Genomic DNA, 55,687 nt, shown 5'->3' on the forward strand with positions numbered 1-55,687 from the left:
AGGTGGGCTGCTGGCGGCCCTTGACATTGCCCATGGCCAGGCGGATGGATTCAAGCAGGTATTTGCCGCTGTCGTTTGCGTTGTTCATCGAGTCGTTCTCCTTGGTAAAAAATCAGCTGCCGCGGTAGGTGTTGAAGAACCACGGCGAGCACAGCATGGGCACGTGGTAGTGCTGGGCCGCATCGAAGATGGAAAAGCGCACCAGCACTTCTTCCGACAGCGCCGTGGGCTCCTTGAAATGCTCGCCTGTGTAAAAGCGCAGCTCGAAGTCCCCGGTGCGGGCCGCGGCGGCGGCCAGCATGGGGGCGTCGGTGCGGCCGTCGGCATTGGTGCGGGTGCTGTTCAGGCGCTGCGCGGGGGTCTGCGCCACGTCGTAGAGTTCCACCCGCATACCGGCTATGGGGCGGCCGGTGGTGAGGTTGAGTACATGGGTGCTGATGCCTGCCATGGTGGTCTTTCGATGGGTTGCGATAGAGCGCAGATATGCCGGCTCAGCTGCCGCGCGAATAGGTGTAGCTCCAGGGGCCAAACTGAATGGGCAGGTGGATGCGCTCTGCCGTGTTCACGATCTGGAAGCGCACCGGCACCTTGGACAGAAAGCTCGGGCGCGGCAGCTTGGCGCCCTTGGCCGCAAAGTACTCGTCCACGTGCAGCAGCATTTCGTAGCGGCCGCTGCGGTAGCTGTCGTCGATCAGCAGCGGCTCGTCGGCGCGGCCGTTGGCGTTCACAACAAAGCTGCGTATCGGCACATGGGTTTCGCCGTCGAAGCGTGAAAAGTCGATGCGCAAGCCCGTGGCCGCAGAGCCATGGAGGGTGTCCACGGCATGCATGGTCAGGCGCGGGCTGACGCCATGCAGCACGATGGGGCCGGTGGCCTGTGCCGGCGCTGGCGGGGGCGTGTCGGCGGCCAGTGCGCCGTGTGTGCCAGTCAGCGCCGAGGCACCGAGCACGAGGCCAGAGAGCGCGAACTGCCGACGCGATGGGGTTGATGTGGGTGTGGAATGCATGCGGGATGACTCCTTCAGGCGTTCTTGCGGCGCTGGATGCGGGCGACGAAGGCGATGGCGAGAACCGCTGCCAGTGCTTCCACGATGGCCACCAGATACAGGCCCGGAGCGACCTTGCCGGTAGAGGCTTTGATCACGCCCATCAGATAAGGGGCGCCGAAGCCGGCCAGATTGGCCACCGAGTTGATCAGCGCCACGCCCACGGCAGCGGCGCCGCCGCTGAGCAGCATATTGGGCATCTGCCAGAACACGGGAATCGCGCTCATGGTGCCCACCAGTGCCAGGACCATGGCCGTCAGTGCCACCATCACGGGGATGCTGTCCATGCCCATGGTGACGGCCAGGGCCAGCATGCCCACGGCGCCCAGCAGGGTCGAGCCCGCGAAGTGCCAGCGCACCTCGCCACGGTGGTCGGAATGGCGACCGTTGATGATCATGCCGGCCGCGCCGAGCAGATAGGCCGCGCCGGCGATCCAGCCCACCTGCATGGTGGATGTGAAGCCGGCTTCGCGAATCACGGTGGGAATCCAGAAGGTCAGCGTGGAGTTGGCGCACAGCAGGCAGAAGAACACGGCGATCAGCAGCCACACCATGGGGTTGCCGAACAGGGTGCGCCAGTCGCTGTGGCGCTCGCCCTGCGCCTTCTGGTCGATCTCGAGCTGCTGGCGCACGACGGCGCGGTCCGTGTCGGTGAGCCATTTGGCTTCCTCGGGACGGTCGGTCATGTAGAAGTAGGCAAAGATGCCGGCCAGCACCGAGGGGATGCCTTCGATGATGAACAGCCACTGCCAGCCGTGCATGCCGTGCGCGCCTGCGGCCCAGGTCATGATGCTGCCAGCCAGCGGGCCGCCGATGACGCCGGCGATGGCAGAGGCCGACATGAAGGTGCCGAAGGCCTTGGCGCGGCGCTTGGACGGATACCAGAAGGTCAGGTAGAGGATGATGCCAGGGTAGAAGCCGGCCTCGAACACGCCCATCAGAAAGCGTAGGATGTAGAACTGGGTCGGTGTCGTCACCCAGGCCTGCAGGATGCAGATCAGGCCCCAGCCTATGGTGATGCGCATCACCGTTTTCTTGGCGCCTATCTTCTGCAGCAGCATGTTGGACGGCACTTCGAACAGGAAGTAGCCGATGAAGAAGATGCCGGCGCCCAGGCCGTAGACGGCTTCGCTGAACTTCAGGTCGTCGAGCATCTGCAGCTTGGCGAAGCCGATGTTGACGCGGTCCAGCCAGGCCAGCACCCACAGCACCCCCAGAAAGGGCAGCAGGCGCCAGGAAATCTTGGCGTAGGTGGCGTCGACCTGATCGACGGAAGCAGCAGTGCCGCTGATCGGCACATGGTGAGCACTCATGGCAAGTCCTTGTCTCGGAAATTTGTTGTTGGGTTTGCGGACACTTGCATGGTCGCGGCTTGTGGCGATATGCGAAACTAAGCGCCTGCTATGAGCCGCATAGCAAAATGCATATCTCTAGGGAAAACACGTGTCTCGCAGCGAAGAACCGTTCGATACCTATTTGCTGCGCGTGCTGTGCACCTTGATCAGCGAAAAAAGCGTATCGCGCGCGGCAATACGCCTCAATCAGTCACAGCCGGCCATCAGCGCGGCGCTGCGGCGATTGCGGGCCATCTTCAACGACCCGCTGCTGGTGCGCGACAAGAACCGCATGGTGCCGACGGCGCGCGCGCTTCAGGCCGTGGAGCAGGCACGTGCGGCGCTGGGTCTGATCGATGGGCTGCTGAGCGTCGGCAAGGAATTTGTGGCCGAGACCACGCAGCTGCGCTTCACCATCGCCATGCCCGACTATCTGGCACCGCCCTTCATGGCGCGCGTGGTCCAGCTCATGCGTGCGCAGGCGCCAGGCGCGAGGCTGGTGCTGCTGCCGCTGGGCCAGAGCTTCGACTACGAGCAGGCCCTGCAAAGCGGCGAGGTGGATATCGTCATCGGCAACTGGCCAAGCCCGCCCGAGCATTTGCACATGTCCACGCTGCTAGAGGACGAGGTGGTCTGCCTGCTCGATGAAAAGCATGCTCTGGCCGAGCCGGGCCGGCTCACGGCCGAGCACTATCTGCAGGCCGCGCATGTGGTGTTCACGCCTTACTCGCCCGATCAGCGCGGCGTGGTGGAGAGCAGCCTGGGCACCATGCGGGTCAGCCGTGACGGCCGCGTGCAGTGCTCGCATTTCTCGATGGCACCGGAACTGCTGGTGGGCACCGACCTGCTGCTGACCACCAGCCGCCATTTCGCGGCCTATCACGCCAGGCGGCTGCCGCTGGCCATGGTGCCTCTGCCCATGGGCAACCGTGTCATGCGCTTCTACCAGCTATGGCATTCGTCCCGGCACCGGGATGCCTCCCATATCTGGCTGCGCGCTCTGCTCAATCAGGCCTCGCAGGTGCTGACGGCATCGACGTAGCCTGCTGCTATACGGGCTATAACAAGCCAGCACTGTGAGGCGGCAAACGCGCTTCCTACACTGGCCTCATGACCAGCACCACTACCTCCTCCATCCCCACGCTCGACGAGCTCAACGCCATGACTCACGCAGCCTTTGCGGCTGCGCTCGGCGAGGTTTTTGAATACGCCCCCTGGGTGGCCGAGGCGGCCGCGCAGCAGCGCCCCTTCGCCAGCCTCGATGCACTGCATCAGGCCATGCTGGCGGCCGTGCATGGCAGCCCGCGCGAGCAGACCCTGCGCTTTCTCTGCGGCCACCCCGAGCTGTCCGCCAGTGCCGTGCGCTCCGGCACGCTGACCGTTGACTCCCAGCAGGAGCAGCAAAGCGCGGGTCTGGGTGATCTGGAGCAGGCTCAGGGCGAGCGCCTGGCCTTGCTCAACGAGACCTATCGCAAGCGCCATGGCTTTCCCTTCATCGCCTGTGTGCGCCACTACACGCGCGCCGGCCTGTTTGCCGAGCTGGCCTCGCGCACCGAGCGCGGCACCGAGCAGGAGTTCGCCGAAGCCCTGCGCCAGATCGGTTTCATCAGCCGACTGCGCCTGGCGCAGCGCGTGAGCGCCGTCAGCCTGCAAGCGGCCTGAGCCCTCCAGTGCGGCCCAAGCCTTGCAATGCGGGGCTTTTCTTGTACTGGCTGGCCGCTTGGCACCGCAGTCGGGGTTCGCTGCCCATGTGCAGCAGACGCCGCATGTGCGGTGCTGGCGCGGCACGGGCTGCCTACTGCCGCAGTGGGTAGTTCTGGGCGTCGGCTGAAATCCCCGCATGCTTGTGATTGAATTCGGGTTTGGACCTCATTTCTCGTTTTCATGATCGTCAGAGATCGCCCGTCGGGCTTCAAGCTGCTGTGGATTGTCCGGGGCTCGGTGCTGCAACGCATCATAGGTGTGCTTGCCGTCAATATCGTGCTGGCCATCATCGTCACCGTGGCGCATGGCACGCTGTTCCACACCAAAGTCCCCATCACGCCGATTCCGTTCACCCTGATCGGCCTGCCGCTGGCGATTTTTCTGGGCTTTCGCAACAACACCGCATATGCGCGCTACTGGGAGGGACGCAAGCTCTGGGGCGAGATCGTGATCTATGCACGCACGCTGGCGCGCCAGTGCCTGAGCCTGATCGAGCTCGATCACCCCATAGATCCGCGCCAGCGGGCCAACGATGTGCGGGTGCGCATGGTGCACCGGGCCGTGGCTTTTTCTCATGTGCTGCGGGCCCAGCTGCGCGCACTCAAGGACGATGTGTCTGCCCAGCAATGGCTGACCCATGCCGAGTGGCAGCGCCTGCAGCAGCTGCCGCTGAATCAGCGCACCGATGCGCTGATGCTGGCCATGGGCAAGGATCTGGGCCAGTGCGTGCGCGACAGGCGCATAGACCCCTGTCTGGCCGTGGAGCTTGACCGCACCCTCAATGGCTTCACGACGGCCGCAGCCTCCTGCGAGCGCATCCGCAATACGCCGATTCCGTTTTCCTATACCTTGCTGCTGCACCGCACGGCCCATCTGTACTGCTTTTTGCTGCCGTTCGGACTGGTGGACATCACGGGCTTCATGACACCGTTTGTCGTGGCCATCGTGGCCTATACCTTCTACGGCCTCGATGTGCTGGGTGACGAGCTGGAAGAGCCATTCGGCATGGAAAGCAACGACCTGGCGCTGGACAGCATCTGCCGCAGCATCGAGATCAGCCTCAGCCAGTCGCTGGGCGACCCCCAGGTTCCGGAGCCGCTCAAGCCGGTGGACTATCTGCTGACCTGAGGCTCTCCACCATGCCAAAGCCCTGAACTCCTCATTCAGGGCTTTGTTCTTGATGGCGGCTGGCGCCCGTGCGGGCTAGATCGTGGCGCGATCCTCGTCCACGGCCTTTTGCCAGGCCTGGTACAGATCCTCGCCGGCATCGCGCACGCGGTGGCCGACGACGGCCAGCTCGCGCCGGCCTGCGGGGCGGGCCAGCTCCTCATAGCCGCGCGCGGCCGACAGGTCGTAGGGCTCGCCGTCTTCGTTGGAGTAGGCGAAGTACACCTGCTTCACGCCGGCCAGCAGCATGGCGGTGTGGCACATGGAGCAGGGATAGCCGCTGGCATACATGACCGAGCCGGACAGATCGGTACTGCCCAGCTGCCTGGCGGCAATGCGCAGGGCCTGCATCTCGGCGTGGGCCGTGGGATCGCACAGATCATCGACCTGGTTGACGGCACGCGCCAGGACCTTGCCCTCACGCACCAGCACGGCGCCGAAGGGCCAGGTCGCTGATTCGCGGCCCTTGACATTGCCCATGGCCAGGCGGATGGACTCCAGCAGATACTTTTCGCTGTCTTGCTTGCTCATGCATGTCTCCTTGATCTTGGTGAATGGCGCAAAGATCATAGGAAGAGCGGCAGGCTCCATAGTGCATGCAGGAAGCAAAACAGCACGCCGAAGCGTGCTGTTGACTTTTGGTTCTGGTTTGAATGCAGTTGCCGTGATCTTGATGAATGTTGATGCAGGCTTTCAGGCAAAGACGCCAGCGCTGTCCTGCATATGGGCCGATACCGTACCCAGATGATGCAGGGTGTCGCCACCCGTCATCTCCATCTGGGTCAGGCGCTTGAAATAGTGGCTGCCCACATATTCGTCCGTCACGCCGATGCCGCCATGCAGCTGTACGGCCTGCTGGCCCACATAGCGCATGGACTGGCCCAGCTGCACCTTGGCGCGGGCGATGGCGACATGGCGTTCCTCGGCAGGCGCCACCAGCTTGAGCGTGCCGTAGTAACTCATGGAGCGGGCCAGCTCCAGCTGCATCTTCATATCGGCCACGCGGTGGCGCAGGGCCTGGAAGCTGGAGATCACCACGCCAAACTGCTTGCGCTGATTCATGTACTCGGTGGTGAGCTTGAGCGTCTGCTCCATCACGCCCACGCCTTCGGCGCAAAGAGCGGCATTGGCCACATCCTGGGCCAGGCCGAGGGCCGCTACGCCATTGGTGGTGATCAGCGTGGCCGCAGCCGACCGGCAGACCAGATCGGCCGCGCGCCCTTCGTCCTGCGTGGCATAGGGCTTGGTGGCGACGCCTTCGCTGCCGTTCTCGACGAGAAAGAGCGCAATCTTGCCGTCGAGCTGAGCGGGCACGATAAAGGCGTCGGCCTGGTCGCCTGCAGGAACAATGTTCTTCGTGGCATCTACCGTATAGCCATCGCCGGACTTTGACGCCTTTGCAGCACAAACATCAAGCCGGTAGCGCGCCTTGCGCTCCTGCGATGCGAGCACCACGAGTTTTTCACCGCTGGCGATACGGGGCAGCCAGGCTTGCTTGACAGCGTCGTCGCCAAACTGCCCGAGCAGGGCGGAGGCCGCGAATGCCTGGGTCAGCGGCTCCATCACCAGACCACGGCCCAGCTCCTCCATGACCACCATCACATCGACCGCGCCCTGGCCCAGGCCACCATATTCCTCGGGCACGGTGAGGGCCGTCAGGCCCAGTTCGGCCAGCTCGTTCCAGACCTCGCGCGAGAAGCCGCCCTGGCTGGCAATGCTCTGGCGGCGCTCGAAGGTATAGCCCTTGTCCACCCAGCGGGCCACGGCATCGCGCAGTTGTTGCTGGTCGTCGGAAAAATCGAAATCCATATTTGTCTCCTGCCACCGGGCCGCAATTGGCGCGAAGCGCCAAACCAGCCCAGCGAAGCTCAATCTAGAACCCCCTCCCGGAGGGGGCGTGGGGGGGCAGAACGAATTCGCGCAAGCGAAACATCGTCGCCTTCACTGCTTCTGAATCAGCCCAGCACGGTTTGGGCGACGATGTTTCGCTGCACCTCGTTGGAGCCGCCATAGATGGTGGTCTTGCGCATATTGAAGTAGGTCGCGGCCAGCGGCGCATTGCCCAGCACGTCGCCGGGATAGTCGCCCTGGTAGCCGGCTTCCATGGCTTCCTGGATATAGGGCAGGGCATAGGGGCCTGCGGCCAGCATCATCAGCTCGGAGTAGCGCTGCTGGATCTCGCTGCCCTTGATCTTGAGCAGGCCGGCGATGTCCAGCGGGTTCTTGCCCGATTTCATGGCCGAGAGCACGCGCAGCACCAGCATCTCCAGCGCGATCACATCGATCTCCAGCAGGGCGATCTGATCACGGAAGCGCTGGTCTTCCCAGACGCCTTCGGTCTTGGCGATGCGCTTGAGGCGCTCCAGCTCGCGCTTGGCTCGGTTCACATCGGCGATATTCGTGCGCTCGTGGCTGAGCAGGTGCTTGGCGTAGGTCCAGCCCTTGTTTTCCTCGCCGATCAACTGGTCGGCAGGCACTTGCACATTGTCGAAAAAGACCTCGTTGACCTCGTGCGAGCCGTCCAGCAGCTTGATGGGGCGCACGGTCACGCCGGGCGACTTCATGTCGACCAGCAGGAAGCTGATGCCGGTCTGGGGCTTGCCTTCGTTGCTGGTGCGCACCAGGCAGAAGATCCACTCGCCGTACTGGCCCAGCGTGGTCCAGGTCTTCTGGCCGTTGACGATGTATTTGTCTCCCACGCGTTCGGCGCGGGTCTTGACACTGGCCAGGTCCGAGCCCGAGCCCGGTTCGGAATAGCCCTGGCTCCACCAGACTTCGCCGCTGGCAATGCCGGGCAGAAAGCGCCGGTGCTGCTCCGGTGTGCCATAGGCCATGATGACCGGCGCCACCATCACGGGGCCGAAGGGCACGATGCGCGGCGTGCCGGCGAGTGCGCATTCTTCCTCGAACAGATGCTTTTGTACGGCGCTCCAGCCGGGGCCGCCGAATTCCTTGGGCCAGCCGTAGCCGAGCCAGCCTTTTTTGCCCAGAATCTTGGCCCAGCGCTGCATGTCCTCGCGCGTCAGGTGCAGATCGTTGCGCACCTTGTGCGCAATATCCTCGGGCAGATTTGCCCGCACCCAGCTACGGATCTCTTCGCGAAAAGCCTGTTCTTCAGGGGTGAATGCCAAGTTCATGCGTTGTCTCCTGCAAATGCTGGAGATTTGTAGCACGCACGTTCTTTTTCTGGCTGTCCGGGTTGCGACAAATGGCGGGAAACCCCAGGGACGAGCACCCCCTGAGCGGCTGAGCCTGTCTGCCTTCCTTTGCCTGGCGTGCGCCAGTTTTTGGCACTGGCGGGGCGTTTGTCATGAAACAGGCCGCCAGCGCTTATTGGATCAACGCTGGCAGCTATCAGTTTCTCTGTGGATTCATTCAGCCGGGGCTGCAGGCGGCTCCACGCCCAGCGATTCGCACAGCATCTGCACGGTGGCGCGCAGCTGGGCGACTTCGGCTTCGAGCGCATCCACACGCTGCTGCAGGGCCGATGCATTGCCGCCTGTGCTGGCGCTGGCGCTGCCGGTGCTTGCCAGTGCGTTGACATCCACCGGGCCGCAAAGCAGGTGGGCCCAGCGCTGTTCGCGGGCACCGGGGGCGCGCGGCAGCTGCACGACCAGCGGGCCGCCTTTTTCCTCGCTGCGTTCGCGCAGTTCGTCAAGAAAGGCCTCGACCGAGGAGATATCGGCAAAGCGGTGCCAGCGCTCGGAGTTGATGCGCAGCTCGCCGGCGGTCTGGGGGCCGCGCAGCATCAAGAGGGCCAGCAGCACGGCCGACTGGTCGGGCACGCCAATGCCGCGCGGGAAGTTGTGCTCCCAGCGCGTGGAGCGCACGCTGCTGATCTGTACCGACAGGGTCTTGAGGCGCAGGCTGTCCAGTGCCTCCTGGGCTTCGCCCTCGCTGACTTCCATCACCGGGTCGCGGCTGGACTTCTGGTTGCAGCCCGTGACCAGGCTGTTGAGCGTGAGCGGATAGCTGTCGGGCACGGTGCGGGCCTTTTCCATCAGCGTGGCCAGAACGCGGGCTTCGATGGCGCTCAAAGGGGTGTTGCGTGGGTCAAACGGCATGGGGTCTCCTCGAAAGTCTTAGGGCAGCGCACAAGAACTGGTGCAAACCCGATAGGGTTTGTCCGTCAATGCGACAATCGCCGCCCATGAAAAACATCGTGATCCTCATCTCGGGCGGCGGCTCGAATATGGCTGCCATTGTGCGTGCATCCCAGCAGCAGAACTGGGCAAAGCAGTACAACGCCCGCGTGAGCGCTGTGGTGAGCAACAAGGCCGAGGCCCAGGGCCTGGTGTTCGCTCGGGGCAACGGCATCGCCACCGAGGTACTGGATCACAAGCAGTTCGACAGCCGCGAGGCCTTTGATGCCGAGCTGGCGCAGGTCATTGACCGTCACTCTCCGGATCTGGTGGTGCTGGCCGGTTTCATGCGCATTCTCACGCCGGGCTTTGTTGCGCACTATGAGGGCCGGCTGATCAACATCCATCCCTCGCTGCTGCCGGCCTTTACCGGTCTGCACACCCATCAGCGCGCCATCGATGCGGGCTGCAGGTTTGCGGGCTGCACCGTGCACCGCGTGACGGCCGAACTCGATGTGGGCCCCATCCTCGATCAGGCTGCCGTGCCCGTGCTGCCTGGCGACACGGCCGAGCGGCTGGCGGCACGGGTGCTGGTGCAGGAGCACATCATTTACCCGCGCGCGGTGCTCAATCTGCTCAAGGGTTGATGCAGGTTTGATCGCTGTCAGCGCTTGATGCATGCTTGATGCATAAGCGCTGGAGCCTGTTTTCATTCGGATTTCTGCTGCTGCGCGGGCAAGCGGCGAAAGCGTGGCTGCTCCACGCCATCAATCACCACGGTCTCGTTGAACATGGCGGCAGGGCGCACCCACAGACCGTGTTCGCCGTACAGGGCGCGGTACAGCGTCATGGGCTCCAGTGTTTCGCTGTGGCGCACGGTGCCCACCACCTCGTAGCGCATGCCTTTGTAATGCTCGTACAGACCGGGCTCGGTGGTGATCAACGGGGGAAGTTCGGAGTGGCTCATAAGGATGCTGAAGCGGTGAGGGCAGTGAAGGGGTTGGAGCCTGGCGGCGTGTGAGAATCCTGCCAAAGTATTCAATCAGGGAGGCAGGGCGGCGCCATGGAACAGGCAGATTATGTGCATCTGGTGCGCGTCAGCGAGCTTGCCAGCGCCGAAAACAGTCATGCATACAGGCGCAGCGTGGCCTTGTTTGCCGCACTGGGCTATGCCTGGGTGCTGGGTTGCCTGGCTCTGGCGCTGTGCCTGCTGTTCTGGGCCGGCTCGCATCTGCTGGCCGGGCAGTGGCGCTTTGTCTGGATCATGACGGCCATTGCCAGCCTGAGCCTGTTCTGGAACTGCCTGCGCGCGCTGTGGTTCAAGGTGGACAAGGCCGAGGGCATTGTTCTGATGCCCGAGGACGCCCCGGCCCTGTTCGAGGCGCTGGAGCGCATTCGCCGCAAGATGGCAGGCCCCGGGATCGATGCCGTTTATCTGACCCGGGACTTCAATGCCAGCATTCGCCAGGTGCCGCGCTGGGGTGTGCTGGGTGGCGTGCGCAATGAGCTGAGTCTGGGTCTGCCGCTGATGATGGCGCAGGACAGAAACCGTTTGCTGGCCGTGCTGGCCCATGAATACGGCCATCTGCGCGGCGGGCACGGCAAGTTCGGTGCCTGGGTCTACCGCACGCGGCTGAGCTGGACCCGGCTGTACGAAGGCATGCAGGGTGACTCCGGCGTGGCCTCGTTTGCCACGCGCAGGTTCCTGCACTGGTATTTCCCGCGCTTTCTGGCCAGGACCTTTGCCATGGCGCGCCAGGACGAGTACGAGGCCGACAAGGCCGCAGCCGGCCTGCTGGGCCGGGCCGTGATGGCCGAAGCGCTGGTGGAAATCGACCTGCGCCAGCAATGGTTTCAGCAGAAATTCTGGCCGCTGCACTGGCGCTCGGCTCGCAAGCATGCAGTGCCCATGGGGCCGTACAGCGCCATGAAGTACTGGCTGGCGCAGCCCGTCAAGCCGGCGTTTGCGCGCCAGGCGCTCAAGGCCAGCCTGCGCCTCAAGTCCGGCCTGGAAGATACCCACCCGGTGCTCAGGGAGCGCGTGGATGCGCTGACCGGCGAGCGCCCGCAACTGCCGCAGCAATGGTCGGCGGGCGGTGCGCTGGCCTTGCTCAACCCGCGCAAGCTCGGCGAATGGCTCAAGAGCTTCGACAAACAATGGTGCCTGGAAAACGCCAGCGCCTGGAAGGAGCATCACGCCCGCCTGGCGCGCAGCGAGCGCATGCTGGCTCAGCTCGGCGGCGAGGGCTACCAGTCCGTGGCCGACCTGCTGCTGCGCGTGCATCTCATGCGGAGGCTGGACCCCCATGCCGAAGTCAGGACGCTGTACCAGGAGGTGCTGCGCCGCGAATCCGACAACGCCAAGGCGCTGGCAGGCATGGTTGACGTGTTGCCGCCGGACATGGGCGATGTGCAGCTCGACCTGCTGGAGCGCCTGTTCGATCTGCATGTGGAATATCGCTGGTGGGCCGCCAATTTTGCGGTGGAGCTGCTGGAGTCCCGTCAGCAGATCGGGGTGGAGGGCGAGTCGGTCCAGGCGCTCAAGCTGTGGCGCGAGCGGGTCAGACAGACCAGCGAGCTGGAAGACCGGTTTTCCGAAGAGCTGATGCAGACGCCTTTGCTCAACGCTCTGCTGCCGCATGGACTGACGGATTTCGAGATTTCAGAGGTCGCGGCCGAGCTGCGCAATTTCCGAGCGGTATCTCAGGCCTGGCTGGTGCGCAAGCAGCTCAACACCATTCGCAGCCGGCCCGTTTTCCTGCTGCTGGCCGAGATGGACGGGCTGGGGGAAGAGGAAGGCGACGCGCTGGGGGCGCAGATTCACGACGCTCTGGAGCTGCCCGGCAAGCTCTACGTCATGCGGGTGCAGCAGGCCGCAACGCGCGACGACATCGCACGCCAGGGCGTCAGACCCGTGTATCTGCGCGCCTTTGCTGGCTAGACATGGCTTACGCAAAGCAGGTTCAAGCAAGAGACTCACTCCCAGGCGCATCTTGGGGGACCTTGGTTTTGCCAAATTCATAGCTTCTACCGCTTGCCTTGATTGATTTTCAATTTGTTTTGAATCCAAGATCAAGGAATGACTTACGATGTAAGCTATGATTTTTATAGTGAAGCCGCCGGCAGTCAGAGGGCGTCATATGGATATGCGGGCAGTGGGACAATTGCGCCCATGCATCCCAAACAGCTTCTCGACGCTTGCTCTGAACTCGTCAAGCGCGCCCTGACATTTGAACACCCGGCCGATTCCGTGGTGTCCTATTTCTTCCGCGAAAACCGTTACCTCGGCCCGCGCGAACGCGCCACTCTGGCTGAAACCACTTACACCGTGCTGCGCAAAAAGCTGCTGTTTGAAGGCCTGGCGCATTCGGGCAGCGGCGCACGCGAGCGCCGTCTGGCCATCCTCGGCTTTGCCGCCGTCCTGCGCGAGCAGGCCAAGAAGGAAGGCAAGGTCAAGAATAAGGAAGGCCAGGACAGCGAGACCTTCATCAAGGCCGCGCTGACGCCCCAGGAACTCAAATGGCTGGCTGCCTGCGACGGCATCAAGCCCGAAGAGCTGATGGAGGCGCACCGCCACAACCTGCCCGAGTGGCTGGTCGAGCCGCTCAAGGCGCAGGTCGGTGATGAGTTCTGGGCTTTGGCCGAGAGCATGGAGAAGGCCGCTCCGCTCGATCTGCGCGTCAACACCCTCAACGACAAGCGCTCCGATCTGCGCAAGGAACTGGAAAAAGCCGGCATCAAGGCCGAGCCCACACCGTTCTCGCCCATCGGTCTGCGTGTGGACGGCAAACCCGCGCTGGCCAAGGTCGATGCCTTCAACCGTGGCGCCATCGAGGTGCAGGATGAAGGCTCGCAACTGCTGGCACTGATGCTGGACGCCAAGCGCGGCGAGATGGTGGTGGACTTTTGCGCCGGTGCCGGCGGCAAGACCCTGGCCATTGGCGCTGCCATGCGCAACACCGGCCGTCTGTATGCCTTTGACGTATCGGGCCACCGTCTCGATGCGCTCAAGCCGCGTCTGGCCCGCTCGGGCCTGTCCAATGTGCACCCCGCAGCCATTGCCCATGAGCGCGATGAGCGCGTCAAGCGCCTGGCCGGCAAGATCGACCGCGTGCTGGTCGATGCACCTTGCTCGGGTCTGGGCACGCTGCGTCGCAACCCCGACCTCAAGTGGCGCCAGAGCGCCAAGGCGGTGCAGGAGTTGACCGTCAAGCAGGCATCCATCCTGGAGAGCAGCGCCCGTCTGGTCAAGGCCGGCGGACGTCTGATCTATGCCACCTGCTCCATCCTGCCAGAGGAGAACGAGGCCATTGCCGAAGCCTTCAGCGCAGCGCACCCCGAGTTTGTGCCGCTGGACGCGGGCGAGGTGCTGGAGCAGCTCAAGATTGCCGACGGCGACAAGCTTTGCAGCGGTGGTGACGAGGGCCGGCGCTATCTGCGTCTGTGGCCGCATCAGCACGAGACAGACGGGTTTTTCGCGGCTGTTTGGGTGAAAAAGGCGTAACTTCGGTGCAAATTCGGTATCTGCTGTCGGGGAATCGACAGCAGACCGGTCGGCGGCTCACCTAAAATGGCACGACCGTGCTTATCGGGTGGGCGCGGTTTTTTGCCAAAGGCTTTGTTATTTATGTCGCTGGATATCGGCTTGATCTGGAATGCCGTCGTGGATTGGATGGCCAATGGCCTGTGGGATCTGTCGTGGTGGCAGCTGCTGCTCTACACCCTGATTACCACCCACTTCACGATTGCGGGCGTCACGATCTATCTGCACCGCAGCCAGGCGCATCGGGCGCTGGATCTGGGGCCTATTCCCTCGCATTTCTTCCGCTTCTGGCTCTGGCTGGGCACGGGCATGGTGACCAAGGAATGGGTTGCCATCCACCGCAAGCACCACGCCAAATGCGAGACCGCAGATGACCCGCACAGCCCGCAGACGCGCGGCCTGGCCAAGGTGATGCGCGAAGGTGCCGAACTCTACCGCGCCGAGGCCCAGAACGAGGAAACGCTCAGGAAATACGGTCACGGCACACCCGACGACTGGATGGAGCGCCACATCTACCGCCATTCGGTGATGGGCCCCTCGCTGATGCTCATCCTCAATGTGGCGCTGTTCGGCGTGATCGGCCTGTCGATCTGGGCCGTGCAGATGGTCTGGATTCCGTTCTGGGCTGCGGGCGTGGTCAACGGCGTGGGGCATTTCTGGGGCTATCGCAACTACGAAGCGACGGATGCCTCCACCAATCTGCTGCCCTGGGGCCTCATCATTGGCGGCGAAGAGCTGCACAACAACCACCATACCTTCCCCACTTCGGCCAAGTTCTCCGTCAAGCCCTACGAGTTCGATATCGGCTGGTTCTACATCAGCCTCATGCAGAAGCTGGGCTGGGCCAAGGTCAAGAAGACTCCGCCGCGTCTGCGCATGGGCGCCGTCAAGCCCGTGGCCGACGAGCTGACGCTGGAAGCCATCATTGCCAATCGCTACGAGGTCATGGCCCGTTATGCGCGCGGCGTGCGCACCGCGGTTCAGCACGAGCTGGATCTGCTCAAGCACAAGCAGGCGCAGAAGTCGGATGTCTCCCTGCTCAAGGGCGTGCAGCGCTGGCTGCACCGCGATGCCGACAAGGTGCCCGAGCGTGCCCAGGAGCAGTTGGCGCAGGCGCGCGCTGCGCACCCGGTGATTGACCAGATGCTGGTCATGCGCGAAGAGCTGCGTCAGCTGTGGCTCAACACCAGCCTGAGCCGCGAGCAGCTGACCGGCCAGTTGCAGGCCTGGTGCCAGCGCGCCGAGGCCAGCGGCATTGCGGCACTCAAGGATTTCTCCGTCAAACTGCGCGCTGCCCACGTCTGAGGCCGAGCTTGCCAAGCTGCTGCCAGATTCTGGCAAGCGCGAAGCTCAGGCCTTTTTCCTCTTCAAGCCGCTTCGCTGCCCTGTTCGGGCGGGGGCGGCTTTGCTGTATCTGTGCCGCCGGATATTGAATCCAGGCCGCACCTGCCGGCGTGCTCAGCTGCACCCAGGTGCGACTGGGGCAACGCCAGCTTTGCCCGGTTTGCAGCACCATGACCTGGCCGAAGTGATTGTCGGTAAAGCTCAGTGGCCCGATGGCCAGACGCAGCGCCCCTTGCTGGCAGAACAGTTCGCTGCCTTGCTCAAACAGCAGCGATGCGGCTTGGCCGCTGTTGAGGCGATGTGTTTTCGGGGGGAAGTCCGGCTGTGACATGGTGGCTAGAGGTCTGTGATTCAGGCCCTCAAGCGTAAGGAAGCACGGCTTGGCAGAACAGGCACAGCCAGCGTAATGTGCAGGCGTAGCAGCGCGGATTCCGGTGTATCTGTTCTGCTGTGTTTGCTGACAATCTGTATCTGTTGCAGAACAGGGCTTGCTGGCATGATGCCTGCCCGGTCCTGCGTTTTTGTCATCATGCTGACTTCCTCCCCCTCCGAACCACAGCCTGTCGATGATGCGGCAAGCGATGTGCTGTTGCCGCTGTACCAAAGGCTGGCCGCGCACTACAGCGCAGCCATAGAGCTGGGGAGCCTGAAGCCCGGGGAGCGCATGCCGTCGGTGCGCGAGCTGATGGCGCGGCATGGCATCAGCCTCTCGACGGCCTTGCAGGTGCTGCGTTTTCTGGAGGCGCAGGGCTGTCTGGAGGCCAGGCCGCGCGTGGGCTACTTTGTGTGCGCGACGAGGGCGGGTGATATCCCTCTGACCAGCGAGCCGGATCTGAGCCAGCCGCTGGCTCCCAGTGCACATGCGCATTTCGTGGGTATCAACGAGCATATTTCTCTGCTGCTCGAACGTGGCCGCCAGGCCGAGGTCTATATGGACATCGGTGGCTGCACGCCGCCGGCCTCCTTGTTCGATCATCACTATCTGAACAAGACCGTCACCAGGCTGCTGCGCGAGCATCCGACACTGCTCTCACAAGGGCGTTCACTGCTGGCCAATCAGGGCAATCACCCGCTGTTTCAGCAGGCCATGGCCAGACGGGCGCTGGCCTCCGGTATCCGTGTCGCGCCTGCCGATGTGCTGGCAACCACAGGCAATTCGGAAGCCGTGAGTCTGGCGCTGGCTGCCGTGGCATCCCCCGGGGATGTGGTGGCCGTCGAATCGCCGACCTATTACGGCCTGCTGCAGGTGGTGGAGTCCTTGCAGCTGAAAACGCTGGAGATTCCCTGCAGCCCGCGCACCGGCATGTCCATCGAGGCGCTGGAGCTGGCCTTTCAGACCCAGCCGCGCCTGAAGGCCGTGGTGGTGGTGCCGGATCTGCAGATGCCGCTGGGCGCGCGCATGCCGGACGAGAACAAGGCCAGGCTGGTGGCCCTGTGCGCAGCCCATGGAGCGGCGCTGATCGAGGATGACTCCTACGGCCTGTTTGTCGAGGGGCTGCCGGTCAAGCCGCTCAAGGCCTGGGACAGTGTCTCCGGGCATGTGGTCTATTGCCAGGCCTTCAACAAAAGTCTGGCGCCGGGCCTGCGCCAGGGCTGGATGAATGGCGGCCAGTGGCATGGCCGCATCCAGATGCTCAAATTTGCGCAAAGCCGCAATACCCAGACGCTGGGGCAGCTGGTCGTGGCCGAGGTGCTGGGCTCACCCACTCATCAGCGCAGCCTGGAAAAGCTCAGGCAGCAGCTCAAGCAGCAGCGCGAGGCCATGGCCAGACTGGTGGCGCGCCATTTTCCACTGGGCACGCGCATGAGTCTGCCAAGCGGCGGCCTGTGTCTGTGGCTGGAGTTCCCGGCGCAGCTGTCCACGTCGGACTTGTTCACGGCAGCCCTGGCGGGCGGCATACGCATTGCGCCGGGCAGCATGTTCTCCAACTCCGGCCGGTATGAGCACTGCATGCGGCTGGCCTGCACCCATCCGGTCAACGAGCTCATGGACAGGGCGATGCAGGATCTGGGCGCTATGGCCTGCCGGCAGCTGGGACAGAATCCGCGCAGCTAGCACCGGCCGAGGTCCTTTATTTCGTCGGTTGACCGGCCATGCACTTGCTCAGGAATTCGCGGGCTTTGCCGCCTTCCTTGTAGAAGGTGCTGATCACTTCCTTGCCTTCCACGGAGACCTTGAAGCGGGCTTCTTGCTCTTCACCGAGCTCCTTGACCAGTGCTTCGGGGCCGCCCAGCGCGTAGACGATGGCGCCCCATTTGCCATTGGACATGGTGTAGTTGATGGCGCCAACCTCCTGGGGCCGGTCCTGGTTCTGGGTCAGAGTGGTTCTGATCTTGCGCGGGCTGGCGGGCTGGGGAATGTCCATGCCCAGAAAGGTCAGCAGGGCGCCGTTGTGCTTGGCCGTGGGGCCGGAGAGCTGAACGGCACCGGACATGCTGCCAAAAATCGCCGCACATTCAAGACCCGAGCGCGGGTTTTTCTCGTCATGCGAAAACATCCAGTAGCCCTTGCGCAGTTTCTGATACTGCGGGTCTTGTGCAATCCTCTGCCCTTCCTTGAGCAGCTCCTGCCCCTCGCGCAGCAGCTCCAGCTGGCTGCGTGCCAGTCCGCCCAGTGCATCGGCAGGAGAAGGCTCGGCGCGCTGGGTGGCGGCGGGCGCGGAGCTGAACTGTTCGCACACGGGCACGGAGGCCAGACCCGGTGAGCCGCCTGTCATGCCGACCTGGCGCTGGCCGGGGCCCGGTCCCGTGGGGCAGATGAAGGTCTGGCCGAAGACGACTGGCGACACGGCAAGCGAAAAAAGCAATGTGCTCAGCGTCCGGCGATTCATGTGATCCATCCCTGTTGGTTGCAAAGTGCCAAGTATAGGGAGGCTCGCCGCGTCAGCTCTCACGCAGCGACAGGCGTCGCCAAGGCATGAAAAAACCGCCTGCACTTGCGTGAGGCGGTTTTTCAAGAAACAGGCCGAATTACTTCAGCTTGGTTTCCTTGTACTCGACGTGCTTGCGAGCCTTGGGGTCGAACTTGATGATCGACATCTTTTCAGGCATCGTCTTCTTGTTCTTGGTCGTTGTGTAGAAGTGACCGGTACCAGCAGTGGAAGCCAGCTTGATCTTTTCGCGTCCGCCTTTAGCAGCCATGGTGTTTCTCCTTCAGGAAATTAAGCTTGGCCACGAGCGCGCATGTCTGCGAGCACGGAGTCGATACCGTTCTTGTCGATCAGGCGCAGAGCAGCGCTGGAAACGCGCAGGCGCACCCAACGGTTTTCGCTCTCCACCCAGAAGCGGCGGTATTGCAGGTTGGGGAGGAAACGACGCTTGGTCTTGTTGTTGGCGTGGGAAACATTGTTGCCCACCATGGGCTTCTTGCCCGTAACTTCACATACGCGTGCCATTGGGACACTCCGATAGTTGAATCGGCCGCCGGCTCTGGAATCCTGCAGGAGCAGGAGGTGCCGACAACCTCACCTCGCCAGTTTGTAATGGGTGGCGGTAGCCCGATTGCGGAAGTCCCGAAGCACGGTAAAGCGCGAAACTGGAATTCAGCAAAGTCTGCGATTATAGCGTTCTCGCAAAAAAGCCCCTGGTGCCGGCCAAAACTGGCCAAACCCAAGGGCTTTTGCGCCGAACATGCGCTAACAACCGCTCAAACGCGTTGGTGTTATCAGGATTCCTGTTCCAGGAAGCGCTGGGCGTCCAGGGCCGCCATGCAGCCGGTGCCGGCGCTGGTGATGGCCTGGCGGTAGACATGATCCTGGCAGTCGCCAGCGGCAAACACGCCTGGCACGCTGGTCTGGGTGGCAAAGCCCTTGAGACCGCCCTGAGTGATGATGTAGCCGTTTTCCAGCTCCAGCTGACCCTGGAAGATGTCGGTGTTGGGGTGGTGGCCGATGGCAATGAAAGCGCCTTGCAGCTTGACCTCTTCGGTGTGGCCGTCCTGCGTGCTCTTGATGCGGATGCCGGTCACGCCGCTCTGGTCGCCCAGCACTTCATCCAGGGTGAAATGGGTCTTGAGCTCGATCTTGCCTTCCTTGACCTTGTCCATCAGCTTGTCCACCAGGATGGGCTCGGCCTTGAACTTGTCGCGGCGGTGCACCAGGGTGACCTTGCTGGCGATGTTGGACAGGTAGAGAGCTTCTTCCACGGCCGTGTTGCCGCCGCCGATCACGCAGACGGGCTGCTCGCGATAGAAGAAGCCGTCGCAGGTGGCGCAGGCGGAGACGCCGCGGCCCATGAAGGCTTCCTCGGAGGGCAGGCCCAGGTACTTGGCCGATGCGCCGGTGGCGATGATCAGCGAGTCGCAGGTATAGACGCCGCTGTCGCCGGTCAGGGTGAAGGGGCGCTTGGAGAGGTCAACCTGGTTGATGTGGTCGAAAACGATCTCGGTCTTGAAGCGCTCGGCATGCTCCTGAAAACGCTGCATCAGCTCGGGGCCCTGCACACCCATGACGTCGGCAGGCCAGTTGTCTACTTCGGTGGTGGTCATCAACTGGCCACCCTGGGCCATGCCGGTAATCAGCAGGGGCTTGAGGTTGGCACGGGCCGCATATACGGCTGCGGTATAGCCGGCAGGGCCGGAGCCGAGGATGAGAACTTGTGCGTGTTTGGTAGAGGACATGGAGCGGAACTCTGAAAAAAGCAGGCCGACAGCCGGCGCGCGGTCATGAAAACATTGGGAAGGTGTGGGAGTATCGCTCCGGATCAAGGTCTGCGCGTGCAGCTGTTTTTAATCACCGGAATTGTTAAAAATGATAGTGATGAAGCGAATCTGGCTGCCGTATGGCAGTTTTGTTGCATGTGCTTGCATTACGCTGAGCGATCGTCTTGGCCGAATGTACCGCTTGGATAAGGGCCTAAGGTAAGCTTGCGCCTGCGTATGACATATACATTGAACGCTTCGAACGCGTCCTCCTCCAGCAAATCGAAATCCCGCGCTGCCGCTCCGCGCTATGGAGTGATTCGCTTCAGCCAGGAGGTTTTGCTGTTGATCGGCCTGCTGGCACTGGTGTTCTGGCTCATGGCCATGTTCACCTACTCGCCGCAAGACGCCGCCTGGTCCACCTCGGGCGCCGGGCAGAGGCCGTTTGTGCATAACTGGATGGGCCGTGTGGGTGCCTGGCTGGCCGATGCCTGCTACTTCGGCTTCGGCATGTCCATCTGGTGGCTGGTGCTGGCCGCCGTGCAGACCTGGGTGACATCGCTGGTGCGCTGGATGCGCGGCGGGGTGAACAAGGACGGCAGTCCTCTGGCGCTGATGCCGCTGTGGCGTCGCCGATTTCTGTTCTGGGGAGGCCTGGCCATTCTGATGATTGCCAGCTGCGCGCTGGAATGGACGCGTCTGTACCGTTTCGAGAACCTGCTGCCCGGCCCTGCCGGTGGCGTGTTTGGTTACATGATGGGCTTCAACGCCCTCAAATGGCTGGGCTTTGCGGGCTCGGGCCTGATCGGCATCTGCCTGTTCGTGCTGGGCGCTGCCATGGTGTTCGGCTTTTCCTGGGGCACGCTGGCCGAAGGCCTGGGCGCGCGCCTGGACGGTATGGTGCAGTTTGGCCGTGAGCGTCGTGAAATTGCCAAGGATGTCTCTGTCGGCAAGAGAGCGGCCCGCGAACGCGAGGAAGTGGTGTTTGACCGCACCGACGGTGCGATCGCTGCACCGGCGCATCAGCCTGTGCAGATCATCGAGCCCGTGCTGCAGGAGGCCAGCCAGCCCAGCGCCCGGGTGGTGAAGGAGCGCCAGAAGCCGCTGTTCACCGATCATCCGGACAGCAAGCTGCCTCAGGTGGACCTGCTGGATCAGGCCCAGCAGCGCCAGGAGCTGGTGTCTGCCGAGACGCTGGAGATGACCAGCCGGCTGATTGAAAAGCGCCTCAAGGACTTTGGCGTGGACGTGCGTGTGGTGGCGGCCATGCCCGGCCCTGTGATCACGCGCTACGAGATCGAGCCTGCCACGGGCGTCAAGGGCTCGCAGATCGTCAATCTGGCCAAGGACCTGGCGCGTTCGCTGTCTCTGGTGTCGATTCGTGTGATCGAGACCATTCCCGGCAAGAACTATATGGCCCTGGAGCTGCCCAACGCCAAGCGCCAGTCGATTCGTTTGTCCGAGGTGCTGGGCTCGCAGGTCTACCACGATGCCAAGAGCCTGCTGACCATGGGACTGGGCAAGGATATCGTGGGCAACCCCGTGGTCGCCGATCTGGCCAAGATGCCCCACGTGCTGGTGGCCGGTACGACCGGCTCGGGCAAGTCCGTGGGTATCAACGCCATGATTCTGTCTCTGCTCTACAAGGCAGAGGCGCGCGATGTGCGCCTGCTCATGATCGACCCCAAGATGCTGGAAATGTCGGTCTATGAAGGCATTCCCCATCTGCTGTGCCCGGTGGTCACCGACATGAAGCAGGCGGCCAACGGACTGAACTGGTGCGTGGCCGAGATGGAGCGCCGCTACAAGCTCATGAGCAAGCTCGGCGTGCGCAATCTGGCCGGCTACAACAGCAAGATCGACGAGGCCAAGGCGCGCGAGGAGTCGATTCCCAACCCCTTCAGCCTGACGCCCGAGGAGCCCGAGCCGCTGCAGCGCCTGCCGCACATCGTCATCGTGATCGACGAGCTGGCCGATCTGATGATGGTGGTGGGCAAGAAGATCGAAGAGCTCATCGCCCGTCTCGCACAAAAGGCGCGTGCCGCTGGCATTCATCTGATTCTTGCGACCCAGCGCCCCAGCGTGGACGTTATCACCGGCCTGATCAAGGCCAATATTCCGACCCGTATTGCCTTCCAGGTCTCCAGCAAGATCGACAGCCGCACCGTGCTGGACCAGATGGGAGCCGAAACCCTGCTGGGCATGGGCGACATGCTGTACATGGCCAGCGGCACCGGTCTGCCGATCCGCGTGCATGGTGCTTTTGTCTCCGACGACGAGGTGCACCGTGTGGTCAGCTATCTCAAGGAACAGGGCGATCCCGACTACATCGAAGGCATCCTGGAAGGAGGCTCTGTCGACGGCGAGGGCGGCGATGAGGATGGCGAAGGTGGGGGCGAAAAGGACGAGCTCTACGATCAGGCCGTCGAAATCGTGCTGAAAGACCGCAAGGCCAGCATTTCCTATGTTCAGCGCAAACTGCGCATCGGCTACAACCGCTCGGCCAATCTGCTCGAGCAGATGGAAAAGGCCGGCCTGGTCAGCTCGCTCACATCCAGTGGGCAGCGCGATGTTCTAGTTCCGGCTCGCAGCGAGTGAGCCGCACAAGAAGGAGATTCATGAAACGTCTTTTGACTGCAATTTTGATCGCCGGCAGCGCAGGTGCTGCAATGGCCGATGGCCTGAAAAGCCTTGAGTCCTTCATGAAGACCGTGCAGGCCGGCAAGGCGGATTTCACCCAGTCCGTAACCTCGCCGCCCAAGTCCGGGCAGGAGGCGCGTACCAAGGTCTCCAGCGGCAGCTTCGAGTTCCAGCGGCCCGGCAAGTTCCGTTTCAACTACACCAAGCCTTTCGAGCAGCTCATCGTGGCTGACGGCAAGACGCTGTGGCTGTACGACGCCGACCTGAATCAGGTGACGGAGCGTGCCCAGGCCCAGGTGCTGGGCAGCACACCGGCGGCCATCCTGACATCGGCCACCGACCTCAAGGCCTTGAAGGCCGATTTCGAGCTGGGCAACCAGCCTGACGCCGACGGTCTGGAATGGGTGCTGGCCAGTCCCAGGCAGAAAGGCGGCCAGCTCAAGAGCGTGCGCATAGGCTTCACCTCCGAGGGCAAGCTGGCGGCGCTGGATATCGAGGACAGCTTTGGCCAGCGCTCGCTGATGCAGTTCAAGGGCCTGCAAACCCAGGCTTCGCTGCCGGCATCGACCTTCCACTTCACGGTGCCCAAGGGGGCCGACGTGCTCAAGCAGTAAAGATCGCGGCACGCATCAGCAAAAAGGCCTGCGGATTGTGTCCGCAGGCCTTTTTGTTGCAGGAATCGGGTTTAAGCCCTTGTGAGTAGAGCGCAGCCAGTTGCGCTTTGGTAGGGGCTGTGATCAGGCGCGTGTGGCGTTTGCGGCACTTTGCTTGTTGCCGATGGCGAAGTCCAGCAGGCCTGCAATTACCAGCACGCCGACCACGGGGATGACCCAGCCCATGCCCAGGGCGGCGCCGGGCAGTTTGTCCAGCCAGGCGGGCACCAGTGCATCAAGCTTGGCGGCCTTGGCAGCGTCAAACAGGCCAAAGATCAGGGAGACGGCCATTACGGGAATGTAGACGCGCGCCGGCTGATTCCAGCGGTGCAGCAGGCTCAGAGCGATCAGGGCGATGGCCACGGGGTACAGCCCCACAAGCACTGGCACGGCGACGGCAATCAACTGGGCCAGGCCCTGATTGGCCACGGCTGCACTGAAGACCGACAGGCCGATGACCATGGTGCGGTAGGAGATGCCGGTCAGCTCGCTGAAGAAGCTGCTGCAAGCGGTAATCAGGCCCACGCCAGTGGTCAGGCAGGCCAGCATGATGACGATGGCCAGCAGCCACAGGCCAGCGGGGCCAAAGGTCTGCTGTACAAAGGCCGTGAGGATCTGCACGCCGGTGGTGGCGTTGGTAGCCAGTTCGCTGTTGGTGGCACCCAGGTACATCAGCGAGACATAGACCAGGCCCAGGCAGGTCGCGGCAATGATGCCGGCGTAGATGCAGTAGCGGGTGTGCAGCTTGCTGTCGCTCACTCCAGCCGCCTTGATCGCGTTGACGATGACGATACCGAAGATCAGCGAGGCCAGGGCGTCCATGGTCTGATAGCCCTGCAGAAAGCCTTCGGAGAAGGCGGCCGCCTGCGTGGCATAGGCCTCGGTGCTGAGACTGTAGCCATCCACAGGAGCCAGCACGGCGGAGCCGCCGAGCACGGCAAGAGCCAGAATCAGCACGGGCGTGATGATCTTGCCCACGTTGTCCATGAGCTTGCCCGGGAAGAGCGACAGCAGCGCCACCGCCACAAAGTAAGCGATGGTGAAGGCCAGCAGCATGGCGGGCGTGTTACCGACAAAGGGAGCCAGTCCCATCTCGAAGGATACGGTGGCCGTGCGCGGCGTTGCAAACAGAGGGCCGATGGTCAGATAGATGGCCACGGCCAGCACCAGACCGGCAATTCGGCCGATGGGGCTGGTCAAGGTGTCCAGACCGCCACCCACGCGTGCGAGAGCGACTACGCCGAGAAGGGGCAGACCGACACCCGTCAGCAAAAAGCCGGTTGAGGCGCCGAGCAGGTTTTCTCCGGCTGCCAGGCCCACCATAGGCGGGAAGATGATGTTGCCAGCCCCGAGGAACAGGGCAAAGGTCATGAAGCCGAGGGCAAAAATGTCCCAGGTCTTGAGTTTTTTCATACGCTTAGGCTCAGGCGTGCAGCGCTGGCACGCCCTGGAGCAATGTGGAACCAAGGAAAGTTGCGGATGCTTTCGATTGATTTCTGGCTGATGGCGGTAGCCCTATCAGGCACAGGCATTGCGTGGCGCAGATGAGGCGGCCCGCAATGAATCTAAGCGTGCTGCCGGGCCTGGCTGGCCTGGTTTTTGGCAGGCCGGATGGGGGCAGTACCTCCATGGGGCGAGGGGTGGCCTCGTTAATGGAGAGATTGAATCCGTTAAAACGCTATTTTCTCTTATGAGAAATTCTGATAAGGATGCAGGGGTTAAGGTGGATAAGTAATGCCGGCCTTCGTTGTGCAAACAGCCCCAACCCATTTGAATGCGCAACTGCCCGGAGCGTTGGATACTTGAGGGGTCATGGTCACGCACATCAACTCCCATTCCCCAGCCGTTCCCCATCAGCCCCTGGCCGAGCGCCTGCGACCGCACACTCTGGCCGAAGTCATCGGCCAGCAGCATGTGTTGGGCGAGGGCATGCCGCTGCGCCTGGCCTTTGAGTCGGGTCGCCCGCATAGCTGCATACTCTGGGGCCCGCCGGGGGTGGGCAAGACCACGATTGCGCGCCTGATGGCCGATGCCTTTGATGCGCAGTTCATCTCCATCAGCGCCGTGCTGGGCGGCGTCAAGGACATCCGCGAGGCCGTGGAACAGGCGCAGGCAGCGCGAAGCGGACTGTTGCAGCAGCGCACCATTGTGTTTGTGGACGAGGTGCATCGCTTCAACAAAAGCCAGCAAGACGCCTTTTTGCCTCACGTGGAAAGCGGGCTGTTCACCTTCATCGGCGCGACCACGGAGAACCCGTCGTTCGAGGTCAACTCGGCCCTGCTGTCGCGGGCGGCCGTCTATGTGCTGCAAAGCCTGACGACTGACGATTTAGGGCAGATTGTGGCCAAAGCCCAGGCCATCAAAGCGGTTCCAGCGATTGAAGATGAAGCGCTGGAGCGCTTGATTGCCTATGCTGACGGCGATGCGCGCCGCTTGCTGAACACGCTGGAGACCCTGTCCATCACGGCCGAGCAGGCCGGTGTGGAAAGCATTACCGATGGCTGGCTGCTCAAGGTGCTGGGCGAGCGCATGCGCCGCTATGACAAGGGCGGCGAGCAGTTCTACGACACCATCAGCGCACTGCACAAATCCGTGCGTGGCTCGGACCCCGATGCGGCGCTTTACTGGTTTTGCCGCATGCTGGATGGCGGCGCCGACCCGCGCTATCTGGCGCGTCGCATCGTGCGCATGGCCTGGGAAGACATAGGACTTGCCGACCCGCGTGCCATGCAGATGTGCAACGATGCCGCTGCGACTTATGAACGCCTGGGCAGTCCCGAGGGCGAGCTGGCCCTGGCCCAGGCCGTGATCTACCTGGCCGTCGCGCCCAAGAGCAATGCCGGCTACATGGCCTACAACAAGGCCAAGGCCTTTGTGAAGGGTGACTCTACAAGGCCTGTGCCGCTGCATCTGCGCAATGCACCTACCAAGCTGATGAAGCAGCTGGACTATGGGCGGGACTACCGCTATGCCCACAGCGAGGAGGGCGGCTTTGCGGCGGGCGAGCGCTATTTGCCTGATGGAATGGAAGATCAGGGCTTCTACCAGCCCGTGGCGCGCGGGCTGGAAATCAAGATCGGCCAGAAGCTGGCAGAACTCAAGGCGCTCAACGACGCCGCCCGTGCGGCAGATGACGAGCCGGCAGGCTTGTAAAGAGCGAGTTGTCCAGGTGTTGCGCAACTGGCACTAGTTGAATGCTGCATTTTTTGCGGTGTTTTCAGGGTTTTTCGCTAGATTGAGTAGCGGCCCATGACTAAGTGCCTGTATTTATTGGACTTGCGCTGTCGATGAAATTATTGCGCTGCAGCATTTGGGGCTTGCGCACGGGAAACCCCGGCCCTGAGTCCTGAAAACAGCTCCCTAGAATCGATTCACTCTTTTGCGACAAGCGGCCCACAAAGCGGCGGACTGCAGAAGGGGAACCATGGCATCGCTGGCTCCGTCGTTCGGGATGAGAGGCTCGCAGTGTCTCCGTCTTGGATCGAGGGAAGGGGAGCGCGCTTATGGATATCTTGCTGCAGCAGATCATCAATGGTCTGGTGTTAGGCAGTATGTACGCCTTGATAGCCCTGGGCTACACCATGGTGTACGGCATCATTCAGCTGATCAACTTCGCGCACGGCGAGGTGCTGATGGTGGGGGCTTTGACCAGCTGGAGCTGCATCGGCCTGATGCAGGAGGCCATGCCTTATCTGCCGGGCTGGCTCATGCTTTTGGTTGCCGCCATCATCGCCTGCGTGGTGGCCGCGTCGCTGAACCTCGTGATCGAGAAGGTCGCCTACCGGCCGCTGCGCAACAGCCCGCGACTGGCGCCGCTGATCACGGCCATCGGTGTCTCCATCCTGCTGCAGACCCTGGCCATGATCATCTGGAAGCCCAATTACAAGGCTTATCCCACGTTGCTGTCGTCCACGCCCTATGAGATCGGCACGGCGGTGATCACACCCACGCAGATTCTGGTGCTGGTGGTCACGGCGATTGCGCTGGCCACGCTGATGTATCTGGTCAACTACACTAGGCTGGGGCGCGCCATGCGGGCCACGGCCGAGAACCCGCGCGTGGCGGCGCTGATGGGCGTCAAGCCCGATATGGTGATTTCCGCCACCTTCATCATCGGTGCCGTGCTGGCGGCGATTGCCGGCATCATGTACGCCTCCAACTACGGCACGGCTCATCACACCATGGGCTTTCTGCCGGGTCTCAAGGCCTTTACGGCGGCCGTGTTCGGCGGCATCGGCAATCTGGCCGGGGCCGTGGTGGGGGGGCTGCTGCTGGGGCTGATCGAGTCCATAGGCTCGGGCTATATCGGTGACCTGACGGGGGGCGTGCTGGGCAGCCAGTACACCGACATCTTTGCCTTCATCGTGCTCATCATCATCCTGACGCTGCGCCCTTCGGGCCTGCTGGGTGAGCGTGTGGCGGATCGTGCCTGAGGAGTGCCCATGAAGAACAACAAGACACTCCACTGGATTCTGGGCGGCATAGGCCTGCTGGTGCTGCCGCTGATCTTGCAGTATTTCGGCAACGCCTGGGTGCGCATCGCCGATCTGGCCCTGCTCTATGTGATGCTGGCGCTGGGTCTGAACATCGTGGTCGGCTACGCCGGCCTACTGGATCTGGGCTATGTGGCCTTCTATGCCGTGGGCGCGTATATGTTTGCGCTCATGGCATCGCCGCATCTGGCCGAGACCTTCGAAGGTTTTGTGGCCCTGTTTCCCAACGGACTGCACACCTCGATCTGGCTGGTGATTCCGCTTGGAATGCTGCTGGCCGCCTGTTCGGGCGTGCTGCTGGGGTTGCCGGTGCTGCGGCTGCGCGGTGATTACCTGGCCATCGTGACACTGGGCTTCGGCGAGATCATCCGCATCTTCCTGAACAATCTGGATCAGCCCGTCAACGTCACCAACGGCCCCAAGGGCATTGGCCAGATCGATTCGGTCAAGATCTTCGGCTTCGACCTGGCCAAGCGGCATGAGATCTTCGGCTACGACATCTCCTCCGTCACGCTGTACTACTACCTGTTTCTGGTGCTGGTGCTGGCCACCATCGTGATCTGCTACCGCCTGCAGGATTCGCGCATAGGCCGTGCCTGGATGGCGATCCGGGAGGATGAAATCGCCGCCAAGGCCATGGGCATCAATGTGCGCAACATGAAGCTGCTGGCCTTCGGCATGGGTGCTTCGTTCGGCGGCGTGGCTGGCTCCATGTTTGCTGCCTTCCAGGGCTTTGTCTCGCCCGAGTCCTTCAGCCTCATGGAGTCCGTGATGATCGTGGCCATGGTCGTGCTCGGCGGCCTGGGCCATATTCCCGGTGTGATTCTGGGGGCGGTGCTGCTTTCGGCCCTGCCCGAGGTGCTGCGCTATGTGGCCGGGCCGCTGCAGCAGATGACCGATGGACGCCTCGATGCCTCCATATTGCGCCAGTTGCTGATTGCCCTGGCCATGATCGTCATCATGCTGATGCGCCCGCGCGGCCTGTGGCCCACGCCCGAGCATGCCAAAAGCCTGGACCGTCAGTCCTGATGACTGCACAGACAAGGAATGTGAACTGATATGGCAGAGAGCACGACTTCCGCAGTCCTTCATGTCTCGGACATCTCCAAGCGCTTTGGCGGGTTGCAGGCGCTATCCGGTGTGAGCATGAAGATTGACAGAGGCCAGGTCTATGGCCTGATCGGCCCGAATGGCGCAGGCAAGACCACGTTTTTCAACGTGATCACAGGCCTTTATACGCCCGATACCGGCAAGTTCGAGCTGGCCGGAAAGCCCTATGAGCCGACGGCGGTGCACAAGGTGGCTCGGGCCGGCATTGCCCGGACCTTCCAGAACATCCGCCTGTTCGCCGAGATGACGGCACTGGAAAACGTCATGGTCGGGCGCCATGTGCGCACGCATTCGGGCCTGCTCGGGGCGGTGTTTCGCACCAAGGGCTTCAAGGCCGAGGAAGCCGCGATCCGCACCCGCTCCCGTGAGCTGCTCGACTATGTCGGCATCGGCAAATATGCGGACTTCAAGGCGCGCACCCTGTCCTATGGCGACCAGCGTCGCCTGGAGATTGCCCGAGCATTGGCGACGGACCCGCAGCTCATTGCGCTGGATGAGCCGGCCGCCGGCATGAACGCGACCGAGAAGGTGCAGCTGCGTGAGCTGATCGACCGCATTCGCAACGACCAGCGCACCATCTTGCTCATTGAGCACGATGTGAAGCTGGTCATGGGTCTGTGCGACCGCGTGACGGTGCTGGACTATGGCAAGCCGATTGCCGAAGGCACGCCTGCCGAAGTGCAGAAGAATGAAAAAGTGATTGAAGCCTATCTGGGCACGGGAGGCCATTGAAGATGCAGGATCAAGTGCTGGAACAGGCGCAGGCCTCCAAGTCCACGGCCCCGGTGTTGCTGCAGGTCAAGGGCCTGAAGGTGGGCTATGGCGGCATTCAGGCTGTGAAGGGCGTGGACTTTCAGGTGCATCAGGGCGAGCTGGTGTCGCTGATCGGCTCCAACGGCGCGGGCAAAACCACGACGATGAAGGCTGTCACGCGAGGGCTGCAGATTGCCGATGGCGACATTCTTTACCTCGGCAAGAGCATCAAGGGCAAGGGCGCCTGGGATCTGGTGGCCGAAGGCCTGGTCATGGTCCCGGAGGGGCGCGGCGTGTTCGCTCGCATGACGATCACCGAAAATTTGCTCATGGGTGCCTACACGCGCAAGGACAAGGCCGGCATACAGGCGGATATCGAGCGCATGTTCGGCATCTTTCCGCGTCTGAAGGAGCGCAAGGATCAGTTGGCGGGCACCATGTCCGGGGGCGAGCAGCAGATGCTGGCCATGGCCCGCGCGCTCATGAGCCAGCCCAAGGTGCTGCTGCTGGACGAGCCATCCATGGGCTTGTCGCCCATCATGGTGGACAAGATCTTCGAGGTGGTCAGCAATGTCTATTCGCTGGGCGTGACCATGGTGCTGGTGGAGCAGAACGCCAGTCGCGCGCTGGCGCTGGCCGATCGGGGTTATGTCATGGAGTCCGGCATCATCACCATGACGGGGCCGGGTCAGACCTTGCTGAGCGATCCGCGCGTGCGTGCGGCTTACCTGGGAGAGTAGGTCTCGAAGCCCCTTGGCGCTGTCGATCGCGGTGCGCTATCCCGCCGTGACGCTCTCCTGCAGTCAAGGGTGAACCCTAATTCCCCTGAAATTCAAGAAAATGACAAAAAAATGACGTTTTTTATGGTTCTTTGATTGTTTTATTCATTTCTTTTTAGTTCCTTTTAATTCTTTTTTGTTATTGAATAGAATTTGTATATTACAAAAAGAAGTATTTGGAACGTTTTCGCGTGGCAAGGTGACATGCTCCTGCAGTCGGTGCATTCGACGGGCGGATTTCTGCTTTGTGCTGTTGTCAGGAGGAATCACAGGCTTTGTGACAGCTCCTAGCATGGCTCAGAGCTTGTATTTTATTTTTCGTGGTGCCCGAAGGGGTGTCTTGAAGACGCGCTGAAACGCACAATGACTCAAGAGTAAACTCCGCCCCGTTTGAGCCGGGAACCATGCACTTTTTTTTGCAGTGAGTCGCCTGGTTTCTTTTCCCCGGTAAGGAGCATTCATGCTGTTTGGCAAGCTATTGCCGCGCGAAGGCAATTTTTTCGAGATGTTCAATCAACATGCGGACCGCATCGTTGAAGCAGCTCATGCTTTCTCGCAACTCGTTGCAAATTACAACGATCTCCATCTGCGCGAAAAATACAACGCCGATGTGGACAACGCCGAGCGCGCAGCCGACCGTGTGACCCATGATGTCACCAAGCTGCTGCACAAGACCTTCATCACGCCCCTGGATCGCGAGCATATCCACTCGCTGATCAACACCATGGACGACGTGGCCGACCTGATTCAGGACTCGGCCGAGACCATGGCACTGTATGACGTGCGTCACATGACAGACGAAATCACACGTCTGACCGATCTGTGCGTGCGCTGCTGCGAGCGTGTGCGTGATGCCGTCAAGCTGCTGGACCGCCTCTCGGACCCCACGATCGTGGACGCCGCCAGCAAGACCTGCGACGAGATCGACCGCCTGGAAAGCGATGCGGACCGCGTGATGCGTGCGGCCATGAGCAAGCTGTTCCGTGAAGAGCCCGATGTGCGTGAGGTGATCAAGCTCAAGGCTATCTATGAGCTGCTGGAAACCATCACGGACCGCTGCGAAGATGTGGCGAACCTGATCGAGGGCATCGTCCTCGAGAATTCCTGATTCTCGCTGGAGTCCGATCATGGAGCCGGTACAGGCAGCCCTTTGGGTTGTAATTTTGCTGGTGGTGCTCGCCTTGCTGTTCGATTTCATGAACGGCTTTCACGACGCTGCCAATTCGATTGCCACCGTGGTTTCCACGGGGGTTCTCAAACCTACTCAGGCCGTGGCATTTGCTGCGTTCTTCAACGTTGTGGCGGTTTTCGTCTTCCACCTCAGTGTGGCGGCAACCGTGGGCAAGGGTATTGTTCAGCCGGGCATCGTTGACACGCATGTCGTGTTCGGCGCTCTGGTGGGTGCCATCACCTGGAACATCATCACCTGGATCTACGGCATTCCCAGCAGTTCCTCGCATGCCCTGATTGGCGGCATCGTGGGTGCGGTGATTGCCAAGGCCGGCGCGGGCGCGCTGATCGCCAGCGGCATCTGGAAGACTGTGGCCTTCATCTTCGTCTCTCCCGTGCTGGGCTTTCTGCTGGGCTCGCTGATGATGGTGCTGGTCGCCTGGATTTTCCGCCGCGCCAGCCCCAATCGCGTGGACAAGTGGTTCCGCCGTCTGCAACTGGTGTCTGCTGGTGCCTACAGCCTGGGTCACGGTGGTAACGATGCGCAAAAGACCATCGGCATCATCTGGCTGCTGCTGATTGCGACGGGTTATGCCAATGCCGGTGATGCCGAGCCTCCCTTGTGGACCATCGTGAGCTGCTATCTGGCCATCGGTATGGGCACCATGTTTGGCGGCTGGCGCATCGTCAAGACCATGGGTCAGAAGATCACCAAGCTCAAGCCCGTCGGTGGCTTCTGTGCCGAATCCGGTGGTGCTCTGACATTGTTCTTTGCCACCTTCCTGGGGGTTCCCGTCTCGACCACGCACACCATTACCGGTGCCATCGTGGGTGTGGGCTCCACGCAGCGCGCGAGTGCCGTGCGCTGGGGCGTGGCAGGCAATATCGTCTGGGCCTGGGTTCTGACGATTCCTGCCAGCGCCTTTGTGGCATCCATTGCCTACTGGGTCAGCCTGCAACTGTACTGAGATGCAACTGTACTGAGCTTGTGTACTCCTTGGTTGATAGCTGTTGGCGCTTGTCAATCAAGGGTGGAATGCCAAAAAGGCTTCGCATTGCGAAGCCTTTTTTATGGCGGAAACGCGGTCGTCAAGCTGCAGCTTCCTGCAGACTGGATAGGGCCTGCCGCTGCAGCAGTGATCTGAGCTGGCTCACTGGTGCCGGGGGGCTGAGCAGATAGCCCATGAAATGCTCGCAGCCATATTGCGCCAGCAGGGCGCGCTGCTCCAGGGTTTCCACCCCTGCGCCGACGATCATCATCTGATGGCGGGCGGCCAGCGCGATGGCCGCCTGCACGGCGGCTTCGGCGGCATTGTTGGGCCCCAGGCGCTGCACCAGAGACTGCGAGAGCTTGAGCTGGTTCAGGGGCAGCTGCTGCAGCGCTTGCTGCATATGGAAGCTGCCACCAAAATCGTCGAGTGACAGCCCTACCCCCATGGTGCGCAGGCGGGTGAGCGTGGGCACAATATCCGCGTGCGAAGGACTCAGGGCTTGAGTGGAAAGCTCCAGCAGCAGCAAGGCCGGGTCGGCCCCTGTCTGGCTGATGATGCCCTGCACCTGCTCGGCCAGGTCGGCTTGCCTGAGCTGCCTGGCGCTGATGTTGACGCAGATGGGCAGCTTGCCCAATTGCAGGTCGGCCCTCCATCGGGCCAATTGCTCGCAGGCGGCTTGAATGCTCCAGCGGCCCAGGGGAGTGATGATGTCGGTTTCCTCTGCCACCGACAGGAAGATGCTCGGTGGTACCAGTCCTCGCCTGGGATGGCGCCAGCGCAGCAGGGCTTCCAAACCGTTGACGTCGCCGTTGACGGAATATTGCGCCTGGTAATGCAGCTCGAACTGGCCGAGGCGCAGGGCTTCGCGCAGCTCTTGCTCCATGCGGTGGCGATCATTGGCCTGGATGCGCTGCTCGGGGCTGAAGAAGTGCAGGCCTCGGGCTTCCTCGTCGCGCAGACGGTACATGGCGCTCTCAGCCTGCTGCAGCAACTCGGTGGCGGAGCGGGAGTGGGGGCCGAACAAAGTGGCGCCGATATTGGCCTCCAGCATCGCGCTTTTGTTGCCGAGCTGGTAGTTGCCGTTCAGGCTTTCCTGCAGACGCTCTCCCAGGCGCTCCACCAGCACCGTGGTCACTTCGATATCCGGGGACAGATCCGAAACCATGATGACGAAATGCGTGGCATCGAGTCTGGCCACGGTATCGCAGGAGCGTACGCAGGCGAGCAGGCGCTGTGCGATGTTCTGTGCCAGGCCGGCCGGGCTCTCGCCTGCGCTGGCGGACGAGCCTGCCACTGGCCCCATGTCTATGGTCAGCAAGGCCCCGCGCCAGCCCGTGCGCTCTGACTGGATCATGGCCTGGGACAGCCTGTCCAGCAGCAGGCGCCGGTTGGGCAGATTGGTCAGCACATCGAAGAAGGAAAGGCTTTCTGCCTCGTTGCCATGAGGCTGCAGTTCCTTGCAGGCCAGCACGGTGTAATTGGCCGATAGGGCGTGAGCCGACAGATTGAGCTTGCGCCCATTGGGCAACTGAAACTGGGCATGGGCCTGCTGGCGTGCAATCAGGGCTTGATGACTCCCGGCGATATGGCTCAGAGCCGGTGCAGCGCTTGCCGGTGCTGCGGTTGCGGCAGCTTGCAAAGCGGCTTGCAGAGGGATGCCTACCTTGAGGGTGGCGGCCAGCCAGGGAAACAGCTGCAGGTAACCATCATTCCAGCGCTGAGCCCGGTTCTGGGCATCCAGCAGCACATAGCCGCTGCTGGTCTGTTCGAGAATGCGGAAAAGCTGTTCTCCGTACACACCTACCAGACTGGTGGCAGCTGGAAAGGAGTGTTGCCCATGCACTTCGGATCTGGCAGATTTTTCGTTGGTTGCAGACATAAGGCCTCTTCGGACTGGTGCAGCAAAGCCGTCGTAGTGCGAAAACTGCTGGGATGCAGTCTTTGCAAGATGTGCGTCAGTTGGGCATTGTGAGTTCTGTGGAATCGGCAGGCGGCGCTTTGCGTCCAGCAGGTGGAAAATTAGACTTTTGCTTACAAAAGCGGCGAGGCCGAAGCCGCTTCGGCGTGGGCGAAAACCCCTGGTTCAGAGCGCTGCAGCTACTGCGAAATCTTGCGCGCCTCTTCGACCTGGTATTCGAAGTAGTGCTGGAAGCTGTAGGCAATACTGGCCATCAGCACGGTGGCCCCCAGCATCAGGGACAGGCTTACGGCAAAAATCGTCGCCCATTGGGTGCGTCCCGCAGGCGCGTCGGCCTCTATAGAGGGATTGAAGAGCCGGTTCCAGTTTCCTGGCTCCATCAGGCCGTAGAGAATGGCGCGCAGGGCGCAGCCCGCGATGGTGAAGCCCAGCAGGGGGATCAGCAGCCAACTCAGCCTGTCGTCCTGCCCCAGCTGCTGCACGCGTTCGATGCCGTAGACGCCGAGTGCCGTGGGAATGGGCAGCAGCCAGCCCAGCCAGTCCCCAAGGCCGTGCAGGTAAAAGCGATGCAGCCCGAGTGGGCCGCCGAGCAAGGCCAGCCAGGCGGCAACTGTCTTGTTTTTGGGGCGAGGGGCTGGGGTGGAGGCGGGAGCAAGTGGGTTCATGGTCTGGTGCGCAGGCAGAAAACGAAAGAACCCGTCCATTATTCCCTTCGCGCGGAATGCGGGGCTCAGGGCAATTGCGGTTCACTTTCAAGGAGTCCTCTGTGTCGACTATGCCCATTTGTCGTTGCTATAGGCAGCTTTGACAGAACTCGATATAATTTCGGGTTTTACGGCGTGTCGCTGGCCGGGTGGTCATGTCGCGTGTCTCAAACGCTGTAAGAAAACCTGCGCAGCTGGTCAAATTTTTGATGGCACTGGCTGTAACCACCCGAAGGAAACATCATGGTTGTTATTCGTCTCTCCCGCGGCGGCTCTAAGGCTCGTCCCTTCTACAACATCGTTGCAGCTGACAAGCGCGTTCGTCGCGACGGTGCTTTCATCGAACGTCTGGGTTTCTACAACCCTAGCGCTCGTGGCGCCGAAGAAGGCCTGCGTCTGGCTCTGGACCGCGTGAACTACTGGAAGAGCGTTGGTGCTCAAACTTCCGATACGGCTGAACGCCTGATCAAGGAAGCTGCAAAGAAGGTTGCTGCCTAATTTAGGCGGTCGCTCTCTAGGCACCTTTACCAAAGCGGGTTCCGTTGGCTTGACTGACGGAACCCGTTTTTTTATTGAAATTCTGCATTTTTTCTGCTGATCCCATGAGTCACATGCCTGTCCTTCAAGCCACGAGCTTGCCTGCTGATGCCATTGAAGTCGGTCGCATTGCCGATGCCTGGGGAATCAAGGGCTGGTTCAAGGTTCATGCCTTCAGCAGCGCCCCAGAGGCCCTGTTTGCCGCCAAGGACTGGTTTTTGCAGCCTGCCGAGAAAGGCGCCAAGCATTTCACCGGCACCGTGGTGCTGCCCGTCAAGCAGGCGCGCTTCCATTCCGACACCATTGTGGCCACCTCGCTTGAGGTCGCTGACCGCAACGCTGCCGAGGCTTTGCGCGGTGCCCGCGTCTTTGTGGCACGCGAGCATTTCCCCAAGGCCGAGGATGGCGAGTTCTACTGGGTGGATCTGATGGGACTGAACGTGGTCAACCGCGAAGGCGTGGCCCTGGGGGTGGTCAAGGACTTGATGGCCACCGGCCCGCAGACCGTGCTGGTGCTGGGCTATGAAGAGGACGGCAAGGAGCAGGAGCGTCTGATACCCTTTGTCGATGCCTATGTGGATTCGGTGGATCTGGCCGGCAAGAAGATCGTGGCCGACTGGCAGCCCGATTATTGAACTGGAAAGCCTTTTTGCTATCTAGTTTGTAGCTGAAATCGCTTTTATACCAATGCGTTTCGACATTATTACGCTGTTCCCTGAACTGTTCGCTCCATTTCTTGAGAGCGGGGTGACGCGTCGTGCCTACAGCTCGGGCCAGGTGGCAGTGCATCTGTGGAATCCGCGTGACTGGGCTGAAGGCAATTACCGCCGTGTCGATGATCGACCCTTTGGCGGAGGCCCCGGCATGGTGATGATGGCCGAGCCGCTGCAGCGCTGCCTTGAAGCGATTCGCTCGGCACGCACCGAGGCCGATGCCCAGGAGCATGCCGAGCCTGCTCCTGTCGTGCTGTTCTCACCCATAGGTACGACTCTCAAGCATGCGGTGGTGGCCGATTGGGCCGAAAGCCGGGGGGCGGTGCTGCTCTGTGGCCGCTATGAGGGCATCGACCAGCGTTTTATTGATAAAAATGTCACTCATCAATTGAGTCTGGGTGACTTTGTCCTTTCGGGTGGCGAGCTGGCAGCCATGGTGCTGCTGGACTCTTTGGCGCGTCTGCAGCCCGGCGTGCTCAACGATGAAGGCAGCTTTCAGCAGGACAGCTTCAATCCTGCGCTTGACGGCTTGCTGGACTGTCCTCACTACACGCGCCCGGAGGTCTGGGATGATCAGGAGGTGCCGGCAGCGCTGCTCTCCGGCCACCACTCCAATATCGAGCGCTGGCGCCGCGACCAGCGCCTGCGCATCACGGCCGAGCACAGGCCCGAGCTGATAGAGCAGGCCCGCGAGCAGGGGCTGCTCAACGCCAAAGATGAGGGGTTTTTGGCAAAAACAGCGTCCAAGCTATAATCTCAGGCTCTTTGATCCTCTATCCGGCCGCTGCAAGGAAATGGCGGAGCCGCTTCGGCAGCTCGCTTAATGCAGCAATAGCACCAATCCCGGTGCTTGCCAATTCTGGCGCGGACAAGATCAAGGTGGACTAAATCATGAATCTGATCCAGACCCTCGAGCAAGAAGAAATCGCTCGCCTGAACAAGACCATCCCCGAATTCGCCCCCGGTGACACCGTCATCGTGAGCGTGAATGTGGTGGAAGGTAGCCGTAAGCGCGTGCAGGCTTACGAAGGCGTGGTGATTGCCAAGCGTAATCGCGGCCTGAACAGCGGCTTCACAGTGCGCAAGATCTCCAGCGGCGAAGGCGTGGAACGTACGTTCCAGACCTACTCTCCCCTGATCGCCAAGATCGAAGTCAAGCGTCGCGGTGATGTGCGTCGTGCCAAGCTGTACTACCTGCGTGAGCGCAGCGGCAAGTCTGCTCGTATCAAGGAAAAGCTGCCCCAGCGCGTTAACAAGACTGCTGCTGCAGCCGTGTAATACGCGTACCGGAAGCGATTCCGTAAAAGCCGCTACAGTTCGCTGTGGCGGCTTTTTTTATGCCGACCTTGGCTTTGTGATTCTTGCTTTTGGTTTTGGCTGAACACCTACATGCCTGCAACTGATAATTCTTCGCTCCCCGTGTTGGGCATTGTTGATCCGCGCCAGGCGCGCCTGCTGGGTAGAGACAGCCAGCTGCCGGCCGTGCCGCCGGATGCGCAGACGCCGCAGGCCCTGCGCACGCGCTTTGCCCAGCCGCCACAATGGCTGCCCGAGGCCATGCAGGAAAAACGCATCACCGCCAGGCAGCCTTCCGACGCGGCCGTGCTCGTGCCCATCGTCCTGCGCGAGCAGCCCACGGTATTGCTGACCGTGCGTTCGGCCGGACTGTCCACGCACTCGGGCCAGGTGGCCTTTCCCGGCGGCAAGCGCGACCCGCAGGATGTCTCGGCCGAGGCCACGGCGGTGCGCGAGGCGCATGAGGAAGTCGGGCTGGCCCCGAGGAATGTCGAGGTGCTGGGGCGCCTGCCGATTTATGTGACGGGGACCGCGTTCCACATCACGCCTGTGGTGGCTCTGGTCCACCCGCAGGCCAGCTACTTCCCCAACCCGGGAGAGGTGGCGGATCTGTTCGAGGTCCCGCTGTCCTATCTGCTCAATCCCGCGCATCATGAGCGTCATGCCATGCAGTGGCAGGGCGTGGATCGCGAATGGTTTGCCATGCCCTATCAGGACGGTGAGCAGCAGCGCTATATCTGGGGTGCGACAGCAGGCATGTTGCGCAATCTTTACCGTTTTTTGGCGGCTTGAGACAGCAGTTGTAACGAGCCGACAAACAGCGCCGCTATGATGAAGCAATGAGCTTTTTTGCCATCCTGATCGCACTGCTGCTGGAGCAGGCACGTCCGCTGGCCCGGTCCAACCTGGTGCAGGCCGGTTACCGCGCCTGGACCGTGACCGTGCGCAGCAACTTCGATGCGGGCAAGCCCCATCACGGCTGGCTGGCCTGGGCCATGGCCGTGCTGCTGCCCAGTCTTATCGTGCTGGGCATATTCTGGGCGCTGATGGAGTTCATTGGCTGGCCCGTCGCGATGCTGTGGAACGTCGCCGTGCTTTATGTCACGCTGGGTTTCCGCCAGTTCAGCCACCATTTCACGCGGATTCGCGATGCGCTCGATGCCGGCGATGAATTTGCCGCCCGCCAGGCCCTGGCCGACTGGCAGCAGGTCGATGCCAGCGAGGTGCCGCGCAGCGAGGTGGTACGCCACGTCATTGAGTACTCGGTGCTGGCAGCACACCGCCACGTGTTTGGCGTGCTGTTCTGGTTTTCGATTCTCTCGGCCCTGGGACTGGGGCCGCTGGGGGCCATTCTCTACCGCATGGCTGAATACCTGTCACGTGCCTGGTCGCGCAAGGGGGCGGAGGGGCTGCGGGCGCCGACCAGCGAGCGCTTGCAGTCCGCCGCAGCCAAGGCCTGGTATGTGATCGATTGGTTGCCGGCGCGGCTGACGGCGCTGTCCTTTGCCATGGTGGGCAGCTTTGAAGAAGCCATAGACAACTGGCGCGTCTATGCGCAGCGCTTTCCCAATGACAACGATGGCGTGATTCTGGCCGCCACTGCGGGTGCCATCAATGTACGCCTGGGGGGCGAGGCCTTGCGCTTTCGCGATGCAGCCGACGGTGAAGAGGGCGACGATGCACAGTGGGCGGGCAGCGATGTCACTCCGGGACGAGAGCCGGAAATGTCTCATCTTCGCAGTGTGGTGGGGCTGGTCTGGCGTTCGGTCGTGGTCTGGCTTCTGCTGCTGGCCTTGCTGACCTTTGCCCGTCTGCTCGGGTGAGCACCCGGACATGGCCTTCTGCGTGGCAGCCGCTGGGCGCATGAGCGTTTGAGCCGCAGCGGGTCACCGAGGTGCTGCGCTGCGCAGAGCCACATGCGAAGGTGGCTCAGGTGCTACGGGCATGTTGGGCGCGGTTCAAGGTGCCATCAGCGAGCAGGACGCTCGTGGCGCGTGGCGCGATAGAAGCTCAGTATGCGTCGCACATATTCACGCGTCTCCGCATAAGGAGGCACACCGCCATATTGCTGTACGGTTCCTTCGCCCGCGTTGTAGGCGGCCGATACCAGTGCCACATCACCCTCGAAGCGCTCCAGCAGCCAGCGCAGGTAGGCCAGGCCGCCACGCACGTTCTGCTCGGGATTCCAGGCATCGCGCACGCCAAAACGCTCGGCCGTCTCGGGAATGAGTTGCATGAGGCCCTGAGCGTTGCGCGGCGACAGCGCCTGCGCCTCGAAATTCGACTCCGAGCGCACGATGGCCAGTGCCAGCCTCGGGTCGATCGAGAACCGGGGCGCGAGGCGCTGCACCAGCTCGGCCATGCGCCGCTTCTGCCTGGGCAGACTGCTCACATAGCTGGCCACCACCTCGTGGGGGACGGCCTCCTGGCTGGCCTCCAGAAACTCCTGTGCGGGCGCATCGCCCTGGGTCAGGCAGTCGGGCAGCCGGTCGCCGGGCAGCTTGCCGGCCATCAGCAGCTGGGCTTTCTCATGTCCGCGCTGGGCGGCCAGGGCCAGCAGCGTCGTGCCCGTGGCAGGGTCGGGTGTCATGCCTCGGCCCTGCAGCAGCAGCCGGCCCAGCCGGTATTGGGCCTCGAGGCTGCCATAGCGTGCCGCCGCGCAATAACGCTGGGCGGCGCGCCATGGCTGCTGGCGCTGCTCGGCCTTGTAACCCTCTTCGATCCAGCGAGACAGCGTGGGCGGCTCGTCGTCCCAACTGGGGGCGGGCTCCGTGCCCTGGGCCCAGCACAGACTCATGCCCGCAGACAGCGCGACGGCGAGGGCGGCTTGCAAGCAGGGCTGAAAAACTCTGGGTTTCATGGCGTGAACACCGGGTTGTGGTCGGCAGCCTATCCCGGATGCGGCGCAATCGTGCCGGCGCTCATCGGGCCTGGAATGGCTGCGTGGCAAACGCTGAAATTGCTCTCGTATGGCGCGGCCTTCCGGCTTGGCGGGCCTCGCGCTCAGTAGCGGGGCTCCTGACTCAATTCCTCGAACAGCTCGCCATAGATCCGGTAGCGGTTGGCGCTGATGGCGTGGGGGCTGTCCTGCGCTTCGACCTGGGCCATGACGGCGCAGCCAGGCTCATGCAGATGGGTGCAGTTGTAGAACTTGCACTCGTCTGCCAGCGCGCCGATGTCGGGCATGCAGGCGGCCAGTTGCGTGGCGGCAATGTGATAGAGGCCGAACTCCTGAAATCCGGGCGAGTCAATGATGGCCGTGGTGCGAGCCTCATCCACCCAGTACAAGGTGGTGCTGGTCGTGGTGTGCTTGCCGGTGTTCAGCGCCTGCGAAATTTCGTTGGTCGCCACCTTGGCATCGGGCAGCAGCAAGTTGATCAAGGTGCTCTTGCCTACGCCCGAAGGGCCGAGAACCAGCGTGGTCTTGCCTTGCAGCAGACCGATGATGGCGTCGCGGTCTTCATCGTCCGCATCTTCCAGCGACAGCGGCAGCACCATGTAGTGCGGCGCCGCGTCCGCTGCATCGCGCATGCTCCGGTAGGGCTCCAGCCGCTGCCAGGCGCGCAGAAAAGGCTCTTCCAGGTCCATCTTGTTGAGCGCAATGATGGGCTTGATGTGCGCGGCCTCGGCGGCGATCAGGGCGCGGGCGAGCTGCACTTCGCTGAATACCGGCTCGGCGGCTATCAGAATCAGGAGCTGGTCCAGGTTGGCTGCAAAGGTCTTGGTGCGAATGTCATCCTGGCGGTAGAAGACGTTGCGGCGCTCCACGACTTTTTCGATCGTGCCTTCATCGCCCTGGCCGGGTGGGGGAGCCAGCCATTGCACATGGTCGCCCACCACGGCCTGGCTTTTCTTGCCGCGCGGATGGCAGATGCGGCGCTCGCCGTCCGGGGTCTCGACCACGCAGTGGCGGCCATAACTTGCGACCACCAGGCCTGTCTGGGTGCCGCCTGCTGCTTGGGCGCCTTGGCGCCGTCCTTGTTTTGCCATAAGGATCAGGCCGGATTCAGCAGTGCTTCGATGCGGCGCGCGCAGTCGATGTCGGTCTCGGAGATGCCGCCCACATCATGGGTATTGAGGCTGACCTTGCAGCGGTTGTAGCCGACTTCCAGATCGGGGTGATGGTCCTGCTGATGGGCAATCAGGGCCAGCGCGTTCACAAAGGCCATGGTTTCGTAGAAGTTCACGAAACGGAAGGTCTTGCTGATGGCCGCATGGCCGGCCGACAGCTCCCAGCCCTCAAGGGCTGCCAGCTGCTCTTGCACTTGCTCTGTGCTCAAGGCACTGCGCTTGAGTTGGGACCAGTCTTTTTGTTGCAGTGTGGGTGTGCTCATGTCTGAAACCGTTGTGGTGTTACAAGCTGCCTGCGGGAGCCGGCATGCGCGCCAGGCGATCCACGGCAGGAGGATGTGAATAGTAAAAGCTCACATACCATGGGTCTGGCGTGAGTGTGGACGCATTGTCCTCGTAAAGCTTGAGCAGTGCCGAAGCCAGCTGTGCGCCATCGGCCTGCTGCATGGCATAGGCATCGGCCTGGAACTCGTCGCGGCGCGACATGGCGGACATCAGCGGTGTGAGGAAGAAGCTGAACACCGGCACTGCCAGCATGAACAGCAGCAGGGCCAGCGCATTGTTGTCGGCAGCCACATCGATGTTCGGGCCCAGCAGCACCGAGACTCCGAGTCCCGTGTAGAACCAGAGCTGCTGACTGAGCCAGCCCAGCAGCGCAAAACCCAGCAGCGAGGCGCCAAACATCAAGGCCATGCGCTTGCTGATGTGCTTGTGCTTGAAGTGGCCCAGCTCGTGCGCCAGCACGGCTTCGACTTCGCCGGGGCTGAGCTGCCTGAGCAGGGTGTCGAAGAAGACCACGCGCTTGGAATTGCCGAAGCCCGTGAAATAGGCGTTGGCATGCGCCGAGCGGCGGCTTCCGTCCATCACGAACAGTCCTTTGGCCGCAAAGCCGCAGCGCTCCATCAGCCGGGTCACGCGGCTCTTGAGGCTTTCATCGGCCAGCGGCTCGAACTTGTTGAACAGCGGTGCGATAAAGCTGGGGAAAATCCACATCAGCAGCAGATTGAACGCCGTCCAGGCGCCCCAGGCCCAGAGCCACCACAGCTGCCCAGTCGAGCCCATGAGCCAGAGAATCAGGGCCGCCAGCGGCAGGCCGATGATGGCGGCCACCAGCGTCGACTTGAGCAGGTCGCCCAGCCACAGCCCTGGCGTCATCTGGTTGAAGCCGAAGCGCTGCTCCAGCCTGAAGGTCTGATAGAGCGACAAAGGCAGCTCGATCAGCGCCGAGATCACGGCAAAGCAGGCTAGCAGCGCCAACTGCTGCCACAGGCCGGGGTCCATGAACGCGAGCAGCCAGCGGTTGAGCCAGTCCAGCCCGCCCAGCAGCGTCCAGCACAGCAGCACGGCGGCCGACAGCGTGATGTCGATCAGCGACACCTTGGCCTTGGCAAGCGTGTAGTCGGCCGCTTTCTGGTGGGCGGACAGGCTGATGCGATGGGCGAATGCCGGCGGCACGGCGCTGCGATGGGTGGCCACATGACGCACCTGGCGCGAAACAAGCCACACGCGCAGCAGCCATTGCAGGGCCACGGCCGTCGCAAACAGCAGCGAAAGTGCCAGTGTGAAATCTAGTTTGGAAGCCATGTATTGGCAGTGTAGGCGACAATTTGCGCCATGTCTGAAGCTTCCTGTACGAATTCCGTCAGCGCCGCCCCCGTGGCCGCTACCCCACCGGTTCTGCCCAAATCCGATCTCAATATGGTGTGGCTGGACTGCGAAATGACGGGGCTGAACCCCGATCATGATCGAATCATCGAGATTGCCGTGGTGGTCAGCAGCTCCGATCTGCAGATTCGCGTCGAAGGCCCGGTATTTGCCATTCATCAGTCCGACGAGCTGCTGGGCGGCATGGATGCCTGGAACAAGGGCACGCATGGCAAAAGCGGCCTGATCGACAAGGTCAAGGCCTCGACCATCAGCGAAGCTGAGGCGGAAGCCGCGCTGATTGCCTTTCTGGGCAAATACGTGCCCAAGGGCAAGACGCCGCTGTGCGGCAACAGCATCGGTCAGGACAGGCGCTTCATGGAGCGCTACATGCCCAAGCTCAACAATTTCTTTCACTATCGCAATATCGACGTGAGCACGCTCAAGGAGCTGGCCAAGCGCTGGAAGCCCGAGGCCTATACCTCCTTCAAGAAGGCACAGCGCCACACGGCCCTTGCCGATGTGCACGAGTCGATCGACGAGCTGCAGCATTACCGCCGCCAACTGCTCAGTGTCTGATGGCACGGTGGCGGGCCAGGGTGTATAGCCCTGCCACTTGCGGGAAAACCCGGGGCGTGCGACAATGCGCTGCTTACCCGATCAATGGGTAATTTTTGCGCATCTCCATCACACACCGGGTTCTTACTTGCGTGCAACGGCCTGCATACAGCCGACACGACAAGCCATAACACCCATCTGCCCCGTTTTGCGAACGGGCCAGTCAAAGTTTGACGGTGGATGTTGATAACCAACCGTCAAAGAAGCGAGCAGCACGCTGACTGCGTCGCTTTTTGCGTGAGCTATTCATGACAGAAAACTCCCTGGAGCAGGGCCAAGTGGCCGCTGCTGATATTGCTTTGTCTTCGCCTGAAATCGATTCCCGTCTGGACGCCATGCTGGCCGACATGGACGCAGAAGACACTGCTGCTGAAGAAAACACTGCAGAAGAAATTGCTGCAGAAGAAACTGCTGCTGAAGAAGTCCCTAACGGCTTCGTTGAACTGGGCCTGGCCCCAGAGCTGGTTCAGGCTGTGGCCGACCTGGGTTACACCCAGCCCACACAAGTGCAGCAAAAGGCCATTCCTCTGGCCATGGGCGAAGCCGCTGATGCCGGCGGTTTCATCGACCTGATGGTGTCCAGCCAGACCGGCTCCGGCAAGACCGCCGCTTTCCTGCTGCCCGTGCTGCACACCCTGATTGAGCAACGCGCCCAAGCCGATGCCGATGCCAAGGCCGAGTTCGAGCGTCTGTGCGCAGAAGCCACCGCCAAGGGCGAGCCTGTGCCCAAGCGCAACAAGCGCAAGGACCCTACCAACTCCCGCAACTTCAAGGCTGCCGTACCTGGCGCCCTGGTGCTGTGCCCCACGCGTGAGCTGGCCCAGCAGGTGGCGCATGACGCCATCGAGCTGGTCAAGCACTGCCGCGGCATTCGCATTGCCAACGTGGTGGGTGGCATTCCTTACCAGCTGCAAATTGCCAAGCTGCAAAACGCTGACCTCGTGGTGGCCACTCCCGGCCGTCTGCTGGATCTGCAGCGTTCCATGCAGATCAAGCTGGACAAGGTTCAGTTCCTGGTGGTCGACGAAGCTGACCGCATGCTGGATCTGGGCTTCTCCGACGATCTGGCTGAAGTCAATGTGATGACTGCCCAGCGCAAGCAGACCATGATGTTCAGCGCTACGTTTGCACCTCGCGTGCAACAGCTGGCCATGCGTGTGATGCACGACAACGGCTCCGGCGTGAAGAAGCTGACGATTGATTCGCCTCAGGAAAAGCACGCCAGCATCAAGCAAGTGCTGTTCTGGGCTGACAACGCTCAGCACAAGCGCAAGATGCTGGACCACTGGCTGCGTGACAGCAGCATCAACCAGGCCATCGTGTTTGCATCCACACAAGTGGAATGTGACGGCCTGGCTACCGACCTGCAGCAAGACGGCTTCTCCGCCGTGGCTCTGCACGGTGCTCTGAGCCAGGGTCTGCGCAATCGCCGCCTGATGGCGCTGCGCAACGGTCAGGTCCAGATCCTGGTGGCTACCGATGTGGCTGCTCGCGGTATCGACGTGCCCACCATCACCCACGTCTTCAACTACGGCCTGCCCATGAAGGCTGAAGACTACACCCACCGTATCGGTCGTACCGGCCGCGCTGGTCGCGAAGGTACTGCTGTGACGTTTGCGGAATTCCGCGACCGTCGCCGCGTGTTCGATATCGAAGGCTATACCCGTCAGCAGTTCAAGGCCGAGACCATTCCCGGCATGGAACCCCAGCAGCGCTTCCCCGCAGCTGGCGAACGTGACGGTCGCCGTGGTGGTGGCGGCGGCGCTGGTGGTCGCGGCGGCTTTGGTGGTCGCCGTGATGGCGACGGCTACGGCCGCAAGTCCGGCTTCGGCAGCTTCGGTGCCGGCCGTGGCAATGACCGCGGCGGTTTCGGTGGTGATCGTGGTGGCGACCGTGGCGGTGACCGCTTCGGTGGCGATCGTGCCGGCTTTGGCGGTGCACCTCGCGGCGATCGTGGCGAGCGCGGTGCGGATCGTGGCTTCGGCGGCGGTCGTCCCGGCTTCGGTGGTGGCGAGCAGCGCCCGGAGCGCAGCTTCGAGCGTCGCGATGACCGCGGCAGCTTCGGCGGCGGCGATCGTGGCGAGCAGCGCGGCGGCGGCTTCCGTGGTGGCGAATCGCGCGGCTTCGGCGGCGGTGAATCGCGTGGCGGCTTCGGCGGTGGTCAGCGCCGTGAAGGCGGCGACTTCGGTCGCAAGAGCTTCGGCGGTGGCCGTGAAGGCGCTCATGCAGGCGCTCCCCGCGAAGGCGGCTTCCGCGGTGGTGAGTCGCGCGGCTTCGGCGGCGGCGATCGCCGTCCCGCCTTTGGTCAGAGTGCCGGAAAGCCTTTCCAGCCCCATGGCGAACGTGGTGGCGAACGCAGCTTTGAGCGCAAGCCCCGCGCACCGCGTCGCGACGAGCGTTGATCGCTGATTCGGGCTGCGGCCCGAAGCATGAAAAAAGCCGGCTCTTGAAGCCGGCTTTTTGTTGCCCGAACGGGGCTGGAATCTTGCTTAAAAAGTGAGCTGCTAGCGTACGTCATTCAACGATTTCAGATATTTTTCAATCTGAAATCTATGAATGGTGTGCGGTAGCTGCTCCTTTTTTTAATTTTCAGAGGCATGGCGGCCGATGTCCGGCCAGTGGTGGTGCAGATAGATCCAGGCGACCAGACCGATCAGCATCATCAGAATCGAGCCCGTGGCCAGCAGTGCGGCCGAATGCATGACCAGCGGCGCAATCACGCCGGCCACAAAGCCGTTGGCCGCCGAGCCCACTACGGCCTGCAGGGAAGAGGCCAGGCCGCGCCGCGCAGGGTGGATGTCCAGCACCAGCAGCGTCACCACGGGCACCATCAGCGCCCAGCCGTAGGCGAACAGGCTGATGGGAATCAAGGCCCAGCTCACATGCGCGGGCCAGATCAGATTGGCCACCAGATTGATGATGGAGGTCACGCACATCACCAGAAAGCCGTGCCGGATCTGGCGCTTTGGCGGGATGCGTCCGGCCAGCCGGCCGCTGGTCCAGCTGCCGGCCATGATGCCGCCGATGGTGGCGATGAAGAACCAGAAGAACTGCGTGGGCTCGAGCTGCAAGATATCGCCCAGAAAAGCCGGCGCCGACAGCAGATAGAGAAACATGCCGTTGAACGGAATGCCGCTGGCCAGGGCCAGCAGCAGAAAGCGTGGGTCGGTCAGCAGCACGCCATAACCTTGCATCAGCGGCTTGAAGCGAAAGGGCTGACGTTTTTCCGGGGGCAGAGACTCGGGCAGGAATTTGATGTTGATAGCCCAGAGCAGCACGCCAACCGCGGTCAGAAACCAGAACACCGCCTGCCAGCCCAGGTGCACGAACAGCCAGCCACCCATCACCGGAGCGAGTGCGGGGGCGATGCCAAAGAAGATGGTGATCTGTGCCATCAGGCCCTGGGCCTGGGCGGGCGGAAAGATATCGCGCACGATGGCGCGCGAGACTACGATGCCGGCGCCCGTGGACAGGCCTTGCAGCGTGCGGAAGATCACCAGCTGGGTGATATCGCGGGAAAGTGCACAGCCCGCAGAGGCCAGTGCAAAGGCCACCAGCCCCCAGAGAATCACAGGGCGGCGGCCGAAACTATCGGCCAGCGCGCCATGGAACAGGTTCATGAAGGCGAAGCCCAGCAGATAGGCAGACAGCGTCTGCTGCATCTCTATGGGCGTGGCACCTAGTGCCTGGGCGATGCCGGAGAAGGCAGGAATATAGGTGTCTACGGAAAACGGCCCGAGCATGCCGAGGATGGCCAGGAGAACGGCCAGTGTCCAGCGTGGACCGCGCCAGAAATGTTGCATAGGAGATCAGTTGGAAGCCTGCGGCTACTGCGCCGCAGTGCTTCCGAGCATGCCACAACTGCGGCAGGCTTTGCTGTGCGCTGCGCCGCTCAGTTGGTGTAGGGGATCCAGGCGTCAGTGCCGGACTTGAGTAGATATTGTCCGCTGTCGTCATGCATGACGACGACATCTGCGTTTTCTGCAACGAAGCGCGTGCCCTGCAACTGAGCCACCCGGTCGGCCAGTGGCGTGGCTCCGGGGCGATAGGGGCTGTCCTGCATGAGGTTGTTGACCAGCGTGAAGAGGTCGAAGTAGCTGGTGGGCTTGCTCACGATCAGAGGGCCGGTTTGGGCGGAGGGCTGAACGGCAGGGGCTGCTCCAGTCGCACCGGCTGGATGCGGCAGGCCGATGAGCTTGATGGCCGTGGGCACCAGGGTCACGCGCGGGCCGGGGATCTCGCGCATGCCAGAGATCTGCATCTTGTCACCCCGCAGCGAGGCGCCGTGCTCGGGCACAAGCATCAGCAGCACAGGGCGGCCGCTGGACTCAAGGAAGCTGATGAAGCGGTCCAAGTCAGACAGCAACTGTGTGAGCCGTGGCTTGTAGGTTTGCAGGCTGTTGCGCGATGCAATGCCGGGCACACGGTTGCCGTCGTGTAGCGTGATGGTGTTGTAGTACAGGGCCACGGGCTCGTTGCCGCGGCTTTGGCGTTCCTTCCACCACTGCGACAGCAGGGCCAGATCGTTGTAGACGGGAGAGCCGTCGAAACTCTGCATGGCTTCAGGTGCGCCCTGGTTCTTCTCCATCTTGCCTGCGAAGCCGCCGCGCTCCTGCAGCGACTGGGCAAAGCCGTCAAAGACGCCGTTATGGTTGAGCAGGGCACTGGTGTGGTAGCCGACCTGTTCCAGACTGGGGAAGACGTTGCAGGCTGCGTCCGTGCCCTCATAGAGGGCCTCGTGCGGCATCTGGCCGCAGCTGCCGTGCAGCACGCGCAACTGGGCCGGGCCGCTGTAACTGGCCGCACTGTTGAACTGGGTGAAGACGGCGTCGAAGCGCTGCAGCAGAGGTGTGTCGCGCATGCCTTCGAACTGCATGTCGTCCCAGGCCAGTGAGCACACATGCAGCAGCACGATGTCGAAGGGCGGTGTGGTGCCCGAGGCGAAGTTCAGGCGGCGCTGGTGTTCACTGGCGTAGAAGTTGGCAAGCAAGGCATCGGGCGTGGCTGCGGGTGCGGCGGCACCGGGCTGGGCGCTGTCTTGGGTCTGGGCAAGCACGGGCTTGGCAGCTCCTTGTTGCAGGCGGGTGACCAGAGGAACGCTCAGAATGGCCAGCAGTGCAAACGTGGCAAAGCGGATGCGGCGCGCCAGCGCGCTGTAGAGCGCCAGCAGAACGACAAAGCCCAGCAGGGCCTGCCAGGAGACGACGCGCTGCACCAGCTCCAGCATGTAGCTGGCACTGAAGCCGGACAGCGCCGAGACCTGGGACAGCACGCGCGAGATGGGCGGGAAGTGCGTGTCGTAGTACAGCAGGGCGATGGCCGCGATCAGGCCCACGGCCAGGCGCAGGCTCTTCCATAGCCGTGATTGCAGTGGCCAGAACACAACGACGGCCAGCAGCAGGTTCAATAGCCAATGCAGGCTCAGGTAGCCGGCGTAGTGCAGGCCGACCTTGGCAAGAAAATAGAAACTCCAGTAGCTCATGGCGTGCTCTTAGAAGACGTGAGAAGGGACTGTCGGGCGCTGCGCATGTCCGCAACCAGGGAGCGCCAGAACTTGCGGTATCCATGCAGGCCCAGGATGCCGAGTTCAAGCAGGCCCTGCAGGGGTTTGTCGGTGTCGTGTTCGTTGCTCCATTCGCGCCAGGCGGCGGGGCGCGCGAACGTGCATTGCACCAGCTGTATCTGCTGGGACTTGTTCAGTTCGCCGAACTCCAGCCCTATGGCACCGTTGGCATGGCAGGTGATGACGCGTGCGGGGAAGATGCATTCGCGCTGGTCGAACCACAGGCCAACATCCAGGCTGCTGTCAGGCGGCAGGACCAGGCCCGGCGGGGCCTGCAGGCCCAGACCGGACATGGAGAAGTCGGTGCAGTTGGTCTTGAGCACATGACCCGAAGGCAGGTACAGCGTGGCTGGCAGCTCGGATGCCACGCGGTGCATGCGGCGTACCTGCTTGGACTCGGTGGCCACGCCCAGCGCCGTGCCCAGCATGAAGATGCTGTAGGCCGTCCAGACCATATTGAGCAGCACGGTCAGCGGCTCGTCGGAGTTGGCGTAGACAAGGCGCCACACGCCCACAAAGAAGGCAGTAATGTTGAGCAGCACCAGTGCCGTGTAGGGCCGGGAGATGGCCCAGTCGAAATAGCTGTGCGTGACAAGCCCGCCCTTGGCCGTGACGTTGAATTTTCCATGGCGTGGCGACAGCAGGGCCACCGTGGTGGGAAGGGCGATGTACCAGGCCAGTACGGTTTCATAGACCTCGGCCCAGAAAGTGTGGCGGAACTTGCCCTGTACGTGGGCGTTGGCGATGTTGGTCTGCAATATGTAGGGCAGCACATAGAGCATCAGCAGCAAGGCATTGGTGTTGATGATGTGCAGCTCGAAGAACAGATAGGCCATGGGGGCCGTCAGGAACACCAGTCGCGGCAGGCCGAAGAAGAAGTGCAGCATGGCATTGGCATAGCAGATGCGCTGCCACAGGCTCAGACCGGCTTTGAGGAAGGGGTTGTCCAGCCGGAAGATCTGGGCCATGCCACGCGCCCAGCGGATGCGCTGGCCGATGTGGGCAGAGAGGCTTTCGGTGGCCAGGCCCGCAGCCTGTGTTTCATTGATATAGGCCGTGTTGTAGCCCTTGCTGTGCAGCTTGAGCGCAGTGTGGGCATCTTCGGTCACCGTCTCCACGGCAATGCCGCCGACTTCCAGCAGGGGGCCGCGCCGCAGCACGGCGCAGGAGCCGCAGAAAAAGGTGGCATTCCAGAAGTCGTTGCCGTCCTGGATGAGGCCGTAGAACAGCGCCCCTTCGTTGGGCACGCGGCGGAAGGTGCCCAGGTTGCGCTCAAAAGGGTCGGGCGAGAAGAAGTGATGCGGCGTCTGCAGCATGGCGCACAGCGGATCGCGCTGGAACCAGCCGCCGGCGGTCTTGAGGAAGCTGCGCGTGGGAATGTGGTCGCAGTCGAAGATGGCAACCAGATCGCCATGGGTCTGGGCCAGAGCATGGTTGAGGTTGCCGGCTTTGGCGTGACGGTTATCCGTGCGGCTGATGTAGCCCACGCCCAGTTGGCTGGCGAAGTCGCGGAATTCCTCGCGACGGCCATCATCCAGAATGTAGACCTTGAGCTTGTCCTCGGGCCAGTCCAGCGCCATGGCGGCCAGCACCGTGGGTCGGACCACGCTCAGGGGCTCGTTGTAGGTGGGGATGAAGACATCCACTGTGGGCCAGCTCGAGGGCGATCCGGACAGCGGGGTGGGCTTGCGCTGCAGCGGCCAGGCCGTCTGTATGAAGCCCAGTATGACGATGAGCCAGGTGTAGGCCTCGGCGGCGAGCAGGCCGTAGCCCAGCGCCGCTTCCAGGGGGCTGTCGAACTGCAGCGTGTTGTTCATGCGCCACCAGGCATAGCGGCCCATGGCCATGAGGCTCAGTGTGGACAACGCCAGCGACGGGAAGCGCCCCGGCAGCTTGCGCAGGACCAGGGAGAGCAGCCAGATGATGATCAGGAAAAGCAGCTGCCCGGCCCAGCTCAGGGGCGTAGTCATGACAACGGCCGTGACGGCAGCGCCTGCGCCCAGCACCACCCAGCGCATGCCAGGAATGGCGAACAGCGGGTGCAGCAGCGAGTCGGCCTGACGGCCGAAGGCGTCCGAATCGATGCGCGAGGCCACGCGTTCGGCGCTGCGCATGGCTATGCGTATGGGCCAGGACAGGATCAGCAGCAGGGGGCGCAGCAGCAGCCACACGCCGCTCCAGATCCAGGCCAGCGCATGGAAAATGGGCAGCAGCACTGCGGTCAGCAGGTTTTCCAGTTGCATGCCGCCTTGGCGACCTGAAGGGTTGGGGCGAAGGAACAGGGCCAGCAGCCACTGTTGCGGCGAGGCGCCGGAATCCAGTTGCAACTGGTGCGCCAGCCATTGCAGCGGGTCGGGCACCTGTGCGGAAGTCAGAGGCATCCAGGCCTGCGTGCGGCGGGGTAGCACGAACAGTCGCCTGGTCCACGAGGACCACTGCGCGGGCTGCTCGACTTGCAACTGATTGGCCAGCCAGAGGGCGCTGAAGTGCAGAGGATTCATGGCGGATCCTGGGGCAGGGGGGCGAGACCTGACAGCAGCCTGAAGGCCAGTCCCTGGAAATCGTGGGCGGACTGCGCTTCGGGCAGGCTTTGGTGTACACACAGGCCTTGCGAGAGGGCTTCGCAGATGGCTTCGTCGTCATGGACCAGATCCAGCAGCAGGGCCTCCCCCCATTGCTGGCGCAACTGCTCCAGCGCGGCCTGCTGGGTCGGGCGGCGCGGTGAGTAGCGGTTCACGACCAGTTGCAGCCGCGTCTGGGGCGCCAGGCTTTGCTGCAGCGCCTGTATGGCGGCATGCGCCTGCAAGGTGCGCTCGGAAGCGTCCAGCACCACGACCGCCAGGTCGGCAGTTTGCAGGGCTTGACGGCCCAGGGGTGAGCATGGAGAGGGTGCGTCCATGACTACGAGGGTGGAGGATGACAGGTCCAATGCTTGCAGGTTTTCGGACAACCAGTTGGGATGGCTATGCCAGTGCGCTTGCAGGCGGCTGCATTCCTGGTCATTGAGGTAACCGCGCGGCAGGTATTGCAAGCCCGCAGAGTTGGCCATTGCAGCCTGGCCCCACCACTGTTGCTGCAGCAGCGCATTGCTCCAGCCCTGTGCGGCGCAGGAAGGCAGACCTAGGTAGCGTCCCAGCATGTTGCCGGGGCTCAGGTCCAGGGCCAGGCAGTCGCTGCCGCGCTGCGCAGCCAGTACCGACAAATGGGCGGCCACAGTGGTACAGCCTGAGCCTCCGAGGGGGGAGATAAAGACGAGACGTTGCATGAGGCTTAGCCTTTTCCTGGAGGACGCGCCGATGGTCCTGGCTGGTAGGGCTGGAGATAGCGGGGCTTGCGCAGGCGGCCCAGCAGCTTGCTGCCGGATTCGATGCGTCCGAGCAGCCACAGTGCCACGGCGATGGCGATGCCAGCAGTGATACCGGTGAGGAACGGGAAAAAGGACATGGCGTATTCCTAGGCGCTGTGAGGCGGGGAAGGACGTCTGGGGATGGGGCTGTGGCCCATGACCGATGCGCTTGTGGCTGCACCTGTCGCTGGTGCGATACGGGGCAGGTTTGCAGATGGCTGCACGGAGTGGTGCATCTGTACGTCAATCGGGGGACGGGCAGTCGTGCCTGGCATTGTCACTGCGGTGTAGTCGGGTAGCCCAGCCTCGGCGGCCGATTGCAGGCGACCCAGCATCTGCAGCATGCCTTCGTGGCTACTGTCTGAAGTCTGGGAACTGAATAACTGGGCCAAGGGCTGCAGGAAAAGACGGGGCAGGGCGGTGTCGATATCGGACTCCCCACAGGCGAACAGGAAGACGTAGATGGAATCATGGTCGGCGGTGATGAGGTCTCCGTCGCGTGAGGGGCGATAGGCTTCTATGGCCTGGATATGGGAGGCATGGCTGAGCAGCCGCAACTGGATCAGGCTATGGCTCAGGCCCATGGGTTGCGTCTTGCGCAGCATGTTCAGGGTCAGGGTGCAGAAATACGCAGGTTGCTGATAGCCCCGTTCCGGAATGGGCAGAAAGGCGTCCAGGGCCTGCTCGTAGCTTTCGGGAACCTGGCGCGAGAAGCGCTGGGACTGCAGCTCTCGCAGTCGCTGCAGCAACCGGGAAAAGCTCAGCTCGCGGTAGATGACGTCGTTGGCACCCAAGCGCAGCAGCGCCTGCTCGCTGTTCAGGCGTAGCTTGCCCACGGTTTCGCGGACCACGATCTTGAGCGTCTGCGGATGGCTGCATCGCAACTGGTGAACCATGCGAGCCAGGGCTTCGAATTCGACGCTGTTGCCGGCGTCCAGCAACACGGTTGCACCTATGGCTTGTTGCACGGCTTCGGGGATCAGTTCCCGGGTCTCGACCACATGCCAGGACGCAGGCGGCTGGCGCTGGTCCGCAACGGCGGCCTGCGTGGCATAAACATCCAGTTCGTCGGGCGCGTGTACGAGCTGTGCGGAGGCCCCCCGCATGACGACGCCGTTGGCGTGCAGGCGTTGGGCGGGATCGGCCCAGTCTGGCGCCTGCAGGCCCAGCCGGATGGCGAAGACGGCCCCCTGTGAGCTGTTCCAGCGCTCCAGGCTCAGAGCCAGCTCGTTGCCGTCCTGCTTCAGGAGGGCGTAGTACGGGAAGGCATGAGCAAAGCTGGTCAGCATGCCATGCACTTCGTCGCCTGGTGCTTCAAAGCACAGTATCACGGGCGCCTTGCGCAGGCTTGCCCATTGGTGGAGTTGGCCGGCCAGACGGTGGATACGCTCCAGGGAGGCGCCGCTGAACAGGGGTGAGGCGTCGAGCAGGCACAGCGCCTGCTGCGGTTTCAGGCCCGCGCGCTTGAGATCCTTGTGCAGGGCGGCAAAGCCGGCCTCCTGCAGCTGGCTCTGGGCGGTGCTAGGCAGTACCCAAGCGTCGGGACGGGGGGCTGTGTGATTGTCCGGCTGGGTGGCGAACAGACGGTCCAGCAGGGGCGCATCAGGAGCCACCAGCATGGTGGGAAATTCCTGGCACAGGTCCTGGACCAGATGCCGGCGCCAGTTCTCGAAAGCCGGCCCGGACGAGCCAGCGAGCGCGATCACGCCGCTGTGCGGCAGCTTTCCCATATCGTCCTGCAGGCCGTCTATGCCCAGGTTGCCGGCGGCAAGAGCGGGGCTGGTGTGGGCCATGGTCGTCTGTTGCATGTCAGAAGCTTGAGTAGGGCTGTACAGGGCGGGGGCGGTTCACGAGCGGTGCGGTTACCGGGTCGAGCAGGAAGCGCGCATAGAGCATCAGGCTGGATGGCGCGTAGTAGGCCGATCTGTCCATTTCGAACTGCGCGCCCAGGGCCAGGTTGGAGGTGAGTTGGTGCTCGACGACCGCGCGCAGTGATCTGCCAAAGCCCGTGCTGCTGCCCCCCGTGTAAACGGCCGACCGCCCCAGCGCGTTTGCCTGAGCCTGCAGCCGTGGGTCGGTGGGGAAATAGTCCATGGCGTTGCTGGAGCTGCTGGAGAAGGAAACCGAGGCACGCAGCAGCCATGTCCACTTGCCTTCGCGGCCGCTCCATTCCAGCGGCAGGGCGATGGAGGCGTAGCGGTTGGGGCTGTAATAGCCGCCATGGCCCCAGCTGTATTCGGACAGGTCGCGTGCATAACCCCAGAAGGACAGGGCTGCGCCCAGGTTGACGAGCTGGTTGGGGGTGCGCCAGACATCGCGGTCCAAGGCCGCGCGAAGCTGCCAGCGGGTGTTGCTGCGCACGTTCTTGCCGGTCAGGGCCGCGTAGTTGCCACTGAGCGAGGCCCCAAAGCCGCCCACATTGGTGGAGGCGCGTGCAGACACGCCTGTGGCGACTACCCCACCCCAGGTCTGGCCGGTGATGGGGTCATGGGCACCGCCATAGGCAAGAAGGCTGCCGGTCAACGGGCGGCGCGACACCTCGAGCCGGTAGCCGACATCGCGCCAATCGCCGGTATGCGCAACGCCGCCGACCACGTTGGTGACGGGCATGCCGGCTCCGGTCGTACCTATATCCCATTGCCAGCGGTCGGCCTGGTAGCCGAAGCCCACGTTGAAGCCATCTGCCTTGGAGTGAGCTCCCGTGGTCGGATATCGGGCCGAGGGCCAGGCTGCGACCTGGCCGTAGCTCATCGCATCGCTGGCGTTTCTGGGCTGGGCACCGGCATCGAGATGGACCTGGTCCACATGCAGGAAGTAGAGACCGTCAT

Annotated in this window: 53 protein-coding genes (2 of these 53 cut by a window edge); 25 read left to right on the plus strand and 28 right to left on the minus strand. The window is 62.5% G+C overall.

The features are described 5' to 3' along the window. The 4 genes in view from AC1RTQ_RS06550 to AC1RTQ_RS06565 are tightly spaced (at most 43 nt apart) and all read right to left on the minus strand, a layout consistent with a single transcriptional unit that may run on beyond the window. Nucleotides 1-88 carry the 5' portion of a nucleoside deaminase gene (locus AC1RTQ_RS06550; RefSeq protein WP_492874764.1) on the minus strand. It extends 401 nt beyond the left edge of the window, so 88 of the gene's 489 nt are visible here — the first part of the coding sequence; its start codon is at nt 86-88; the stop codon falls past the left edge of the window. Between the two features lie 24 nt (nt 89-112). Further along, complete coding sequence (uraH, locus tag AC1RTQ_RS06555; protein ID WP_492874765.1) at nt 113-448, minus strand: hydroxyisourate hydrolase; 336 nt, start codon at nt 446-448, stop codon at nt 113-115. Nucleotides 449-491: 43 nt separating this feature from the next. Further along, on the minus strand, nt 492-1,007 hold the full coding sequence (locus tag AC1RTQ_RS06560) for a hydroxyisourate hydrolase (RefSeq protein ID WP_492874766.1): 516 nt from the start codon (nt 1,005-1,007) through the stop codon (nt 492-494). Between the two features lie 14 nt (nt 1,008-1,021). Further along, on the minus strand, nt 1,022-2,359 hold the full coding sequence (locus AC1RTQ_RS06565; protein ID WP_492874767.1) for an MFS transporter: 1,338 nt from the start codon (nt 2,357-2,359) through the stop codon (nt 1,022-1,024). Between the two features lie 130 nt (nt 2,360-2,489). On the opposite strand from AC1RTQ_RS06565, the gene AC1RTQ_RS06570 reads away from it, so the two are divergent. The 3 genes from AC1RTQ_RS06570 (at nt 2,490) to AC1RTQ_RS06580 (ending at nt 5,212) form a co-directional block, all read left to right on the plus strand. Further along, nucleotides 2,490-3,422 (plus strand): LysR family transcriptional regulator, encoded by a 933-nt coding sequence (locus AC1RTQ_RS06570; protein WP_492874768.1) that lies wholly within the window; start codon nt 2,490-2,492, stop codon nt 3,420-3,422. Nucleotides 3,423-3,490: 68 nt separating this feature from the next. Then, a complete protein-coding gene (gene uraD / locus AC1RTQ_RS06575) occupies nt 3,491-4,042 on the plus strand; it encodes a 2-oxo-4-hydroxy-4-carboxy-5-ureidoimidazoline decarboxylase (protein ID WP_492874769.1) in 552 nt (183 codons plus the stop codon). A gap of 222 nt (nt 4,043-4,264) precedes the next feature. Further along, the gene (locus AC1RTQ_RS06580; protein ID WP_492874770.1) at nt 4,265-5,212 is read left to right on the plus strand and encodes a bestrophin family protein; all 948 of its coding nucleotides are present in this window, start codon (nt 4,265-4,267) and stop codon (nt 5,210-5,212) included. Nucleotides 5,213-5,287: 75 nt separating this feature from the next. On the opposite strand, the gene AC1RTQ_RS06585 is transcribed toward AC1RTQ_RS06580, so the two are convergent. The 4 genes from AC1RTQ_RS06585 to AC1RTQ_RS06600 form a co-directional block, all read right to left on the minus strand. Next, nucleotides 5,288-5,782: a nucleoside deaminase gene (locus tag AC1RTQ_RS06585; RefSeq protein WP_492874771.1), complete on the minus strand. Its 495-nt coding sequence runs from the start codon at nt 5,780-5,782 to the stop codon at nt 5,288-5,290. A gap of 162 nt (nt 5,783-5,944) precedes the next feature. Continuing rightward, nucleotides 5,945-7,060 carry an acyl-CoA dehydrogenase family protein gene (locus AC1RTQ_RS06590; protein ID WP_492874772.1) on the minus strand — a complete coding sequence of 372 codons (1,116 nt, stop codon included), beginning with the start codon at nt 7,058-7,060 and terminating at the stop codon, nt 5,945-5,947. Between the two features lie 146 nt (nt 7,061-7,206). Next, complete coding sequence (locus AC1RTQ_RS06595) at nt 7,207-8,388, minus strand: acyl-CoA dehydrogenase family protein (protein ID WP_492874773.1); 1,182 nt, start codon at nt 8,386-8,388, stop codon at nt 7,207-7,209. 234 nt (nt 8,389-8,622) lie between these two features. After that, the gene (locus tag AC1RTQ_RS06600) at nt 8,623-9,315 is read right to left on the minus strand and encodes a YceH family protein (protein WP_492874774.1); all 693 of its coding nucleotides are present in this window, start codon (nt 9,313-9,315) and stop codon (nt 8,623-8,625) included. 86 nt (nt 9,316-9,401) lie between these two features. Between AC1RTQ_RS06600 and purN the strand changes: the two genes are divergently transcribed. Continuing rightward, nucleotides 9,402-9,980 carry a phosphoribosylglycinamide formyltransferase gene (purN, locus tag AC1RTQ_RS06605; RefSeq protein ID WP_492874775.1) on the plus strand — a complete coding sequence of 193 codons (579 nt, stop codon included), beginning with the start codon at nt 9,402-9,404 and terminating at the stop codon, nt 9,978-9,980. A 62-nt stretch (nt 9,981-10,042) separates the two neighbouring features. Here the strand turns inward: purN and AC1RTQ_RS06610 are convergent, their stop codons facing one another. After that, nucleotides 10,043-10,300, minus strand: coding sequence for a DUF1653 domain-containing protein (locus tag AC1RTQ_RS06610; RefSeq protein WP_492874776.1), 258 nt, complete (start codon nt 10,298-10,300; stop codon nt 10,043-10,045). Nucleotides 10,301-10,396: 96 nt separating this feature from the next. Here AC1RTQ_RS06610 and AC1RTQ_RS06615 point away from each other — a divergent pair, with 96 nt between their 5' ends. The 3 genes from AC1RTQ_RS06615 to AC1RTQ_RS06625 all read left to right on the plus strand — a co-directional run bounded on the left by AC1RTQ_RS06615 (nt 10,397) and on the right by AC1RTQ_RS06625 (nt 15,181). Then, nucleotides 10,397-12,274, plus strand: a complete 1,878-nt coding sequence (locus AC1RTQ_RS06615) for a M48 family metallopeptidase (RefSeq protein ID WP_492874777.1) — start codon at nt 10,397-10,399, stop codon at nt 12,272-12,274. 231 nt (nt 12,275-12,505) lie between these two features. After that, on the plus strand, nt 12,506-13,837 hold the full coding sequence (locus AC1RTQ_RS06620; RefSeq protein WP_302092087.1) for an RsmB/NOP family class I SAM-dependent RNA methyltransferase: 1,332 nt from the start codon (nt 12,506-12,508) through the stop codon (nt 13,835-13,837). A gap of 123 nt (nt 13,838-13,960) precedes the next feature. Further along, complete coding sequence (locus tag AC1RTQ_RS06625) at nt 13,961-15,181, plus strand: DesA family fatty acid desaturase (RefSeq protein WP_492874778.1); 1,221 nt, start codon at nt 13,961-13,963, stop codon at nt 15,179-15,181. Here the strand turns inward: AC1RTQ_RS06625 and AC1RTQ_RS06630 are convergent. Beyond that, entirely contained in the window at nt 15,156-15,551 is a 396-nt protein-coding gene (locus AC1RTQ_RS06630) for a hypothetical protein (protein ID WP_492874779.1), read from the minus strand. The two genes, AC1RTQ_RS06625 and AC1RTQ_RS06630, sit on opposite strands and share 26 nt — an antisense overlap. A 198-nt stretch (nt 15,552-15,749) precedes the next feature. Between AC1RTQ_RS06630 and AC1RTQ_RS06635 the strand changes: the two genes are divergently transcribed. Continuing rightward, nucleotides 15,750-17,276, plus strand: a complete 1,527-nt coding sequence (locus tag AC1RTQ_RS06635; RefSeq protein WP_492874780.1) for an aminotransferase-like domain-containing protein — start codon at nt 15,750-15,752, stop codon at nt 17,274-17,276. Nucleotides 17,277-17,292: 16 nt separating this feature from the next. On the opposite strand, the gene AC1RTQ_RS06640 is transcribed toward AC1RTQ_RS06635, so the two are convergent. The 4 genes from AC1RTQ_RS06640 to trxB all read right to left on the minus strand — a co-directional run bounded on the left by AC1RTQ_RS06640 (nt 17,293) and on the right by trxB (nt 19,838). Further along, nucleotides 17,293-18,051, minus strand: a complete 759-nt coding sequence (locus AC1RTQ_RS06640; protein ID WP_409814029.1) for a hypothetical protein — start codon at nt 18,049-18,051, stop codon at nt 17,293-17,295. A gap of 139 nt (nt 18,052-18,190) precedes the next feature. Continuing rightward, complete coding sequence (gene rpmG, locus AC1RTQ_RS06645) at nt 18,191-18,361, minus strand: 50S ribosomal protein L33 (protein WP_003058233.1); 171 nt, start codon at nt 18,359-18,361, stop codon at nt 18,191-18,193. Between the two features lie 20 nt (nt 18,362-18,381). Beyond that, on the minus strand, nt 18,382-18,615 hold the full coding sequence (rpmB, locus tag AC1RTQ_RS06650) for a 50S ribosomal protein L28 (protein ID WP_003058229.1): 234 nt from the start codon (nt 18,613-18,615) through the stop codon (nt 18,382-18,384). Between the two features lie 269 nt (nt 18,616-18,884). After that, complete coding sequence (trxB, locus tag AC1RTQ_RS06655) at nt 18,885-19,838, minus strand: thioredoxin-disulfide reductase (RefSeq protein WP_304351169.1); 954 nt, start codon at nt 19,836-19,838, stop codon at nt 18,885-18,887. 258 nt (nt 19,839-20,096) lie between these two features. Here trxB and AC1RTQ_RS06660 point away from each other — a divergent pair, with 258 nt between their 5' ends. Continuing rightward, nucleotides 20,097-22,457, plus strand: a complete 2,361-nt coding sequence (locus AC1RTQ_RS06660) for a DNA translocase FtsK (RefSeq protein ID WP_492874781.1) — start codon at nt 20,097-20,099, stop codon at nt 22,455-22,457. 20 nt (nt 22,458-22,477) lie between these two features. Then, nucleotides 22,478-23,113, plus strand: coding sequence for an outer membrane lipoprotein periplasmic chaperone LolA (gene lolA / locus AC1RTQ_RS06665; RefSeq protein WP_304351171.1), 636 nt, complete (start codon nt 22,478-22,480; stop codon nt 23,111-23,113). Between the two features lie 123 nt (nt 23,114-23,236). Here lolA and brnQ read toward each other — a convergent pair whose 3' ends face one another. Beyond that, entirely contained in the window at nt 23,237-24,565 is a 1,329-nt protein-coding gene (gene brnQ / locus AC1RTQ_RS06670) for a branched-chain amino acid transport system II carrier protein (protein ID WP_492874782.1), read from the minus strand. A 399-nt stretch (nt 24,566-24,964) separates the two neighbouring features. Here brnQ and AC1RTQ_RS06675 point away from each other — a divergent pair, with 399 nt between their 5' ends. From AC1RTQ_RS06675 to AC1RTQ_RS06705, 7 genes are all read left to right on the plus strand, one after another. Next, entirely contained in the window at nt 24,965-26,305 is a 1,341-nt protein-coding gene (locus AC1RTQ_RS06675; protein ID WP_492874783.1) for a replication-associated recombination protein A, read from the plus strand. 350 nt (nt 26,306-26,655) lie between these two features. Further along, nucleotides 26,656-27,585 (plus strand): branched-chain amino acid ABC transporter permease, encoded by a 930-nt coding sequence (locus tag AC1RTQ_RS06680; RefSeq protein ID WP_302092077.1) that lies wholly within the window; start codon nt 26,656-26,658, stop codon nt 27,583-27,585. Between the two features lie 9 nt (nt 27,586-27,594). After that, entirely contained in the window at nt 27,595-28,674 is a 1,080-nt protein-coding gene (locus AC1RTQ_RS06685) for an ABC transporter permease subunit (protein ID WP_492874784.1), read from the plus strand. Nucleotides 28,675-28,704: 30 nt separating this feature from the next. Next, entirely contained in the window at nt 28,705-29,487 is a 783-nt protein-coding gene (locus AC1RTQ_RS06690; protein WP_492874785.1) for an ABC transporter ATP-binding protein, read from the plus strand. Nucleotides 29,488-29,489: 2 nt separating this feature from the next. Beyond that, nucleotides 29,490-30,248: an ABC transporter ATP-binding protein gene (locus AC1RTQ_RS06695; protein ID WP_492874786.1), complete on the plus strand. Its 759-nt coding sequence runs from the start codon at nt 29,490-29,492 to the stop codon at nt 30,246-30,248. A gap of 499 nt (nt 30,249-30,747) precedes the next feature. After that, complete coding sequence (locus tag AC1RTQ_RS06700; protein WP_034364720.1) at nt 30,748-31,395, plus strand: DUF47 domain-containing protein; 648 nt, start codon at nt 30,748-30,750, stop codon at nt 31,393-31,395. Between the two features lie 19 nt (nt 31,396-31,414). After that, nucleotides 31,415-32,425 carry an inorganic phosphate transporter gene (locus tag AC1RTQ_RS06705; RefSeq protein ID WP_302092073.1) on the plus strand — a complete coding sequence of 337 codons (1,011 nt, stop codon included), beginning with the start codon at nt 31,415-31,417 and terminating at the stop codon, nt 32,423-32,425. Between the two features lie 121 nt (nt 32,426-32,546). Here AC1RTQ_RS06705 and AC1RTQ_RS06710 read toward each other — a convergent pair whose 3' ends face one another. After that, entirely contained in the window at nt 32,547-34,328 is a 1,782-nt protein-coding gene (locus AC1RTQ_RS06710; RefSeq protein WP_492874787.1) for a putative bifunctional diguanylate cyclase/phosphodiesterase, read from the minus strand. Between the two features lie 218 nt (nt 34,329-34,546). Next, nucleotides 34,547-35,032, minus strand: coding sequence for an NINE protein (locus tag AC1RTQ_RS06715; RefSeq protein WP_302092071.1), 486 nt, complete (start codon nt 35,030-35,032; stop codon nt 34,547-34,549). Between the two features lie 282 nt (nt 35,033-35,314). Between AC1RTQ_RS06715 and rpsP the strand changes: the two genes are divergently transcribed. The 6 genes from rpsP to AC1RTQ_RS06745 all read left to right on the plus strand — a co-directional run bounded on the left by rpsP (nt 35,315) and on the right by AC1RTQ_RS06745 (nt 39,440). Next, nucleotides 35,315-35,569, plus strand: a complete 255-nt coding sequence (gene rpsP, locus AC1RTQ_RS06720) for a 30S ribosomal protein S16 (RefSeq protein ID WP_003058210.1) — start codon at nt 35,315-35,317, stop codon at nt 35,567-35,569. Between the two features lie 104 nt (nt 35,570-35,673). Further along, nucleotides 35,674-36,243, plus strand: a complete 570-nt coding sequence (gene rimM, locus AC1RTQ_RS06725) for a ribosome maturation factor RimM (protein WP_492874788.1) — start codon at nt 35,674-35,676, stop codon at nt 36,241-36,243. A gap of 52 nt (nt 36,244-36,295) precedes the next feature. Further along, entirely contained in the window at nt 36,296-37,075 is a 780-nt protein-coding gene (trmD, locus tag AC1RTQ_RS06730; protein WP_492874789.1) for a tRNA (guanosine(37)-N1)-methyltransferase TrmD, read from the plus strand. Between the two features lie 137 nt (nt 37,076-37,212). After that, on the plus strand, nt 37,213-37,599 hold the full coding sequence (rplS, locus tag AC1RTQ_RS06735; protein WP_003076790.1) for a 50S ribosomal protein L19: 387 nt from the start codon (nt 37,213-37,215) through the stop codon (nt 37,597-37,599). A 111-nt stretch (nt 37,600-37,710) separates the two neighbouring features. Next, the gene (locus AC1RTQ_RS06740; protein WP_492874790.1) at nt 37,711-38,409 is read left to right on the plus strand and encodes a CoA pyrophosphatase; all 699 of its coding nucleotides are present in this window, start codon (nt 37,711-37,713) and stop codon (nt 38,407-38,409) included. Between the two features lie 47 nt (nt 38,410-38,456). Beyond that, nucleotides 38,457-39,440 carry a CobD/CbiB family protein gene (locus AC1RTQ_RS06745; protein ID WP_492874791.1) on the plus strand — a complete coding sequence of 328 codons (984 nt, stop codon included), beginning with the start codon at nt 38,457-38,459 and terminating at the stop codon, nt 39,438-39,440. A 146-nt stretch (nt 39,441-39,586) separates the two neighbouring features. Here AC1RTQ_RS06745 and AC1RTQ_RS06750 read toward each other — a convergent pair whose 3' ends face one another. The 4 genes from AC1RTQ_RS06750 to AC1RTQ_RS06765 all read right to left on the minus strand — a co-directional run bounded on the left by AC1RTQ_RS06750 (nt 39,587) and on the right by AC1RTQ_RS06765 (nt 43,272). Continuing rightward, nucleotides 39,587-40,477 carry a lytic transglycosylase domain-containing protein gene (locus AC1RTQ_RS06750; RefSeq protein ID WP_492874792.1) on the minus strand — a complete coding sequence of 297 codons (891 nt, stop codon included), beginning with the start codon at nt 40,475-40,477 and terminating at the stop codon, nt 39,587-39,589. Nucleotides 40,478-40,620: 143 nt separating this feature from the next. Continuing rightward, on the minus strand, nt 40,621-41,607 hold the full coding sequence (rsgA, locus tag AC1RTQ_RS06755) for a ribosome small subunit-dependent GTPase A (RefSeq protein ID WP_302092065.1): 987 nt from the start codon (nt 41,605-41,607) through the stop codon (nt 40,621-40,623). 5 nt (nt 41,608-41,612) lie between these two features. Next, nucleotides 41,613-41,951, minus strand: coding sequence for a 4a-hydroxytetrahydrobiopterin dehydratase (locus tag AC1RTQ_RS06760; protein WP_302092064.1), 339 nt, complete (start codon nt 41,949-41,951; stop codon nt 41,613-41,615). A gap of 19 nt (nt 41,952-41,970) precedes the next feature. Continuing rightward, nucleotides 41,971-43,272: a M48 family metallopeptidase gene (locus AC1RTQ_RS06765; protein WP_492874793.1), complete on the minus strand. Its 1,302-nt coding sequence runs from the start codon at nt 43,270-43,272 to the stop codon at nt 41,971-41,973. Nucleotides 43,273-43,302: 30 nt separating this feature from the next. On the opposite strand from AC1RTQ_RS06765, the gene orn reads away from it, so the two are divergent. After that, a complete protein-coding gene (gene orn, locus AC1RTQ_RS06770) occupies nt 43,303-43,911 on the plus strand; it encodes an oligoribonuclease (RefSeq protein ID WP_409814065.1) in 609 nt (202 codons plus the stop codon). A 287-nt stretch (nt 43,912-44,198) separates the two neighbouring features. Next, nucleotides 44,199-46,352, plus strand: coding sequence for a DEAD/DEAH box helicase (locus AC1RTQ_RS06775; protein WP_492874794.1), 2,154 nt, complete (start codon nt 44,199-44,201; stop codon nt 46,350-46,352). Nucleotides 46,353-46,532: 180 nt separating this feature from the next. On the opposite strand, the gene AC1RTQ_RS06780 is transcribed toward AC1RTQ_RS06775, so the two are convergent. The 7 genes from AC1RTQ_RS06780 to AC1RTQ_RS06810 form a co-directional block, all read right to left on the minus strand. After that, on the minus strand, nt 46,533-47,753 hold the full coding sequence (locus AC1RTQ_RS06780; protein WP_492874795.1) for a multidrug effflux MFS transporter: 1,221 nt from the start codon (nt 47,751-47,753) through the stop codon (nt 46,533-46,535). Between the two features lie 89 nt (nt 47,754-47,842). Next, nucleotides 47,843-49,432: a cellulose biosynthesis protein BcsG gene (gene bcsG, locus AC1RTQ_RS06785; protein ID WP_492874796.1), complete on the minus strand. Its 1,590-nt coding sequence runs from the start codon at nt 49,430-49,432 to the stop codon at nt 47,843-47,845. Then, nucleotides 49,429-51,894, minus strand: coding sequence for a UDP-forming cellulose synthase catalytic subunit (gene bcsA / locus AC1RTQ_RS06790; protein ID WP_492874977.1), 2,466 nt, complete (start codon nt 51,892-51,894; stop codon nt 49,429-49,431). The genes bcsG and bcsA overlap by 4 nt, the downstream gene beginning before the upstream one ends. A 116-nt stretch (nt 51,895-52,010) precedes the next feature. Beyond that, nucleotides 52,011-52,778, minus strand: a complete 768-nt coding sequence (bcsQ, locus tag AC1RTQ_RS06795) for a cellulose biosynthesis protein BcsQ (RefSeq protein ID WP_492874797.1) — start codon at nt 52,776-52,778, stop codon at nt 52,011-52,013. 5 nt (nt 52,779-52,783) lie between these two features. Continuing rightward, entirely contained in the window at nt 52,784-52,957 is a 174-nt protein-coding gene (locus AC1RTQ_RS06800; RefSeq protein WP_492874798.1) for a hypothetical protein, read from the minus strand. Nucleotides 52,958-52,966: 9 nt separating this feature from the next. Continuing rightward, nucleotides 52,967-54,667, minus strand: coding sequence for a BcsE family c-di-GMP-binding protein (locus AC1RTQ_RS06805; protein WP_492874799.1), 1,701 nt, complete (start codon nt 54,665-54,667; stop codon nt 52,967-52,969). 1 nt (nt 54,668) lies between these two features. Next, on the minus strand, nt 54,669-55,687 hold the end of the coding sequence (locus tag AC1RTQ_RS06810; RefSeq protein ID WP_492874800.1) for a cellulose synthase subunit BcsC-related outer membrane protein. Its footprint extends 2,581 nt past the window's final position; the window shows 1,019 of its 3,600 coding nt (coding positions 2,582-3,600); its start codon lies off the right edge, out of view — the gene reads right to left on this strand; the stop codon is at nt 54,669-54,671.

The organism is Comamonas sp. GW821-FHT11H03 (assembly GCF_058807955.1).

Coding starts and splice junctions, on each gene's coding strand:
- purN (WP_492874775.1), top strand. CDS start 9,402: ATGAAAAACATCGTGATCCTCATCTCGGGCGGCGGCTCGAATATGGCT.
- brnQ (WP_492874782.1), bottom strand. CDS start 24,565: ATGAAAAAACTCAAGACCTGGGACATTTTTGCCCTCGGCTTCATGACC.
- rimM (WP_492874788.1), top strand. CDS start 35,674: ATGAGTCACATGCCTGTCCTTCAAGCCACGAGCTTGCCTGCTGATGCC.
- AC1RTQ_RS06715 (WP_302092071.1), bottom strand. CDS start 35,032: ATGAACCCACTTGCTCCCGCCTCCACCCCAGCCCCTCGCCCCAAAAAC.
- uraH (WP_492874765.1), bottom strand. CDS start 448: ATGGCAGGCATCAGCACCCATGTACTCAACCTCACCACCGGCCGCCCC.
- AC1RTQ_RS06620 (WP_302092087.1), top strand. CDS start 12,506: ATGCATCCCAAACAGCTTCTCGACGCTTGCTCTGAACTCGTCAAGCGC.
- AC1RTQ_RS06750 (WP_492874792.1), bottom strand. CDS start 40,477: ATGAAACCCAGAGTTTTTCAGCCCTGCTTGCAAGCCGCCCTCGCCGTC.
- rplS (WP_003076790.1), top strand. CDS start 37,213: ATGAATCTGATCCAGACCCTCGAGCAAGAAGAAATCGCTCGCCTGAAC.
- AC1RTQ_RS06685 (WP_492874784.1), top strand. CDS start 27,595: ATGAAGAACAACAAGACACTCCACTGGATTCTGGGCGGCATAGGCCTG.
- rsgA (WP_302092065.1), bottom strand. CDS start 41,607: ATGGCAAAACAAGGACGGCGCCAAGGCGCCCAAGCAGCAGGCGGCACC.
- AC1RTQ_RS06765 (WP_492874793.1), bottom strand. CDS start 43,272: ATGGCTTCCAAACTAGATTTCACACTGGCACTTTCGCTGCTGTTTGCG.
- bcsA (WP_492874977.1), bottom strand. CDS start 51,894: ATGCCTCTGACTTCCGCACAGGTGCCCGACCCGCTGCAATGGCTGGCG.
- uraD (WP_492874769.1), top strand. CDS start 3,491: ATGACCAGCACCACTACCTCCTCCATCCCCACGCTCGACGAGCTCAAC.
- AC1RTQ_RS06640 (WP_409814029.1), bottom strand. CDS start 18,051: ATGAATCGCCGGACGCTGAGCACATTGCTTTTTTCGCTTGCCGTGTCG.
- AC1RTQ_RS06590 (WP_492874772.1), bottom strand. CDS start 7,060: ATGGATTTCGATTTTTCCGACGACCAGCAACAACTGCGCGATGCCGTG.
- AC1RTQ_RS06705 (WP_302092073.1), top strand. CDS start 31,415: ATGGAGCCGGTACAGGCAGCCCTTTGGGTTGTAATTTTGCTGGTGGTG.
- AC1RTQ_RS06615 (WP_492874777.1), top strand. CDS start 10,397: ATGGAACAGGCAGATTATGTGCATCTGGTGCGCGTCAGCGAGCTTGCC.
- lolA (WP_304351171.1), top strand. CDS start 22,478: ATGAAACGTCTTTTGACTGCAATTTTGATCGCCGGCAGCGCAGGTGCT.
- AC1RTQ_RS06700 (WP_034364720.1), top strand. CDS start 30,748: ATGCTGTTTGGCAAGCTATTGCCGCGCGAAGGCAATTTTTTCGAGATG.
- AC1RTQ_RS06565 (WP_492874767.1), bottom strand. CDS start 2,359: ATGAGTGCTCACCATGTGCCGATCAGCGGCACTGCTGCTTCCGTCGAT.
- bcsG (WP_492874796.1), bottom strand. CDS start 49,432: ATGAGCTACTGGAGTTTCTATTTTCTTGCCAAGGTCGGCCTGCACTAC.
- AC1RTQ_RS06595 (WP_492874773.1), bottom strand. CDS start 8,388: ATGAACTTGGCATTCACCCCTGAAGAACAGGCTTTTCGCGAAGAGATC.
- AC1RTQ_RS06780 (WP_492874795.1), bottom strand. CDS start 47,753: ATGCAACATTTCTGGCGCGGTCCACGCTGGACACTGGCCGTTCTCCTG.
- AC1RTQ_RS06630 (WP_492874779.1), bottom strand. CDS start 15,551: ATGTCACAGCCGGACTTCCCCCCGAAAACACATCGCCTCAACAGCGGC.
- AC1RTQ_RS06710 (WP_492874787.1), bottom strand. CDS start 34,328: ATGTCTGCAACCAACGAAAAATCTGCCAGATCCGAAGTGCATGGGCAA.
- AC1RTQ_RS06675 (WP_492874783.1), top strand. CDS start 24,965: ATGGTCACGCACATCAACTCCCATTCCCCAGCCGTTCCCCATCAGCCC.
- AC1RTQ_RS06690 (WP_492874785.1), top strand. CDS start 28,705: ATGGCAGAGAGCACGACTTCCGCAGTCCTTCATGTCTCGGACATCTCC.
- AC1RTQ_RS06695 (WP_492874786.1), top strand. CDS start 29,490: ATGCAGGATCAAGTGCTGGAACAGGCGCAGGCCTCCAAGTCCACGGCC.
- AC1RTQ_RS06560 (WP_492874766.1), bottom strand. CDS start 1,007: ATGCATTCCACACCCACATCAACCCCATCGCGTCGGCAGTTCGCGCTC.
- AC1RTQ_RS06585 (WP_492874771.1), bottom strand. CDS start 5,782: ATGAGCAAGCAAGACAGCGAAAAGTATCTGCTGGAGTCCATCCGCCTG.
- orn (WP_409814065.1), top strand. CDS start 43,303: ATGTCTGAAGCTTCCTGTACGAATTCCGTCAGCGCCGCCCCCGTGGCC.
- trxB (WP_304351169.1), bottom strand. CDS start 19,838: ATGTCCTCTACCAAACACGCACAAGTTCTCATCCTCGGCTCCGGCCCT.
- bcsQ (WP_492874797.1), bottom strand. CDS start 52,778: ATGCAACGTCTCGTCTTTATCTCCCCCCTCGGAGGCTCAGGCTGTACC.
- AC1RTQ_RS06580 (WP_492874770.1), top strand. CDS start 4,265: ATGATCGTCAGAGATCGCCCGTCGGGCTTCAAGCTGCTGTGGATTGTC.
- AC1RTQ_RS06610 (WP_492874776.1), bottom strand. CDS start 10,300: ATGAGCCACTCCGAACTTCCCCCGTTGATCACCACCGAGCCCGGTCTG.
- AC1RTQ_RS06740 (WP_492874790.1), top strand. CDS start 37,711: ATGCCTGCAACTGATAATTCTTCGCTCCCCGTGTTGGGCATTGTTGAT.
- AC1RTQ_RS06805 (WP_492874799.1), bottom strand. CDS start 54,667: ATGCAACAGACGACCATGGCCCACACCAGCCCCGCTCTTGCCGCCGGC.
- AC1RTQ_RS06800 (WP_492874798.1), bottom strand. CDS start 52,957: ATGTCCTTTTTCCCGTTCCTCACCGGTATCACTGCTGGCATCGCCATC.
- trmD (WP_492874789.1), top strand. CDS start 36,296: ATGCGTTTCGACATTATTACGCTGTTCCCTGAACTGTTCGCTCCATTT.
- rpmB (WP_003058229.1), bottom strand. CDS start 18,615: ATGGCACGCGTATGTGAAGTTACGGGCAAGAAGCCCATGGTGGGCAAC.
- AC1RTQ_RS06745 (WP_492874791.1), top strand. CDS start 38,457: ATGAGCTTTTTTGCCATCCTGATCGCACTGCTGCTGGAGCAGGCACGT.
- AC1RTQ_RS06760 (WP_302092064.1), bottom strand. CDS start 41,951: ATGAGCACACCCACACTGCAACAAAAAGACTGGTCCCAACTCAAGCGC.
- AC1RTQ_RS06680 (WP_302092077.1), top strand. CDS start 26,656: ATGGATATCTTGCTGCAGCAGATCATCAATGGTCTGGTGTTAGGCAGT.
- AC1RTQ_RS06775 (WP_492874794.1), top strand. CDS start 44,199: ATGACAGAAAACTCCCTGGAGCAGGGCCAAGTGGCCGCTGCTGATATT.
- rpmG (WP_003058233.1), bottom strand. CDS start 18,361: ATGGCTGCTAAAGGCGGACGCGAAAAGATCAAGCTGGCTTCCACTGCT.
- AC1RTQ_RS06625 (WP_492874778.1), top strand. CDS start 13,961: ATGTCGCTGGATATCGGCTTGATCTGGAATGCCGTCGTGGATTGGATG.
- rpsP (WP_003058210.1), top strand. CDS start 35,315: ATGGTTGTTATTCGTCTCTCCCGCGGCGGCTCTAAGGCTCGTCCCTTC.
- AC1RTQ_RS06600 (WP_492874774.1), bottom strand. CDS start 9,315: ATGCCGTTTGACCCACGCAACACCCCTTTGAGCGCCATCGAAGCCCGC.
- AC1RTQ_RS06635 (WP_492874780.1), top strand. CDS start 15,750: ATGCTGACTTCCTCCCCCTCCGAACCACAGCCTGTCGATGATGCGGCA.
- AC1RTQ_RS06660 (WP_492874781.1), top strand. CDS start 20,097: ATGACATATACATTGAACGCTTCGAACGCGTCCTCCTCCAGCAAATCG.